Source organism: Streptomyces sp. JN8, assembly GCF_055808075.1.
This window is the reverse complement of record NZ_CM147852.1, coordinates 3198533-3254370: the sequence shown is the minus strand read 5'-3', so window position 1 is coordinate 3254370 and position 55838 is coordinate 3198533. Positions and strand designations below refer to the sequence as shown.

At 72.8% G+C, this 55838-nt stretch carries 51 protein-coding genes and 1 pseudogene (2 of these 52 running past the window's edge); 31 read left to right on the top strand and 21 right to left on the bottom strand.

Annotated elements, in window-relative coordinates:
* The 3 genes from ACY0MR_RS13935 to ACY0MR_RS13925 form a co-directional block, all read left to right on the top strand.
* Window positions 1-235 carry the 3' end of an IclR family transcriptional regulator gene (locus ACY0MR_RS13935; RefSeq protein WP_473560952.1) on the top strand. Its footprint begins 527 nt before the window's first position, so only the last 235 of its 762 coding nucleotides appear in the window; its start codon lies beyond the left edge, outside the window; its stop codon occupies window positions 233-235.
* Window positions 232-666 carry a RidA family protein gene (locus ACY0MR_RS13930; protein WP_404079222.1) on the top strand — a complete coding sequence of 145 codons (435 nt, stop codon included), beginning with the start codon at window positions 232-234 and terminating at the stop codon, window positions 664-666. The genes ACY0MR_RS13935 and ACY0MR_RS13930 overlap by 4 nt, the downstream gene beginning before the upstream one ends.
* A 197-nt stretch (window positions 667-863) precedes the next feature.
* A complete protein-coding gene (locus ACY0MR_RS13925) occupies window positions 864-2306 on the top strand; it encodes a GntP family permease (RefSeq protein WP_388793072.1) in 1443 nt (480 codons plus the stop codon).
* 87 nt (window positions 2307-2393) lie between these two features.
* Here the strand turns inward: ACY0MR_RS13925 and ACY0MR_RS13920 are convergent, their stop codons facing one another.
* Window positions 2394-3749, bottom strand: a complete 1356-nt coding sequence (locus tag ACY0MR_RS13920; protein WP_404079219.1) for a M14 family metallopeptidase — start codon at window positions 3747-3749, stop codon at window positions 2394-2396.
* A gap of 96 nt (window positions 3750-3845) precedes the next feature.
* On the opposite strand from ACY0MR_RS13920, the gene ACY0MR_RS13915 reads away from it, so the two are divergent.
* Window positions 3846-5231 carry a serine/threonine-protein kinase gene (locus ACY0MR_RS13915; RefSeq protein ID WP_473560948.1) on the top strand — a complete coding sequence of 462 codons (1386 nt, stop codon included), beginning with the start codon at window positions 3846-3848 and terminating at the stop codon, window positions 5229-5231.
* Between the two features lie 96 nt (window positions 5232-5327).
* Here the strand turns inward: ACY0MR_RS13915 and ACY0MR_RS13910 are convergent, their stop codons facing one another.
* Window positions 5328-7049, bottom strand: a complete 1722-nt coding sequence (locus tag ACY0MR_RS13910) for a chitinase (protein ID WP_473560946.1) — start codon at window positions 7047-7049, stop codon at window positions 5328-5330.
* A 481-nt stretch (window positions 7050-7530) separates the two neighbouring features.
* Here ACY0MR_RS13910 and ACY0MR_RS13905 point away from each other — a divergent pair.
* The 12 genes and pseudogenes from ACY0MR_RS13905 to ACY0MR_RS13850 form a co-directional block, all read left to right on the top strand.
* A pseudogene (locus ACY0MR_RS13905) lies at window positions 7531-8439 on the top strand (hypothetical protein); the annotation flags it as partial.
* A 303-nt stretch (window positions 8440-8742) separates the two neighbouring features.
* The gene (gene cpaB, locus ACY0MR_RS13900) at window positions 8743-9450 is read left to right on the top strand and encodes a Flp pilus assembly protein CpaB (RefSeq protein WP_388793080.1); all 708 of its coding nucleotides are present in this window, start codon (window positions 8743-8745) and stop codon (window positions 9448-9450) included.
* A 7-nt stretch (window positions 9451-9457) separates the two neighbouring features.
* Complete coding sequence (locus tag ACY0MR_RS13895) at window positions 9458-10729, top strand: CpaE/TadZ family protein (RefSeq protein ID WP_361861363.1); 1272 nt, start codon at window positions 9458-9460, stop codon at window positions 10727-10729.
* Window positions 10730-10732: 3 nt separating this feature from the next.
* The gene (locus ACY0MR_RS13890) at window positions 10733-11098 is read left to right on the top strand and encodes a TadE/TadG family type IV pilus assembly protein (protein ID WP_361861366.1); all 366 of its coding nucleotides are present in this window, start codon (window positions 10733-10735) and stop codon (window positions 11096-11098) included.
* Window positions 11095-11640: a TadE/TadG family type IV pilus assembly protein gene (locus ACY0MR_RS13885; protein WP_473560943.1), complete on the top strand. Its 546-nt coding sequence runs from the start codon at window positions 11095-11097 to the stop codon at window positions 11638-11640. The genes ACY0MR_RS13890 and ACY0MR_RS13885 overlap by 4 nt, the downstream gene beginning before the upstream one ends.
* Window positions 11641-11656: 16 nt before the next feature.
* A complete protein-coding gene (locus ACY0MR_RS13880; protein ID WP_361859589.1) occupies window positions 11657-13003 on the top strand; it encodes a CpaF family protein in 1347 nt (448 codons plus the stop codon).
* Window positions 13004-13005: 2 nt separating this feature from the next.
* Entirely contained in the window at window positions 13006-13947 is a 942-nt protein-coding gene (locus ACY0MR_RS13875; RefSeq protein WP_473560941.1) for a type II secretion system F family protein, read from the top strand.
* 16 nt (window positions 13948-13963) lie between these two features.
* Entirely contained in the window at window positions 13964-14851 is an 888-nt protein-coding gene (locus tag ACY0MR_RS13870; RefSeq protein ID WP_473560939.1) for a DUF5936 domain-containing protein, read from the top strand.
* Window positions 14852-15248: 397 nt separating this feature from the next.
* On the top strand, window positions 15249-15434 hold the full coding sequence (locus tag ACY0MR_RS13865; protein ID WP_392041874.1) for a hypothetical protein: 186 nt from the start codon (window positions 15249-15251) through the stop codon (window positions 15432-15434).
* On the top strand, window positions 15431-16105 hold the full coding sequence (locus tag ACY0MR_RS13860) for a pilus assembly protein TadG-related protein (protein ID WP_473561787.1): 675 nt from the start codon (window positions 15431-15433) through the stop codon (window positions 16103-16105). Before ACY0MR_RS13865 ends, ACY0MR_RS13860 begins: the two co-directional genes overlap by 4 nt.
* 14 nt (window positions 16106-16119) lie before the next feature.
* The gene (locus ACY0MR_RS13855) at window positions 16120-16695 is read left to right on the top strand and encodes a hypothetical protein (protein WP_403312255.1); all 576 of its coding nucleotides are present in this window, start codon (window positions 16120-16122) and stop codon (window positions 16693-16695) included.
* A gap of 9 nt (window positions 16696-16704) precedes the next feature.
* Complete coding sequence (locus tag ACY0MR_RS13850; protein WP_473560936.1) at window positions 16705-17325, top strand: OmpA family protein; 621 nt, start codon at window positions 16705-16707, stop codon at window positions 17323-17325.
* A gap of 8 nt (window positions 17326-17333) precedes the next feature.
* Here ACY0MR_RS13850 and ACY0MR_RS13845 read toward each other — a convergent pair whose 3' ends face one another.
* Window positions 17334-18272, bottom strand: a complete 939-nt coding sequence (locus ACY0MR_RS13845) for a hypothetical protein (protein WP_473560934.1) — start codon at window positions 18270-18272, stop codon at window positions 17334-17336.
* A 227-nt stretch (window positions 18273-18499) separates the two neighbouring features.
* Between ACY0MR_RS13845 and ACY0MR_RS13840 the strand changes: the two genes are divergently transcribed.
* A complete protein-coding gene (locus ACY0MR_RS13840) occupies window positions 18500-18844 on the top strand; it encodes a hypothetical protein (RefSeq protein WP_388793099.1) in 345 nt (114 codons plus the stop codon).
* Window positions 18845-18909: 65 nt separating this feature from the next.
* A complete protein-coding gene (locus ACY0MR_RS13835) occupies window positions 18910-20064 on the top strand; it encodes a hypothetical protein (protein WP_473560932.1) in 1155 nt (384 codons plus the stop codon).
* Here ACY0MR_RS13835 and ACY0MR_RS13830 read toward each other — a convergent pair.
* Window positions 20036-20422 carry a DUF192 domain-containing protein gene (locus ACY0MR_RS13830; RefSeq protein WP_388793103.1) on the bottom strand — a complete coding sequence of 129 codons (387 nt, stop codon included), beginning with the start codon at window positions 20420-20422 and terminating at the stop codon, window positions 20036-20038. The genes ACY0MR_RS13835 and ACY0MR_RS13830 overlap by 29 nt on opposite strands.
* A 40-nt stretch (window positions 20423-20462) precedes the next feature.
* Between ACY0MR_RS13830 and ACY0MR_RS13825 the strand changes: the two genes are divergently transcribed.
* Entirely contained in the window at window positions 20463-21200 is a 738-nt protein-coding gene (locus ACY0MR_RS13825; RefSeq protein ID WP_388793105.1) for a prepilin peptidase, read from the top strand.
* A 407-nt stretch (window positions 21201-21607) separates the two neighbouring features.
* On the opposite strand, the gene mgrA is transcribed toward ACY0MR_RS13825, so the two are convergent.
* Window positions 21608-22645 carry an L-glyceraldehyde 3-phosphate reductase gene (gene mgrA, locus ACY0MR_RS13820; RefSeq protein ID WP_388793107.1) on the bottom strand — a complete coding sequence of 346 codons (1038 nt, stop codon included), beginning with the start codon at window positions 22643-22645 and terminating at the stop codon, window positions 21608-21610.
* A 128-nt stretch (window positions 22646-22773) separates the two neighbouring features.
* Here mgrA and ACY0MR_RS13815 point away from each other — a divergent pair, with 128 nt between their 5' ends.
* The 5 genes from ACY0MR_RS13815 (at window position 22774) to ACY0MR_RS13795 (ending at window position 28532) form a co-directional block, all read left to right on the top strand.
* Window positions 22774-23535 carry an isoprenyl transferase gene (locus ACY0MR_RS13815; protein ID WP_073909796.1) on the top strand — a complete coding sequence of 254 codons (762 nt, stop codon included), beginning with the start codon at window positions 22774-22776 and terminating at the stop codon, window positions 23533-23535.
* A 317-nt stretch (window positions 23536-23852) separates the two neighbouring features.
* A complete protein-coding gene (locus tag ACY0MR_RS13810) occupies window positions 23853-25178 on the top strand; it encodes a PhoH family protein (RefSeq protein ID WP_073909792.1) in 1326 nt (441 codons plus the stop codon).
* 376 nt (window positions 25179-25554) lie between these two features.
* Window positions 25555-26265, top strand: coding sequence for an aggregation-promoting factor C-terminal-like domain-containing protein (locus ACY0MR_RS13805; protein ID WP_361861611.1), 711 nt, complete (start codon window positions 25555-25557; stop codon window positions 26263-26265).
* Window positions 26266-26403: 138 nt separating this feature from the next.
* Window positions 26404-27873 (top strand): AI-2E family transporter, encoded by a 1470-nt coding sequence (locus ACY0MR_RS13800; RefSeq protein WP_473560928.1) that lies wholly within the window; start codon window positions 26404-26406, stop codon window positions 27871-27873.
* Window positions 27870-28532 carry a hypothetical protein gene (locus tag ACY0MR_RS13795; RefSeq protein ID WP_473560926.1) on the top strand — a complete coding sequence of 221 codons (663 nt, stop codon included), beginning with the start codon at window positions 27870-27872 and terminating at the stop codon, window positions 28530-28532. The genes ACY0MR_RS13800 and ACY0MR_RS13795 overlap by 4 nt, the downstream gene beginning before the upstream one ends.
* A 93-nt stretch (window positions 28533-28625) precedes the next feature.
* Here the strand turns inward: ACY0MR_RS13795 and ACY0MR_RS13790 are convergent, their stop codons facing one another.
* The gene (locus ACY0MR_RS13790; protein WP_015035886.1) at window positions 28626-29165 is read right to left on the bottom strand and encodes an alkyl hydroperoxide reductase; all 540 of its coding nucleotides are present in this window, start codon (window positions 29163-29165) and stop codon (window positions 28626-28628) included.
* 6 nt (window positions 29166-29171) lie between these two features.
* The gene (locus tag ACY0MR_RS13785; protein WP_024758658.1) at window positions 29172-29726 is read right to left on the bottom strand and encodes a peroxiredoxin; all 555 of its coding nucleotides are present in this window, start codon (window positions 29724-29726) and stop codon (window positions 29172-29174) included.
* Window positions 29727-29876: 150 nt separating this feature from the next.
* On the opposite strand from ACY0MR_RS13785, the gene ACY0MR_RS13780 reads away from it, so the two are divergent.
* Window positions 29877-30812, top strand: a complete 936-nt coding sequence (locus tag ACY0MR_RS13780; RefSeq protein ID WP_361858925.1) for a LysR substrate-binding domain-containing protein — start codon at window positions 29877-29879, stop codon at window positions 30810-30812.
* Window positions 30813-30940: 128 nt separating this feature from the next.
* Here the strand turns inward: ACY0MR_RS13780 and ACY0MR_RS13775 are convergent, their stop codons facing one another.
* The 3 genes from ACY0MR_RS13775 to ACY0MR_RS13765 are packed head-to-tail and all read right to left on the bottom strand — an operon-like array spanning window position 30941 to window position 34514.
* Window positions 30941-33313: an FtsX-like permease family protein gene (locus ACY0MR_RS13775; RefSeq protein ID WP_473560923.1), complete on the bottom strand. Its 2373-nt coding sequence runs from the start codon at window positions 33311-33313 to the stop codon at window positions 30941-30943.
* A complete protein-coding gene (locus ACY0MR_RS13770; protein WP_473560921.1) occupies window positions 33310-33993 on the bottom strand; it encodes an ABC transporter ATP-binding protein in 684 nt (227 codons plus the stop codon). The genes ACY0MR_RS13775 and ACY0MR_RS13770 overlap by 4 nt, the downstream gene beginning before the upstream one ends.
* Entirely contained in the window at window positions 33990-34514 is a 525-nt protein-coding gene (locus ACY0MR_RS13765) for a PadR family transcriptional regulator (protein ID WP_388793122.1), read from the bottom strand. The genes ACY0MR_RS13770 and ACY0MR_RS13765 overlap by 4 nt, the downstream gene beginning before the upstream one ends.
* 279 nt (window positions 34515-34793) lie before the next feature.
* Here ACY0MR_RS13765 and ACY0MR_RS13760 point away from each other — a divergent pair, with 279 nt between their 5' ends.
* Window positions 34794-37007, top strand: coding sequence for a transglycosylase domain-containing protein (locus ACY0MR_RS13760; protein WP_473560919.1), 2214 nt, complete (start codon window positions 34794-34796; stop codon window positions 37005-37007).
* Between the two features lie 137 nt (window positions 37008-37144).
* On the opposite strand, the gene ACY0MR_RS13755 is transcribed toward ACY0MR_RS13760, so the two are convergent.
* The 3 genes from ACY0MR_RS13755 to ACY0MR_RS13745 form a co-directional block, all read right to left on the bottom strand.
* Window positions 37145-39106: a SpoIIE family protein phosphatase gene (locus ACY0MR_RS13755; RefSeq protein ID WP_404079192.1), complete on the bottom strand. Its 1962-nt coding sequence runs from the start codon at window positions 39104-39106 to the stop codon at window positions 37145-37147.
* 311 nt (window positions 39107-39417) lie between these two features.
* Window positions 39418-40083 carry a cytidylyl-2-hydroxypropylphosphonate hydrolase gene (gene fomD, locus ACY0MR_RS13750; RefSeq protein ID WP_388793128.1) on the bottom strand — a complete coding sequence of 222 codons (666 nt, stop codon included), beginning with the start codon at window positions 40081-40083 and terminating at the stop codon, window positions 39418-39420.
* A 101-nt stretch (window positions 40084-40184) separates the two neighbouring features.
* On the bottom strand, window positions 40185-41594 hold the full coding sequence (locus ACY0MR_RS13745; protein ID WP_388793130.1) for a class II fumarate hydratase: 1410 nt from the start codon (window positions 41592-41594) through the stop codon (window positions 40185-40187).
* Window positions 41595-41700: 106 nt separating this feature from the next.
* Between ACY0MR_RS13745 and ACY0MR_RS13740 the strand changes: the two genes are divergently transcribed.
* Complete coding sequence (locus ACY0MR_RS13740) at window positions 41701-43236, top strand: ricin-type beta-trefoil lectin domain protein (RefSeq protein ID WP_392862042.1); 1536 nt, start codon at window positions 41701-41703, stop codon at window positions 43234-43236.
* A 161-nt stretch (window positions 43237-43397) separates the two neighbouring features.
* Here ACY0MR_RS13740 and ACY0MR_RS13735 read toward each other — a convergent pair whose 3' ends face one another.
* The 3 genes from ACY0MR_RS13735 to ACY0MR_RS13725 all read right to left on the bottom strand — a co-directional run bounded on the left by ACY0MR_RS13735 (window position 43398) and on the right by ACY0MR_RS13725 (window position 46734).
* Complete coding sequence (locus ACY0MR_RS13735; RefSeq protein ID WP_473560916.1) at window positions 43398-44036, bottom strand: lipoprotein; 639 nt, start codon at window positions 44034-44036, stop codon at window positions 43398-43400.
* 182 nt (window positions 44037-44218) lie between these two features.
* Window positions 44219-44860, bottom strand: a complete 642-nt coding sequence (locus ACY0MR_RS13730) for an HAD family acid phosphatase (RefSeq protein WP_361863194.1) — start codon at window positions 44858-44860, stop codon at window positions 44219-44221.
* Between the two features lie 203 nt (window positions 44861-45063).
* On the bottom strand, window positions 45064-46734 hold the full coding sequence (locus ACY0MR_RS13725) for a fumarate hydratase (RefSeq protein ID WP_361863197.1): 1671 nt from the start codon (window positions 46732-46734) through the stop codon (window positions 45064-45066).
* 434 nt (window positions 46735-47168) lie between these two features.
* Here ACY0MR_RS13725 and ACY0MR_RS13720 point away from each other — a divergent pair, with 434 nt between their 5' ends.
* Together ACY0MR_RS13720 and ACY0MR_RS13715 are read left to right on the top strand one after the other, a co-directional pair.
* A complete protein-coding gene (locus ACY0MR_RS13720) occupies window positions 47169-47888 on the top strand; it encodes a DUF1707 SHOCT-like domain-containing protein (protein WP_388793139.1) in 720 nt (239 codons plus the stop codon).
* A 232-nt stretch (window positions 47889-48120) separates the two neighbouring features.
* A complete protein-coding gene (locus ACY0MR_RS13715; RefSeq protein WP_073909733.1) occupies window positions 48121-48492 on the top strand; it encodes a WhiB family transcriptional regulator in 372 nt (123 codons plus the stop codon).
* A gap of 198 nt (window positions 48493-48690) precedes the next feature.
* Here the strand turns inward: ACY0MR_RS13715 and glpX are convergent, their stop codons facing one another.
* Window positions 48691-49725 (bottom strand): class II fructose-bisphosphatase, encoded by a 1035-nt coding sequence (gene glpX, locus ACY0MR_RS13710; protein ID WP_361854896.1) that lies wholly within the window; start codon window positions 49723-49725, stop codon window positions 48691-48693.
* A 117-nt stretch (window positions 49726-49842) separates the two neighbouring features.
* Here glpX and ACY0MR_RS13705 point away from each other — a divergent pair, with 117 nt between their 5' ends.
* Complete coding sequence (locus tag ACY0MR_RS13705; RefSeq protein WP_404079183.1) at window positions 49843-50376, top strand: DUF4245 domain-containing protein; 534 nt, start codon at window positions 49843-49845, stop codon at window positions 50374-50376.
* 168 nt (window positions 50377-50544) lie between these two features.
* Here the strand turns inward: ACY0MR_RS13705 and ACY0MR_RS13700 are convergent, their stop codons facing one another.
* The 4 genes from ACY0MR_RS13700 to ACY0MR_RS13685 all read right to left on the bottom strand — a co-directional run bounded on the left by ACY0MR_RS13700 (window position 50545) and on the right by ACY0MR_RS13685 (window position 54732).
* A complete protein-coding gene (locus ACY0MR_RS13700) occupies window positions 50545-51135 on the bottom strand; it encodes a malonic semialdehyde reductase (protein WP_388793143.1) in 591 nt (196 codons plus the stop codon).
* A 218-nt stretch (window positions 51136-51353) separates the two neighbouring features.
* Window positions 51354-51608 (bottom strand): exodeoxyribonuclease VII small subunit, encoded by a 255-nt coding sequence (locus tag ACY0MR_RS13695; protein ID WP_388793145.1) that lies wholly within the window; start codon window positions 51606-51608, stop codon window positions 51354-51356.
* A gap of 214 nt (window positions 51609-51822) precedes the next feature.
* Window positions 51823-53040 carry an exodeoxyribonuclease VII large subunit gene (gene xseA / locus ACY0MR_RS13690; RefSeq protein ID WP_388793147.1) on the bottom strand — a complete coding sequence of 406 codons (1218 nt, stop codon included), beginning with the start codon at window positions 53038-53040 and terminating at the stop codon, window positions 51823-51825.
* Window positions 53041-53361: 321 nt separating this feature from the next.
* On the bottom strand, window positions 53362-54732 hold the full coding sequence (locus tag ACY0MR_RS13685; protein WP_388794084.1) for an APC family permease: 1371 nt from the start codon (window positions 54730-54732) through the stop codon (window positions 53362-53364).
* Between the two features lie 54 nt (window positions 54733-54786).
* Here ACY0MR_RS13685 and ACY0MR_RS13680 point away from each other — a divergent pair, with 54 nt between their 5' ends.
* Window positions 54787-55838, top strand: partial view of a 4-hydroxy-3-methylbut-2-enyl diphosphate reductase gene (locus ACY0MR_RS13680; protein WP_404079180.1) — the 5' portion only. Its footprint extends 10 nt past the window's final position; the window shows 1052 of its 1062 coding nt (coding positions 1-1052); it begins with the start codon at window positions 54787-54789; its stop codon lies off the right edge, out of view.

Below are 55838 nucleotides of genomic sequence, written 5' to 3'. Positions count from 1 at the left end.
CGTGCGCGAACAGGGCTGGGCCACCGACCTCGGCGGCCACGAGGAGTCCATCAACTGCGTCGGCGCGCCCATCCGCGGCGCCGACGGCCGCGTCGTCGCCGCCATGTCCGTCTCGGCGCCCAACGTGGTGGTCACGGCCGAGGAACTCCTCTCCCTCCTCCCGCAGGTGCGCCGCACCGCGGACGCCATCAGCCGGGAGTTCTCCGGCACCTCCCCGAGCAAGGACAGCGCATGACCGACCAGAACCCCGCCCAGCCCGTCGAGAAGACCGCCCTCACCCCCGCCACCCACACCGCCCCGCCCGCGAAGTTCTCGCACGGCGTGAAGAAGGGCAACATCCTCCAGGTCGCCGGCCAGGTCGGCTTCCTGCCCGCCGTCGAGGGCCAGGCCCCCACGGTGGCCGGCCCCACCCTGCGCGAGCAGACCCTCCAGACCTTCGCCAACGTCAAGGCGATCCTGGAGGAGGGCGGCGCGGGCTGGGACGACGTGATGATGATGCGCGTCTACCTCACGGACGTGGACCACTTCGCCGAGATGAACGCGCTCTACAACCAGTACTTCGAGGAGCAGGGCCTCAAGGCCCCCGCCTCCGCCCGCACCACCGTCTACGTCGGGCTGCCCCCGGGCCTCCTCATCGAGATCGACGCCCTCGCCGTCCTCGGCTGAGCCGAGCACCCGGCACCCCGGGGGGTGCCCCGCCGACCGGACCGGGCGCACGACGCCCGGCCGGACGGCACCCCCCGCCCATCCGCCCGAACGGACCTGAACCGATTCACCCGCACCAGCCGCTCCACGGAACGGCGTTCGCCCCCGGAACGCCGTGCCGCGCTCCCCCCTGCCCGAAAGCGAGGCCTCCCCCCGTCATGAACCCCGCCACGCCCCCGCACACCGGTGGACTGCTCCTCCTCATACCCGGCACCGCCGGGCTGCTGACCGTCGCCGCCCTCGGCATCGCCGTCCTGCTCCTGCTGATCATCAAGGTCCGGCTCCAGCCCTTCGTCGCGCTGCTCGCCGTCTCCCTCGGCGTCGGCCTCGCCGCCGGCCTCTCCGTCACCGAACTCTTCGGCACCGTCCAGAAGTCCGCCGCCACCTCCGTCATCGAGAGCGGCATGGGCGGCATCCTCGGCCACGTCGCCATCATCATCGGCCTCGGCACCATGCTCGGCGCGATCCTGGAGGTCTCGGGCGGCGCCGAGGTGCTGAGCAGCCGCCTCCTCGGCCTCTTCGGAGAGCGGCGCGCCCCCCTCGCGATGGGCCTCACCGGCCTCATCTTCGGCATCCCGGTCTTCTTCGACGTCGGCATCTTCGTCCTCGCGCCGATCGTCTACGCCGCCGCCAAGCGCTCCGGCAAGTCGATCCTGCTGTACGCCATGCCGCTGCTCGCCGGCCTCTCCATGACCCACGCCTTCCTGCCGCCGCACCCCGGCCCGGTGGCCGCGGCCGGCCTGCTGCACGTCTCGCTCGGCTGGGTCCTCCTGATGGGCCTCCTGGTCGGCGTCCCCGCCGTGCTCGCCGCCTGGGCGTACGCCGGCTGGATCGGCCGCCGGCTCTTCGTCCCGGTCCCGCAGGACATGGTTGAGGCGGCCGACGAGGCCCGGGCCAAGGTCGCCGCCGAGCGGTCCGGCCACAGCGAGGCGCCGGTGGCGCTCTCCACCGTGCTCCTCATCATCGGCACGCCGCTGGCCCTCATCCTCGCCGCGACCTTCTCCTCGATCGTCCTGGACGAGTCCACCCTCCGCTCCGTCATCGAGTTCTTCGGCAGCCCCTTCGTCGCGCTGACGATCGCGCTCCTCCTCGCCTACTGGCTGCTCGGCATCCGGCGCGGCTGGTCCCGCACCTCCCTGGAGCAGGTGTCCACCTCCTCCCTCAAGCCGGTCGGCAACATCCTGCTCGTGGTCGGCGCGGGCGGGGTCTTCGGCGCGGTCCTCAAGGTGAGCGGCGTCGCCCAGGCCCTCTCCGACACCTTCCACGACGTCGGTCTGCCCGTCCTCGTGCTCGCCTATCTCATCTCCCTGGTGCTGCGCGTCGCCCAGGGCTCGGCGACGGTCGCCATCGTCACCACGGCCGGCATCGTGCTGCCCCTGGTGGAAGGCGGCGACCACTCGCAGGCCTTCCTGGCCCTCGTCATCATGGCGATCTCGGCCGGCTCGATCTTCGCCTCGCACGTCAACGACGGGGGCTTCTGGATCGTCTCCAAGTACTTCGGCATCTCCGAGCGGGACACCCTCAAGTCCTGGACGGTGCTGGAGTCGGTGCTCTCCCTGGCCGGCTTCGCGGCGGCCGCGGTGCTGAGCCTGTTCGTCTGAGCCTCCGCCCGCGCGGCGGGCCGGGACGCGGGGGAGCCCCGGCGGTGATCCGCCGGGGCTCCCTTCGGGCGCGGGACCGCGGGGCCGTCAGGCCGCGCAGTACTGGGCCTGCTTGCCGATCGACCGGTACATGCAGTCCGCGTTCTCCAGGAGCTGGAGGACGGCGTCGCGGTTGCGGCTCGTCTCGCGCTCGATGACCTCGTCGGGCGGGTAGAAGCCGCCGCCGCCGGAGGAGGACGGGTACATCTCGAAGGTGTACGCGAAGATCCGCTGCGCGCCCCACAGGTAGTCGTCGATCGAGCCGTCCGTGATGTACAGGTCGCTGGACTGCTCGGCCGTGTAGCCGTTGCTGGCCGCCATCTTGCCGCCGACCGCCGCGAAGGCGTTCCGGTCGTCGAGGGTCATGCCCGGGGCGGTGTTGGCCGTGGTCCAGCCGAAGGGCCAGAGGACCAGCTCGCTGTACGTGTGGAAGTCGATGGCCGCGGTGATCTGCTGCTTCCCGCCGACCACCCGGGAGCGGACGAAGTCGGCGACGACCTTGACCTCGGGGGCGGACTCGGGGGCGGCGCCGCGGTACGTCTCGGAGCTCTTGGAGCCGGAGGAGCCGCCGCAGCAGCCCCACTTGTAGTTCCAGTTCCGGTTCATGTCGGTGCCGATGTACGAGGAACCGGAGTTGGGCTGGCGGTTCTTGCGCCAGCTGCGGTAGGAGCCGCTCGCGATGTCGTACTCGCCGCCGTCCGGGTTGAGGTCCGGGACGATCCAGATCTCGCGGCCGTTCACGGCGTTGGTGATGCGGGAGTCGCTGCCGTACCCGGCGCCGAACTCGCGGAGGAGGTAGAGCGCCATCTCGACGGTGAGGTGCTCGCGGGCGTGCTGGTGGTGGGTGAAGAGGACCTCGGGCTCGGCCTCGTCGGTGCCGACGTTGTCGCTGATCTTGATGGCGACGATGTCCCGGCCCTGGTACGACTTCCCGATCACCTGCTTGCGCATGATCGAGGGGTACGCGGCGATCCGCTGGTCGATCTCCGCGTTCATCTCGGCGAAGTTGTGGTACCTCGCGTCGGCGGACGGGAAGTCCATCGGGGCGGCCGCCTTGCCGCCCTCGGCGGACCGGTCCGGCGGGCCGGGGAGCGCGATCGGCCGGTAGCCGAGCGCCTTGAGGCGCGCGAGCTGCTCGGTGTTGGCACTGACCACGACCGACCGGGCGTCGACCTCGTCGATCGAGACGCCGGTGGCGGTGAGCGCGCTGCGGGCGGCGGGGGTGGAGGGGCCGGCGACCTCGTACTGCCGGATCACCTCGTCGGCGCCGACGGCGAGCCGGGCGGCGGCCGACGAGGGGTCGGCCCCGGCGGGTGTCGTGAGGGCGGAGAAGGGCGCCGCGAGGGCGAGCGCCACGAGGGCCGCGAGGGTGGCGGACCTTCTGCCGCGGAGGGGACGTCGCATGCTGTCTCCTGGGTGGGGAGGGTGGGGGGTGCGACCAGCACGTGCGGTGGTGCGGTGTTGGGCCACATGGTGAGCCTGTGTCATGGACCGGTCAAGATGGGGAGTTCGGCCATACTGTCCCGCGTGGGGACCCTCATCGGTAGATACGTCATCGAGCACAAGCTAGGCGAAGGCGGCATGGGCACCGTCTATCTGGCCCGATCGCGCGGCGGGCGCGCCGTGGCCGTCAAGGTGGCCCGGCCGGAACTCGCCGCCGATCCCTCCTTCCGCGCCCGGTTCCGCGCCGAGGTCGCCGCCGCCCGCCGGGTCGGCGGATTCCACACCGCCCAGGTCGTCGACGCCGACCCCGACGCCGAGGCGCCCTGGCTCGCCACCGCCTACATCCCCGGACCCACCCTCGCCGCGCTCGTCACCGCGGACGGCCCGATGGACGAGCCGCGGCTGCGCTCGCTCGGCGCCGCCCTCGCCGAGGCCCTGGAGGCCATCCACGCCTGCGGTCTCGTCCACCGCGACCTGAAGCCCGGCAACATCGTCATGGCCCCCGACGGGCCCCGTGTCCTCGACTTCGGCATCGCCCGCGCGCTGGAGTCGACCCGGCTCACCGCCACCGGCTCCGCCTTCGGCACCCCCGGCTACCTCGCCCCCGAACAGGCCCTCGGCGAGGCGGTCACCGGCGCGGCGGACGTCTTCGCGCTGGGCGCGGTGCTGGTCGCCGCGGCGGGCGGCCGCCCCTTCGGGGAGGGCACCCCGATGGGCCTGATGTACCGCGCGGTCCACGAGGAGGCCGACCTCGCCGCCGTACCGGGGCCGCTGCGGGACCTGGTGGGCCGCTGCCTCGCGAAGGACCCGGCCGGACGGCCGACGCCCGAGGAGATCCTGGACGCGCTGGGGGAGGGGGCCCCGGGGCCCGGGGCGCCGCCGCCGACGGTCCTCGACGCGCCCGCCACACCGCCCCGCCCGGTCCCGCCGGGCTTCGGGCCGCCGCAGGACTCGATCCCGCCCGGATACGGAGCCCCGCAGGACGCGATCCCCTCGCCGTATCCGCCGCCGCGGGACGCGATCCCGCCGTCCTCCGCACCCGTTCCCGCGCCGACCGCGGCGCCGTCGCCGTACGCCCCGACCCGGCTCGACGCGGCCCCGCCGGGGTTCGGGCCGCCGGCCCCCGGCCCGGGCTTCCCGCCGCCGCCCGCCGCGCCGCCGCGGCCCGCGCCGGACTTCGTCGCCGCCGACCGGGTCTCCGGGATCGTCGTGGACGGATCGGGGGTCTGCCTCCAGCTCCTCGACGACGAGGCCGAGTTCACCTGGTCCGAGATCGGAGCCGTACGGTACGAGCGGACCCGGCGCGGCCGCGGCCTGCGGGTCACCGTCGACCTCTACGACGGCACCGGCTACCCGTGCGAGATCGACGGGCGCCGGGCGGCCCGGGTCGAGGAGTGGGCCACCGCACTCGACCGGGCGCTCGCGCGGTACCTGCCCGGCTGAGTCCCGCGCCGCCCGCCGCCCGCGCGGGTCGCCCGGCGACGAGCGCGGCGCCGCCGGAGGACCGGCGGCGCCGCGGGTGGTGCGGGGAGTCGTGCGTTACGGCAGGTTGTGGACGTGCGGGCCCACCGCGTTCGACCAGGCGTTGCCGGCCGTCGCGTCCCAGTTGGTCGACCAGGTCATGGCGCCGCGGAGCGTCGGCCAGGCCTGGGCCGGCTTGAAGGTGCCGCAGCCGGTGAGCTTCGTCAGGCAGTCGAGCGCGTTCTTCACGATCTGCGGGTCGACGTAGCCGCTGCCCGCGCCCCGGGTGGAGGCGGGGACGCCCAGGCCGACCTGCGACGGGGCCAGGCCGCCCTGGATCTGGATGCAGGCGAGCGCGGTGAGGAAGTCCACCGAGCCCTGGCTGTAGACCCTGCCGTCGCAGCCGAGCATCGAACCGCTGTTGTAGTACTGCATGTTGACGACGGTGAGGATGTCCTTCACCGCGAGCGCGGTCTTGAAGTACTCCGTGCCCGTGTTCTGCATGTCGATCGTCTGCGGGGCCATCGTCAGGACCATCGACGAACCGGCCTTGGCGGACAGCTGGCGCAGCGCCTTGGTCAGGTAGGTCGAGTTGATGCCGTGCTCGAGGTCGATGTCGACGCCGTTGAAGCCGTACTCCTGCATGAGGGCGTACGCGCTGTTCGCGAAGGCGGTCGCGGAGGCGTCACTGTTGATCGTGACGTTCCCCTTCTCGCCGCCGACCGAGATGACGACGGACTTGCCGGCGGCCTTCTTCGCGGCGACGTCCGCCTTGAAGTCGGCGACCGAGGCGTAGCCGACGGCCGGGTCGAGGTTGAAGACGATCTGGCCCGGCGTGGCCGTCGAGTCGGCGAACGACACGGCGATGATGTCGTACTGCGACTGCACGTCCCGCAGCTTCTGGACCGTCGCGCCGTTGTTGAAGTTCTGCCAGTAGCCGGTCAGCGCGTGCTTGGGCACCGCCGGGCCGGGGCCCGGGTCGGTGACCTTCGCGGTCCTGGCCGAGACGGCGCCGGACTTCGCGGACTCGCCCGCCGCGTTCGTCGCGGCGACCTGGAACTGGTACGCCGTGTCGGCCGTCAGTCCGGTGATCGTGGCCGAGGTGCCGCTCACCGTCTGCGGGTTGCCGCCGTCCCGGTAGACCTTGTAGCCGGTGGCACCGGAGACCGCGCCCCAGCTCAGGTCGACCGAGGAGGAGGTGACGGAGCCCGCGGCGAGACCGGCCGGGGTGGACGGGACCACCGGGTCGGGGTCCTGGCCGCCGCCCCCGTCGGGACCGAAGACGCTGACGTCGTCGACGGAGTACGGGGAGGTCCCGTACCAGCCGTGGGTGTAGATCTCGACCGAGGTGGTGCTCGCCCCGGTGGTGAACGTGGTGGTGAGCTGCTTCCAGGAGGGGCTGTCGGGCGTCCAGGTGGAGACGCTGCCGGAGCCGGTGCCGGTGTTGCTCGCGCCGAGGTAGGCGTAGCCGCCCTGGACCCAGGCGCTCAGCGTGTAGGTCGAGTTGGGCTTCACGGCCACGGTCTGCACGCACTTGGCGTTGTCCAGGCCGGCCGGGGTCGCCCGGAGCGCGCCGGCGCCGGTGCGGACCGGGGAGGAGACGGCTGCGCCGCTCCCGGCGGAACAGGACCAGTTGGCGAGGCCGTTCTCGAAGCCGGCGTTCTTGGCGACGTTGACGTCGGCCGCCTGCGCGGTGCCGGCTCCGCCGACGAGGACGAGCCCGGAGCCGACGGCGAGCGCGAGCGCTCCGCCGAGCCAGCGGCGTCCGTGCGGGCGGGTGGTGGTGCGGTCCACGTGCATCCTCCGGTGGGAGTTGGGGAGGTGGGGGAGGTGGAGGTGCCGTACGTCGTCGTACGGAGGGGCTCGTACGGGGGTACGAGGCCGTGCCGGGGCGTGCCGGTACGGGTGGTGCGGGCCGTGCGGGGGTACGGGCGGTGATGCGGGGTACGGGAGGTACGGAGCAGTACGGACGTACGGGCAGTGCGGGGAGTGCGACGGTGGCCACCGCTGTGGGGACAAGTTGGTCCAGACCAATCGCGTTGTCAAGACCTCTGGCAGCAAGCCCTGTTGGGAGCGGGTGGCGACGGCCCGGCACGGGACGGCAGGTCCCGGCCCCCGCGTCCCCCGAGAAAGCCGGACGGCTTGGCGGATTGTGTGTTCACCACCCCGGGCCGCGCGGATAAGGTGCAGAGGCGGCGGCACCCTGCGGTGACGCCGTGAACGCGGTAAGTGATCCGCGGCCCCCGGGACACCGGAGGCCGGAGGGGACGGGGGGTCCGGCGTGCCGACAGCGATCGCGGTCACCAGTGCCGATCTGGCACTGCCGCCGACCGACCCCGGGACCCCGCACGCCACCGTCCTGCCGGCCCCCGACACCCAGTCGCTCGACGCCTCGATCGCCGACATGCAGCAGCTGATCGCCCGGTACGGGCACGTGGTCGTCGTCTGCCCCACCTCGGCCCCACCCGCCGTCGAGCAGCGGCTGCGCGCCGTCCGCTCCCTGCTGGAGAGCGACCGGATCGCCCTGGTCAGGACCGACCTGCCGCCCCTGGGCGCGGCCGTCCTCGTCCGCCAGCTGCGCCAGCTGGCCGGCTGCGAGTTCAGCCCCGGAGTCCTCGCCTCCGCCGCCCGCCTGCTCGCCCACTACATCTACGCCGGCGCCGTCCTCGGCTCCGTCTCCCGGCTCGACCGCGTCCCCGTCAGCCTCGGCTCCCACCTCAAGGGCTGGCTCCCCGGCGCCCACTTCGCCGTCCTCGCCGGGCCCACCGCCCGGATCACCCGCGTCGGCGGCGCCGGCGAGACCGCCCTCCCCGGACCGGAGTTCGGCACCGAACTCCTCCTCGCCCGCGGCCAGCTGCAGACCGACTGGCCCGCCACCACCCTCGTGCCCGGCTGGCGGATCCAGGGCGCCGTCCAGGAGACCCCGCTGCCGGAGGCCTCACCCCGCTGGTGGGGCACGGGCAAGCTGGTCGAGTTCGCCGCGTACCTGCCCGACCTGTCCGTCCTCTACCAACTGGTCTCCTCCGTACGGCGCGAGACCTGCCACTGGTGCGCGATGGAGCTCATCGGCGACCGCTGCGGCTTCTGCGGTGCACCCCTCCACACGGCGGCGGCGCCGGAGGCCGGAGGGCGCGCCCTGGACGCCCCGGACGGGAACCGGCACGAGGGCGGCACCCGCGCGCTCGGGCCCGGATCCGCACAGGCCGCCTCCCCGGACCGGCGGACCGGCGCCCACGCCGTCGAGGCCGCCGGGGCGAACCCGCCGGACCGGCAGGGCGCGCGGCCGGACCCGCACCCGGGGCGGCAGCCCGCGCCGGACCCGGCCCCGCACCCCACCGCGTACACCGAGCTCACCCCCGTGAACGTGCAGGTGAACCCCCACCGTGCCCTGCCGTGAGCAGGGCCTCGCGCCGCCCGGCGCCCCCGTCGCCCGCCCCCGACCGTCCGCTCCCGTCCGCCCCGGACCCACGTCTCCGATCGAGGTAGTACGGCCATGAACTCCCGCCAGCGCCGCGGCGTCATCCTGCTGCTGCTGTCCGTCCTGTGCGCGATCGGCGCCTTCGCCGGTGTCCTCGCCGTCATCAGCGACGTGAACTCCAAGGTCGGCCCGGAGACCACCGCGTACCGGATCAAGGACGACGTGGCCCCGTACGCCCCTCTGAAGGCGGACCAGTTCGAGAAGATCTCCATGCCGGAGCGCTGGCTCTCGGAGACCGCCGTCACCGACCTCCGCGCGATCAAGGGCAAGATCGCCGTCACCCAGCTCAAGGCCGGCTCCCTCCTCCAGTCCGACATGATCGTCGAACAGCCCGAACTCCGGCCGGGCCAGCAAGAGATCGCGATCATGATCGACGCCGCCACCGGAGTCGCCGGGAAGATCACCGCGGGCGCCACCGTCAACATCTACGCCACCTTCGCCGGCGACCAGAAGGGCGAGCCCTCCCAGTCCCGGATGATCGTCGCCGGCGCCCGCGTCCTCGACGTCGGCAAGCTCACCCCGATCAGGGACCGGTCCCAGGGCTCCGCGCGCGCCAACGAGGCCGTGCCGATCTCCTTCGCCCTCTCCACCCTCGACGCCCAGCGCGTCGCGTACGCCGAGTCCTTCGCCGAGCACGTACGCCTCGCCCTGGTCGCCCCCTCCACCGGCGGCGCCCCCGCCGACCAGCGCGACCGCACCTACACGCTCGAAAAGGACAAGTGAGGCCGGTATGACCACCAGGATCCTGCCGGCCGTAGGCGACCCCGACGCGGCCCGGTCCGTCACCACCCTCATCGGCCAGCTCCCCGACGCCGAACCCGCCCTCCCCGTCACGGACTCCACCCAGCTCGTCGACACCCTCGCCCGGCTCGCCGCCGCCTCCCTCGACGAACTCCCCGAGGTCGTCCTGGTCCACGAGCGGATCGGACCCGTCCCCGCGCTCGAACTCGTCCGCGAGGTCGCCCTCCGCTTCCCCGCGGTCGGCGTCGTCCTCATCACCGCCGACGCCAGCCCCGTCCTCTTCTCCGCCGCCATGGACTCCGGCGCGCGGGGCCTGGTCACCCTGCCCCTCGGATACGAGGAACTCGCCAGCCGCGTCCAGGCCGCCGCCCAGTGGTCCGTCGGCGTCCGCCGCCACCTCGGCGCCGGAGCGGAGCAGATCACCGGCCCCGGCGGCACCGTCGTCACCGTCAGCGGCGCCAAGGGCGGGGTCGGCACCACCGTCACCGCCGTCCACCTCGCCCTCGCGGCCCGCGCCTCCGGGCGCTCCGTCGCACTCGTCGACATGGACCTGCAGAGCGGCGACGTCGCCTCCTACCTCGACGTCCAGTTCCGGCGGTCCGTCGCCGACCTGGCCGCCATCAACGACATCTCCCCCCGGGTCCTCCAGGACGCCGTCTTCGTCCACGAGACCGGCCTCTCCCTGCTCCTCGCCCCCGCCGAGGGCGAGCGCGGAGAAGAGGTCACCGACCGCGCCGCCCGCCAGATCGTCAGCGCCCTCCGCGGCCGCCACGAGGTCGTCGTCGTCGACTGCGGCTCCCGGCTCGACAGCGCCAACGCCGCCGCGATCGAGATGGCCGACACCGCCGTCCTCGTCGCCACCCCGGACGTCGTCGCCGTACGGGCCGCCAAGCGGACCGTCCGCATGTGGGAACGGCTGCAGGTCCGCAAGGCCGAGGAGACCGTGACCCTGGTCAACCGCCACCACCGCTCCACCGAGATCCAGCCGCCCCTCGTCCAGAAGATCACCGGCACCCGGGTCGCCGGCGTCGCCGTCCCCGCCCACTTCAAGGAACTCCAGGCGGTCGTCGACGCGGGCCGGCTCCACGAACTCGACGCCAAGTCGACCGTCAAGCAGGCGCTGTGGACCCTCGCGGGCGAACTGGGCCTGGTCCAGGCGCCGGCCGCGGCCGCGCCGGGGGCCGGACAGCCCGGCAAGCAGCTCGCCCGGGCGGGCGACCGCGGCTCGCTCGGCCTGCGGCGCCGCACCGGAGGACGCTGAACCATGCGCACCCACCGGGACGACAGGGGGCAGGTGGCGGTCGAGTTCCTCGGCATGGTGCCGCTGATCCTGCTCACCCTCGCCCTGCTCTGGCAGGTCGTCCTGGTCGGCTACACCTTCACCCTCGCGGGGAACGCGGCCGACGAGGCGGCCCGCGCGTGCGCCGTCGGCGACGACGGGGAGGCGGCCGCCCGCCGCCACATCGACGGCGCGTGGAGCGTCCACGGCGGCGGCTGCGGCGGGGTGAGCGGCGGCATGGTCCGGGTCGAGGTCTCCGTCGAGGTCCCCGTCCTCGTCCCCGGCCTGGGCGGCTTCTTCCCGGTGACGGGCGAGGCGGGGGCCGTGTACGAGGAGGACCTGGGGCGATGAGCGGGGGCGGGTGCGGGCGCGTCGAAGCGGCGATGGCCGGGCGGAAGGGTCGGCGTGCGGGCGGTGCGGCGGCGCCGCGTACGGGTGGGGCTGGGGGCGGTGCGCGGGCTCGGCGTACGGGCGGGGCTCAGGGCGGTGCGCGGGCTCGGCGCACGTGCGGTGCGGCGGCCGGGCGTAAGGGTCTGCGCGACCGGGGGCAGGCCGCCCTCGAATACCTCGGCTTCCTGCCCATCCTGCTGATCGTCGGCCTCGCCGGACTCCAGCTCGGCATCGCCGCGTACGCCGCCCAGCAGGCGGGCACCGCGGCACGCGCGGCCGCGCGGGCGGTGAGCAGCGACGCGGAGGACGGGCCGGACGCCCAGGCCGCCGCCGACGCCGCCGCGAGCAGTTGGGTCCGCCCTCGCGCCTCCGTGGGCGGTGCGGGCGGCGAGGTCACCGTGACCGTCACCGTCACCATCCCCTCCGTCATGCCCTTCGTGGAGAACTTCGGCGACGTGACGAAGAGCGCCACCATGCCCCTGTCCGACGAGGAGGACGAGTGAGAAGGGAGGACGAATCATGAGCCTGCGCGCCCGGATCAACGCCCCCGAGGACCACGGCGGCGGCGCGGCCGCCAGGGAGGACGGCCACCTGGTCGCCGCCTTCCGCGCCAAGCTCCTGGAGGAGATCGACCTCACGGAGATGTCCGCGCTCGCGGCGGCCGAGCGCCGCGCCCGCCTCGAACGCGTCCTCGGCCACATCATCAGCCGCGAGGGCCCCGTGCTCTCCACCGCCGAGCGGTCCCAGCTGATCCGCCGCGTCGTCGACGAGGCCCTCGGCCTCGGCGTGCTCGAACCGCTCCTCGAAGACGCCTCGATCACCGAGATCATGGTCAACGGCCCCGACCAGATCTTCATCGAGCGGGCCGGCCGCGTCGAACTGCTGCCGCTCCGCTTCGCCTCGCACGACCAGCTGATGCAGACCATCGAGCGGATCGTGTCGACCGTGAACCGCCGCGTGGACGAGTCGAACCCGATGGTCGACGCCCGGCTCCCGTCCGGCGAGCGCGTCAACGTCATCATCCCGCCGCTCTCGCTCACCGGCGCCACCCTCACCATCCGCCGCTTCCCCCGGGCGTACACGCTCCACGAGATGATCGGCCTCGGCTCCCTCGACGAGCAGATGCTGCTCCTGCTGTCAGGACTGGTTCAGGCCAAGTTCAACCTGATCGTCTCGGGCGCCACCGGCACCGGGAAGACCACCCTCCTCAACGCCCTCTCCGGCCTCGTGCCCGACGGCGAGCGCATCATCACCATCGAGGACTCGGCCGAACTCCAGCTCCAGCAGTCCCATGTGATCCGGCTGGAGGCCCGCCCGCCGAACATCGAGGGCCGCGGCGCCGTCTCCATCCGCGACCTCGTCCGCAACTCCCTCCGCATGCGACCCGACCGGATCATCGTCGGAGAGGTCCGCGGCGGCGAGACCCTCGACATGCTCCAGGCGATGTCCACCGGCCACGACGGCTCCCTCGCCACCGTCCACGCCAACTCGGCCGAGGACGCCCTGATGCGGCTCCAGACCCTCGCGTCGATGTCGGAGGTCAAGGTCCCGTTCGAGGCCCTGCGCGACCAGATCAACAGCGCCGTCGACGTCCTCGTCCAGCTCACCCGGCACCCCGACGGCACCCGCAGGATCACCGAGATATCCGTCCTCGCCTCCCACGGGCGGGAGCGGTTCCTGCTCGCCACGGTGTGCCGCTTCCAGGCGCAGCCGGTGGCGGCCGACGGCCGGGTGTACGGGCAGTTCACGTACCACCCGCTGCCGAGGCGGGTCGCGGAACGGCTCTACCTGGCGGGCCAGCCCATCCCGCAGGCCTTCGGCGTGGCCGTGACGGACGCCCACCTGACCACCCGCGAGGCGAAGTGACGATGACCGACCCCTTCTGGCTGACCACGGGCGTGACCCTGCTCGCCTGCGTGCTGGGCATCGTCGGCGTCCAGCTCTACGCGAGCGGGGCCTGCCGCCACGCGGCGCTGGTCGCCCGGCTCGACGAGTCCGGCGCACCCGAGGCCGGCGGCCGCCGCAGGCGCCGCTTCCAGGGCGTCGACCGGCGCGTGCGCCGGACGGCCCTCGGCCGGCGACTGGAGCTGAGGATCGCGGCCACCGGCCTCGACATCACCCCCGGCGAGTTCACCGTGGCGCTCACCGCCACCGTCGCCGTCCTGTGGGTCGTCGGCCAGGCCGCCCTGTCGCCGTTCTTCGGTCCGATCTGCGGACTCCTGGGCATCTGGGTCGCCATGGGCTACCTCGGCTGGCAGCGGCAGAAGCGCATCGAGCGGTTCATCAACCAGCTGCCGGAGCTCTCCCGCATCCTGGCGAACGCCACCCAGGCCGGACTCGCGCTCCGGATGGCCCTCAGCCTGGCCGCCGACGAGATGGAGGCGCCGGCCGGGGACGAACTGGAGAAGGTCGCCCAGCAGCTCGCCGTCGGCAGCTCGCTCGACGACGCCCTGGGCGAACTCGCCGAACGCCTCCCGTCCCGGGAACTCGTCGTCCTCGTCACCACCCTCGTCCTCGCCAACCGGGCCGGCGGCACCGTCGTCTCCTCCCTGCGGAACCTCACCGAGACCCTGGAGGAGCGCAAGGAGACCCGGCGCGAGGTCCGCACCCAGCTCTCCCAGGTGAGCATGACCGCGTACTCCGTCCCCGTCATCGGCGTCGGTTCGCTCCTGCTCATCGACAACATGCAGCCCGGGGCGCTGGACCGGATGACCGGCTCGGGGCTCGGCCAGTTCGCCGTCGTCGCCGCGTTCGCGCTGTACGTCGTGGGCTTCATCGCCATCCGCCGCTTCTCGAAGATCGACGTGTAGGGACGGGACCGCCACCGTGGAAATCCTCCTCGCCCTCCTCGCCGGCCTCGCCGTCGCCGGCGTCTTCTACGGCGTCCGCCTCTACCGCGCGGACGCCAAGCTGCCCGACGACCTCCGCCTCGCCCTGGAGGTGGGAGCGACCCGCACCGGGGCCGTCGACTCGGCCGTCGACCGCCTGGGCATGCGCTGGTCGCCGGCGGTGCTGCGGCTCATGGGCCCCAAGCGCGTCGGCGCCGTCCGGCGCCGCATCGACCTCGCAGGGAACCCCGGCGGCCTGACGATCGACCGGTACGGGGCGCGGCGGGCCGTCTACGGCTTCCTGGGCGGCCTCGGCGGGCTGCTGATGCTCAGCAGGGGCTCCTTCCTGGTCGCCGTCCTGCTCTTCGCCTTCGGGGCGTTCTGGACGGAGGTCGGCATCTGGTCGGCGGTCCGCATCCGCAAGGACCAGATCGAACGCACCCTGCCCGACTTCCTGGACGTGCTGGCCGTCGTGGTCTCGGCCGGGCTGGGCTTCCGCCAGGCCCTCGAACGGGTCGCGGAGAAGTACGAGGGTCCGTGGGCCGACGAACTCCGCATCACGCTCCGGCAGATGGACATGGGCGTCAGCCGCCGGCAGGCCTTCGACGAACTGCGCCGCCGGAACGACTCCGAGCAGGTCGCGCAGTTCGTGACCGCGCTGCAGCAGGGCGAGGAGCTGGGCGCGCCGATCGTGGAGACGCTCATACAGATCGCCAACGACATGCGGCGCACGGACGCGCAGAACGCGCGCAGGAAGGCGGCGAAGGCGGTCCCGAAGGCGACGATGGTCATCACGACGCTGATGGTCCCGGCGACGATGATCCTGCTGGGCGCGGGCCTCTTCCTGGGCACGGGAACGGACTTCGGGTCGGTGACGGGGGAGTGAGGCCGGGGCGGGAAGTCGGCCGCAGTGTGAGACAACCCCTTCGCTGATGCAACGGAATGTGGAACAGTGGGGACGGAGTGTGAGGGGGGTGGAGATGGCGACCGTGAAGACCCGTGGAAGCGGGGCGACTTGTGCGATCACGAAGGCGCCGGTCAGGGACGGGGGCGATCCGTCCGGCCGCACCGGCCGAATCTTCGCCGAACTCCGCACCCGCACCCGTCCCGAGGCCATAGCCTCATGGCTGGGCTCCAGGCCCACCCGATGACCAGGGCCCACAGAGAGGCCCACGGGCCCAGTGCGCCGACCGAGGGGTCGGCGTACCGTGGCGGTGCGCAGGCGTCTGAACGCGGAGGGGACCACGATGAACGACGCGATGCTGAAGGCCCTGACCAAGGCCATGCTCGAACTGACGACCCGAACGAACCCCGAACACCGGGACCGGGACCGCGGGCAGACGGCGGTCGAGTATCTGGGGATCATCGTGGTGGTGGTGGCGATCGTGGTGGCGATCACCGGCACGGACATCGGGCAGTCGATCAAGGACGCCATCGCCACGAAGATCAGCGAACTGACCGGCGGCTGACGGGCTCGTGTCGCCGGCGGGGTGACGCGGGGCAGGCGTTCCCGGTCTACATCGCCGCCGTCGGGGGTCTGCTGTTCCTCGCGTTCGTCTACTTCGTGGTCGGGCAGGCCGCGGCCACGCGTAACGGCGCCCAGACCGCGGCCGACGCCGCGGCGCTGGCCGCGGCGGAGGACGCCCGGGACCAACTGCGCCGGGGGTGGATCGAGGTGATCCTCGACCCTGAGGCGTGGGACGCCTTCGTCCGCGGGGAGGCGTACGACCCCTCCTCCGCGTGCCAGCAGGCGGCATCGTTCGCGGCCAAGAACGGCGCGGCGCTGTCGGGGGACGGCTGTGTCCCTCTGTCGGATCCTCAGGGCTTCAGCGCCACCGTGGAGTCCCGGGAGACCGTGGGTCTCCCGGGGGCCAAGGCGCAGCACGCCGTCGCGTCGGCGACGGCTCTGATCGAGCCGCAATGCTCTTTCACGGCAGAGAAGCCCGAGCCGGAGGAAACGGAGCCGGCGCCCGATCCCTCGGAACCCGGGGAGGAGCCGGAGCCGGAACCCGAGCCGGAACCGGAACCGATCACCGGGCTCACCTGCGGTGAGACGGACTGGACGATCGACCCCGACGACCCGGTACTTCCCAGTGCCGCAGAACTCTTCACGGTCCGACTGGCCGGCGACGACGAGTAAAGGAAGCGCGCTTCATGAATGTTCGGTACGCACGAACGGGGCTGGCCGCCCTCGCCGTCGCATCGGTGGCTCTCCTTGCGGTCGGCTGCGGGGCCGAGGACAAGCCGCTGGCCAACAAGCCGGCCGCGACCGCCACTCCGTCTCCGTCGACGACCCGGGCAGGGTCGGAGCAGCCCAGCGCCGAGACGCCGACGGAGGTTCTGGCCACCCTCAAGGGTCAGAAGGGGCTTGAGCTGGCCATCAACCTGGCGGAGCGTGACGCCGGAGGATTCCTCACGGTCAAGGGACAGCTGAAGAACACCTCGGACACGGGAACCATCGTTCCGTCCCGTCTCAGCGGTGACGAGACGGAGGTCGTGAAGCACGGCAACTCCCTCGGGGGAGCCACCCTGGTCGATGCGGTGGGGAAGAAGCGGTACTACGTGCTGAGGGACACCGACGGCCGCCCGTTGACCACATCAGGGCTCTCCAACATCGGCGCCGGACAGGGGATTCCGGTGTTCCTGCAATTCCCCGCACCCCCGGCCGGCACCGCAGCGGTCTCCTTCCAACTCCCCACCTTCGAACCCGCCACCCTCAAACTCTCCTGAGGCGACGCCATGACGACGACATCCCGCCGCCTCGCCGCGCTTCTGGTCGCCTCCGTCGCGCTGGGGCCCCTCCTCGTGCCCGTCGCGTACGCCGACGATCCGCCCGGGGCCGCCGCCAGTGCCTCGCCGCCGCCGGCCATCGATCCGAACGCCCCGGGGCTGATGCTTCCCGACGGGGCCACCCTCGCCGCCGCCAAGGTGCTCGACATCAAGCAGATCGTCGAGGACGAGGGCGGTGAGCAGCGGCGCCAGGACACCAACGTGGACGTGACGTTCGCGCTGCAGGCCGAGGTCCTGTTCCCCAAGAACAGCGCCAAGCTCGGCGCCGCCGCCAACGCCCGTATCGCCGCGATCGCCGCCGAGATCAACAGACTCGGGTCCGGCCGCGTCCGCGTCTTCGGGTTCACCGACAACCTCGGGACGTACGAGCACGGGCTCAAGCTGTCGAAGGAGCGGGCCGTCGCCGTGCAGCAGGTGCTGGCGCGGAGCCTCGACCCGGGCACGACCTTCGACATCCGGGGCTACAGCGAGGACTACCCGATCGCCGACAACGGCTCCGAGGAGGGCCGCAAGAAGAACCGCCGCGTCGAGATCTCCTTCCCCCGCACCAGCCCGCCCGCCGCCCCCTGACGTCCTCGTCAGAGCGCCAGCGCCGCCCTGATCACGGCCGTCACGCGGTCGGGGCGGCGGAAGACCTCGCCCGCCGTGAACCGCAGCACCCGGCGGACCTCGGGGCAGGACTGCAGGGCGTTGAACCGGGCCGCGTCCCGCTCGTGGGCCCGGCGGGTGCCGTGGAAGGCGTACCCCTCGACCTCCACGGCCAGGCCCTCCGCGCGGAACAGGAAGTCCGGGCGCAGCGGCGGCCCCGAGGCCGGGCGCAGGATCGGCTGGGACTCCGGGAAGAGGCCGGCGTCCCCCATCCGCAGCCTCGCCACCGTCTCCGCCGGGGAGCCGGAGGCCGGCTCGGCCAGCCGCAGCCAGGCGCGGGCGCGGGGCGATCCGCGCCGGGGCGCCGCGAGTTCGGCGGCGAGGTCCTCGTACCGGACGAGAGCCTCGCGCCGCACGCCCTCGACCGCCCGGCGGGCGAGCGCCGAGTCGGCGACCACCACGGCCTCCTCCCGGCCGCCCGCCGCCCGTATCAGGTCGCCGACCGTCCGCGCCGGGGTCGTCGTCCGCAGGCCCCGCCGCATCGACTGGTCCGCCGCCGTGAGGAACCTCGTGCCGTGGACGCGCACCGGTGTCCCCCCGCCCGCCGCGGGTTCGGACGGCGAGCGGGACGGTGCCGGGGCGGTGAACTCCAGCGGTTCCGCACCCCCTCGCGCTCCCAGTCGCTCGATGCGGTGCAGCCGCGCCGCCGTCCCGTGGCTGCACACCCACTCCGGGCGCAGGAACTGGAGCGCCGTCGCCCGCACCCGCCAGTCCACCTCCTTGCCCGGGGCCGCCCACGCGCCCCGGCAGATCCGCTGCCAGCCGTCCCGGCGCAGCCGGCCGGCCAGCCGCCCCGGCGGCCAGCCCGCCGCGAGCGCCCAGATCGTCAGGAGGACCCCGCCCCTCGCGAGGATCGCCAACTCGTACATACGCCCAACGATCCACGGAAGAGGGACACTTCGCACCCCCTGTGGAAAACCTGCCGAAAGCCGACGTCAGGAAAGCGCAAAGGTGGCGGGACAAGCCCGCCGGGCAGGAGCATTCTGGACGGATGACGACGACGGGCGACACCCCGGGCGCGGTCCCGAGTCCGCAGAGCGCGCAGAGATCCGCGCAGAGACCGCGGAGCACGCAGGGCGCGCAGAGTACGCAGAGCGTGCAGTTGGTCAGCGACCTCGTCACCCGGATCCCCGAGTTCCGGGACGTGTACGACAACCACGTCTTCCACCAGGGCGGCGTGCAGCCGCACGTGTTCTTCTGGGACGTGGTCCAGGACACCGTCCGCTCCTTCCTCGGCGAGACCCCGTGCGCGGCCGACTGGCGCCGCACCCTCGCCTTCCTGGAGGAGCAGAGCTGCCGCGGCGTCCTGGGCGTCGACGAGGTGATCGTCACCTCCTTCCTCGGCGACCTGCCCTCGCCGCACGAGCCGGGGCACGCCATCGTCCAGCAGCTCGGTCCGGTCATGGCCGCGAAGTTCGTCCGCATAAGGCCCCGGGGCTGAGCCCTCGGACCGCCGGGACGGTGTCCCGGGGCTGAGCCCTCGGCACCGCCGGGATAATCGGGCGCATGTCCCCGCAGGCCCCGCCCGCCCTCACCGGCCACAGCCGCACCGCCCGTCTCGCCGGCCGATTCCGTGCCCTCGACCCCGCGGTCCTGGCCGTCGGCGGGTACGCCCTCACCCGCCTCGTCGGCCTCGCGGTCCTGGCGATCGCCTCCGCCGTCACCGGCGAGGACGGGCTGCACCGGCTCAAGGGCCGCTGGGACTCCGTCTGGTACGTGCGGATCGCCGAGAACGGCTACGGGTACCAGTCCACCCTGCCCAACGGGGACGTCCACCCCGACCTGGCGTTCTTCCCGCTCTTCCCGGCCCTGGAGCGCGGCCTCTCCGCCGTCCTCCCGCTGGACGCGGCCGGTGCCGGGCTGCTCGTCTCCTGGACCGCCGGGATCGCCGCCGCCTGGGGCATGTACCGGTGCGGCGCGCACGCCTTCGGCCCCCGGACCGGCGTGCTGCTCGCCGTCCTCTGGGGCGTGTACCCGACCGCGTTCGTCCAGTCGATGGCGTACACGGAGACGCTCTTCACCGCCCTGGCCGCCTGGTCGCTCCTCGCGGTCCTGCGCGGGCGCTGGATCCTGGCCGGAGTCCTGTGCGCGGCCGCCGGACTCACCCGCCCGACGGCCGTCGCGCTGATCGCCGCCCTCGGGCTGACCGCCCTCGAGGGGCTCGTCCGCGACCGTCGGCTGCCCGCGCGGACGCTCCTAGGAGTCCTGATCGCGCCGCTCGGCTGGCTCGGGTACATCGCGTACGTGGGCGTCCGCCGGGACAGCGTGACCGCCTACTTCGAGGTCCAGGCCGCCTGGGGCAACTCGATCGACGGCGGGGTCGCCCTCGCCCGGTTCATCGCCGGTCTGCCCTGGCCCGCGGCCCTCGGGCTCTGCGCGGCGCTCGCCCTGCTCGGCCGGCTGGTCGTCCTCTGCGTGCGGCAGCGCCAGCCGCTGCCGCTGCTCGTCTACACGATCGGGGTCGTGGGCGTCTCCCTCGTGGGCGCCGCGTACTTCGGCTCCCGGCCGCGGCTGATGATGCCCGCGTTCGGGCTGCTGCTCCCGCCCGCCGCGGCCCTCGCCCGGCTCCGCGCCAGGACCGCCGCACCGGTCCTCGCCGGGCTCGCCCTCGCCTCCGCCGGATACGGCGCCTTCACGCTCCTGGGGCCGGGCCCGCCGTGACGTCTCCGGCCGTCTCCACGCGCACGCGTACCCCCGGCCGCAGCCCCCAGCCCGCCATCGCGCCCGCCTCCGCCTCCAGGACGTGCCGGCCGCGCGGCCGGAGCATGCCGAGCCGTCCCGGGCGCATCGTGACGACGGACCGGACCGTGAACGAGCCGTCGAGATACGCCACGTCGATCGGGAACCGCATCCCGAAGGTGTGGACGCTGTTCGTCCGGACGATGAGCAGCGCTCCCGTGATCCCGTCCCGCCCCAGCAGTCCCCGCCGCCGTGCCCGGTACGAGGCCGCCACCTCCAGCCGCACCGGCGCCCCCGAACCGACCGTCAGCGTCCCCGTGCCGTCCGCCCATTTCCCCATGCGCCAGACCGTAGCGGTCCGGCGACCCTAGGGTCGGTCCGTGTACGTCACGACGATCACCCTCGCCGCCCTCTGGGGCGCCGCCGTCGGGCTGCTCGTGCCGCGCGCCGCGTACCGGCTCTCCGTGGCACCCGAGGAGCCCTGGCGGGACCGCTGCCCCGCCGGGCACGTCTTCGCGGGGCCCGCGCGCGGCTGGCTCGGCGGGCCGGGGCGGCAGGAGTGCGCGACGCCCGGCGGGCCCTTCTCGGCGCCCCTGCTGACCGCGCTCGCCTGTGCCGCGCTGGCCGCCGCCACCGGCGGCCCCCGGCCCGAGCTCGCGGTCTGGCTGCTCGGCGCGCCCTTCGCCGTCGTCCTCGCCGGCGTCGACGCGCGCGTGGGCCGGCTTCCCGACGTCCTCACCCTGCCGCTGGCGGCCGCGGTGCCGCTGCTCCTGGGGCTCGCCGCGCTCCTTCCGTACGCCATGGGCTCCTGGCTCCACAGCGTGCTCGGCGCGCTCGTCCTCGGCGGCGCCTACCGCGCGCTCCACGAGATCAACCGCGACGGCTTCGGGCTCGGCGACGCCAAGCTGGCGATGCCGCTGGGCGCGGCGCTCGGGTGGTACGGCTGGGACGTCCTGTTCTTCGGGGCCTTCGCCGGGTTCCTGCTGGGGTCGGCGTACGGGATCGGACTCATGGTCCTGCGCCGCGCCGACCGTTCCTCGGCGATCCCGTTCGGGCCCTTCATGCTCGCGGGCGGGCTGCTGGGACTGCTCCTCGGCGCGTTCACCGCCCTGCCCTGAGGGTTCGTGCCCGCCGGTCACCGGCCCGTCGCCCGCGGTGACGGCCGCGGCGGGCGGCCGCCCGCGCAAGGGCTCCGAGCTGCCCGGGAGCCGGTCCGCGGCGGGCGTCCCGTCAACGCGGCGCCCGGTCCGGGCGGTCCCCCGTGGGAGGGACGGAAGTCCGCCGCCGCGCCGGGGCGCAAACCCGCCACCGGGGCTTGAACCCCTTGTCCCGACTGGGATCCGGGGAATTCGCCGGGGTTCGTTCGGCGTACCTGGCGCGCAAGACGACTAACGAAGGGTTATGGTGGAAACCCCCCCTCGGGCCGGTCCGTATCCCCCCCACGGACCGGCCCGTTTTTCTTGCCCGGACCGCGGCGGGGCCCGCCCCGGATCCCCTCGGGGCCCACCCCGTCACCCGGAGCGCGTCAGCCCCGGCCGGCCCAGATGTTCGTGCCCGCGGTGTCCACGGCGAACGAGTCGATCTCCACCAGCTCGTCGGCGGTCAGCGGCGCGGACGCGAGGGCGGCCACGTTCTCCTCCAGCTGGGCGACGCTGGACGCGCCGATCAGCGCCGAGGTCATCCGCTCGTCGCGCAGCACCCACGACAGCGCCAGCTGCGCCAGCGTCTGCCCGCGCCGGCCCGCGATCTCCGCGAGGCCGTGCAGCCGCCGCAGCACCTCGTCGGAGAGCAGGTTCGGGTCGAGGGACTTGCCCTGGGTGGCCCGCGAGCCCTCCGGGATGCCCTTCAGGTACTTGCCGGTGAGCAGGCCCTGCGCCAGGGGCACGAAGGAGATGCAGCCCATGCCGGCCGCCTCCAGCGTGTCGAGGAGGCCGTCCTCCTCGGTCCAGCGGTTGATCATCGAGTACGAGGGCTGGTGGATGAGCGGACGGACGCCCATCTCGCGCAGGATCCGCGCGGCCTCGGCGGTCTGCTCGCTGTTGTACGAGGAGACGCCCACGTACAGCGCCTTGCCCTGCTGGACGGCGGAGGCCAGGGCCCCCATCGTCTCCTCCAGCGGGGTGTGCGGGTCGAAGCGGTGCGAGTAGAAGATGTCGACGTAGTCGAGGCCCATCCGGTCCAGGGAGGCGTCGAGCGAGGACAGCAGGTACTTGCGGGAGCCCCACTCGCCGTACGGGCCGGGGTGCATCTCGTACCCGGCCTTGGTGGAGATGATCAGCTCGTCGCGGTACGGCGCGAAGTCCTGGGCGAAGAGCTTGCCGAAGTTCAGCTCGGCGGAGCCGGGCGGCGGCCCGTAGTTGTTCGCCAGGTCGAAGTGGGTGACGCCGAGGTCGAAGGCGCGGCGCAGGATCGCGCGCTGGGTGTCGAGGGCGCGGTCGTCGCCGAAGTTGTGCCAGAGGCCGAGGGAGACGGCGGGGAGCTTGAGACCGCTGCGGCCCGAGCGGCGGTACTCCATGGAGTCGTAGCGGTCCGCTGCGGCGCGGTACAGGGGGGAATCAGTCACGTATCTCTGCTTATCACGGACTTGTGACAGTCCCGGGCTGGGAGCCTGTCGCCCGTGCGCAGTAGTGTGGCGGCTTGCGGACCGCCGCGGCACGGCGGGCCTGCCGCTGCATGGAGAGGTAAAGAACAGTGAACCTGCGCGACCTGGTGTACGGGCTCTACGCACGCCGGGTGGAAGGCCGCCTCGACCATGACCAGGTGCCCAAGCACATCGGGGTCATCCTCGACGGGAACCGCCGCTGGGCCAAGGCCTCCGGCGGGACGCCCGAGCAGGGCCACAAGGCCGGCGCGGACAAGATCCAGGAGCTGCTCGGCTGGTGCGCCGAGACCGACGTCGAGGTCGTCACGCTCTGGATGCTCTCCACGGACAACCTGAACCGGCCGGAGGAGCAGCTCGTCCCGCTGCTCGGCATCATCGAGAACGCCGTGCGGGCGCTGGCCGCCGACGGCCGCTGGCGCGTCCACCACGTCGGCACGATGGACCTGCTCCCCGCCCGTACGCAGTCGGTGCTCAAGGAGGCCGAGCAGTCCACCCACGACAACACGGGGATACTCGTGAACGTGGCCGTGGGCTACGGCGGCCGCCAGGAGATCGCGGACGCCGTCCGCTCGCTGCTCCTGGAGCACGCGGAGCGCGGCACGAGCTTCGAGGAGCTCGCCGAGATCGTCGACGTCGAGCACATCTCGGAGCACCTCTACACCCGCGGCCAGCCCGACCCGGACCTGGTGATCCGCACCAGCGGCGAGCAGCGGCTGTCCGGATTCATGCTGTGGCAGAGCGCCCATTCCGAGTACTACTTCTGTGAGGTCCACTGGCCGGCCTTCCGGAAGGTCGACTTCCTGCGGGCGCTGCGCGACTACGCCGCGCGGCACCGGCGCTACGGGACCTGATCCCCGGATCCGGACGGGCCCCGCGGGGGCCCGGCGACCCGGTCGGAACCGATCACCTCGTGTTCACGAACACGTCGTCATATGCCATGGCATGGCTGAGCCTGTTCGAGGGCATATCCCTGGTGAAGTGAGCGGCACGGAGACCGCCACCCGGGAGGCCCCTTGCACCAGGACGACCGTGCGGGACACGTACGGGAGAAGCGGAGGGCCGTGGTTCGGCCCGTGCACGGTGGCCCGAACCCGGTCCCAATCCGCAGCGACACCGGTTCCGTCGCACCCCGACCTCACAGGGGTCTTCCGAGGGGGTCTGTCCATCCGTGGTGACCAGCACGAAGCGCCGCCTTTCCGACCGGCGCACCTATGTTCTCGACACCAGCGTCCTGCTGGCCGACCCCAACGCCGTCTCCCGGTTCGAGGAGCACGAGGTCGTGCTCCCGATCGTCGTGGTGACGGAGCTTGAGGCCAAGCGGCACCATCCCGAGCTCGGCTACTTCGCCCGGCAGGCCCTGCGCCTCCTGGACGACTTCCGAGTCCGGTACGGACGCCTGGACGCCCCGCTCCCCGTGGGAGACCTGGGCGGCACCCTGCGTGTCGAACTCAACCATTCCGACCCCGGCATCCTGCCCGCCGGCTACAGGTTGGGGGACAACGACTCACGGATCCTCGCGGTCGCGCGCAACCTCCAGGCGGAGGGGTACGACGTCACGGTCGTCTCCAAGGACCTGCCGCTGCGCATCAAGGCCTCGTCGGTCGGACTCCTCGCCGAGGAGTACCGGGCCGAACTGGCCATCACGGACGCCAACGGCTGGACCGGGATGTCCGACCTGGCGCTCTCCGGCGAGCAGGTCGACCTGCTCTACGACCAGGAGTCGCTGTACGTGCCGGAGGCCGCCGAGCTTCCGGTCCACACGGGCCTGGTGCTCCAGTCCGAGCGGGGCAAGGCGCTCGGCCGGGTCACCGCCGAGGGGAACGTGCGGCTGGTCCGCGGCGACCGGGAGGCCTTCGGGCTCCGCGGCCGCAGCGCCGAGCAGCGGATCGCGCTGGACCTGCTCCTCGACCCGGACGTCGGCATCATCTCCATGGGCGGCCGGGCCGGCACCGGCAAGTCCGCGCTCGCGCTCTGCGCGGGCCTGGAGGCGGTCCTGGAGCGCCGTCAGCACCAGAAGGTGATGGTCTTCCGTCCGCTGTACGCGGTCGGCGGCCAGGAGCTCGGCTACCTGCCGGGCAGCGAGGCGGAGAAGATGAGCCCCTGGGCTCAGGCCGTCTTCGACACGCTGTCCTCGGTCGCGAGCCGCGAGGTGGTGGAGGAGGTCCTCGGCCGCGGGATGCTGGAGGTTCTGCCGCTCACCCACATCCGCGGCCGTTCGCTCCACGACGCGTTCGTCATCGTGGACGAGGCCCAGTCCCTGGAGCGGAACGTCCTCCTGACCGTTCTGTCCCGAATCGGGGCGAATTCGCGGGTCGTTCTGACCCATGACGTCGCCCAGCGGGACAACCTCAGGGTCGGCCGGTACGACGGAGTCGTCGCCGTGGTCGAGAAACTGAAGGGGCATCCGCTCTTCGCCCACGTCACCCTCACCCGCTCCGAGCGCTCCCAGATCGCGGCGCTCGTGACGGAGATGCTGGAGGACGGTCAGATCTGACCCGATCGGTACGGGTCCGTCCCCGTACGGAAGTTGGCGCCGCCCGGCAGAGCGCAGGAGCTTAGCCGGGCGGCGCCCCCATGTCCGCCTTATCTGCGAAAACACCTGCCCCCGCCCAGGTGTGAGCTTTCACACGCAACGCAGAATTGCCTTGCGGTGTCGCCGTCCGGCAGAGTCTTGCTTCCGTCAGGCCCCGCATACGGCACCCGTGCACCTTCAGGCGCACAAGCACCACATAACTCCACAGCCGTTCGCCGTATGCCGCCCACAGCACCACGGGCCCGTGTCTTCTGTGACCGTGTACGTCGGAGACCAGCGCCAGGGGCACGATTTCGCCCGCGTGGTCACCTGTGCGGGCGTGCTGGAAGGAAACCGTGTGAGCCGGATCTCGGTCCGGGGATTCGCGGTGGCTTCGGCCACTGCGGTCACCACCGTCGGCGCCGTCATGGGCGTTGCGTCGGGTAACGCCGCCCAGTCCTCGGACGACAACTTCGAGGCCACCGCGGCCGACACCACGCTGCTCGCGGACATCCCCGTGGGCGAACAGGCCCAGGTACAGGTCTCGTCCCTCTCGGAGCAGGCCGACGTCCAGGCCGCCGCTGCCGACTCCCTCGCCAAGAAGTCCGCGGAGGAGACGGCCCGTCTCCGCGCCGCCAAGGACGCCGAGGCGAAGAAGGAGGCCGCCGACAAGGTCGCCGCCGAGGAGAAGGCCGAGAAGGAGCGCAAGGAGGCCGAGGAGCGCGCCAGCCGTTCCGCGGTCCGCGACGCCTCGACCTTCAGCGCGCAGGGCTCGTACTCCGTGGCCGAGGTCAAGGCGATCGCCCGCCAGATGATCCCGGCCTCGCAGTTCCAGTGCTTCAGCAACATCGTGGACCACGAGTCCACCTGGAACTACAAGGCCGTCAACCCGGGCTCGGGCGCCTACGGCCTCGTCCAGGCGCTCCCCGGCAGCAAGATGGCCAGCGCGGGCGCCGACTGGCAGACCAACCCGGCCACCCAGATCAAGTGGGGCCTCAACTACATGAACAGCCGTTACGGCAGCCCCTGCGGCGCCTGGTCGTTCTGGCAGTCCCACCGCTGGTACTAGAACGGCGTGCTCGACTTCGGGGAGCCCCCCACCGTCCTACGGTGGGGGGCTCCCCGCGTGTAGTTTCACAACTCCACGGATTCCGGGGGGAACGCCGGGGAACGAGTGGGAAAAAGCGAGCGGGGGATGAGGAAAGCGATGTCGAGAGTGCCAGGGTGGCTGGGTCGGCTGGGCGCGAGCCTGAGCCGTATGGGTGAACGCCTCGACGAGCGGCGGGCCGAGGCGGAGCGTGACGATCCGATGGACCCGTCGTACGAGGAGCCGCAGCGGCGGCGGACGGCCGACGCGCCCCCGGCGGGCGGGCAGGCGGCCGGGACCGCGGGCGGCGCTCGCACCGGAGACGCCGACGACCCGAACGCCGACCCGGACACCGCCGCACCCCTCCCCGAGGCGGCCGCCGCCCCGGCCTCCGTGCCCGCGCCCCCCTCGTACGCCCCCGCCGTCGCCGCCCGGCCCGACCCCGTCGCCGCGATCCCGTGGGGCATGCGGGTCGCCGCCGAGGCGAGCTGGCGCCTGCTCGTCTTCGCCGGCACCGTCTGGGTCCTGATGAAGGTGATCAGCTCCGTCCAGCTGGTCGTCCTCGCCTTCGTCGCCGCGCTGCTCATCACCGCCCTGCTCCAGCCCACCGTGGCCATGCTCCGCAGGAGGGGGCTGCCCCGCGGACTCGCGACGGCCGTCACCGCCGTCTCCGGCTTCGTGGTGATGGGCCTGGTCGGCTGGTTCGTGGTGTGGCAGGTGATGGACAACATCGACAACCTGACCGACCGGGTCAAGGACGGCATCGAGGAGCTCAAGCGCTGGGCCCTGGACAGCCCGTTCCACGTGACCGAGCGCCAGATCAACGAGATCGCGAAGAACCTCAGCGACACCATCGGCGCCAACGCCGAGCAGATCACCTCCGTGGGACTCCAGGGCGTCGCCGTCTTCGTCGAGGCGATGACCGGCATCCTGCTCGCCATGTTCTCGACGCTCTTCCTGCTGTACGACGGGAAGAAGGTCTGGGAGTGGACGCTCAAGCTGGTGCCCGCCCAGGCCCGGCCCGGCGTCGCCGGTGCGGGGCCGCGCGCCTGGCGCACCCTCACCGCCTATGTGCGCGGCACGGTGCTCGTCGCCCTGATCGACGCGGTCTTCATCGGTCTCGGACTCTGGTTCCTCGAAGTCCCGATGGCCGTGCCGCTGGCCGTCTTCATCTTCCTCTTCGCGTTCATCCCGCTGGTCGGCGCCGTCGTCTCCGGCGCCCTCGCCGTCGTGGTCGCCCTGGTCACCAACGGCCCGTTCACCGCGCTCATGGTGCTGGTCGTCGTCCTCGCCGTGCAGCAGATCGAGGGCCATGTCCTTCAGCCCTTCATCCTCGGGCGCGCGGTGCGGGTCCACCCGCTGGCCGTCGTCCTCGCGGTCGCGGCCGGCGGCCTGACCGCCGGCATCGGCGGCGCCGTGGTCGCCGTCCCCCTGGTCGCCGTCGTCAACACGGTGGTCGGCTACCTCCGCGCGTACAGCACGGAGCAGGCCCTGCGCAGCGCCCCCGAGCCCCGCGGGGCGACCGCCTACGAGGTCGCGCCGACCCCCGCCCCCGGCACGCTCGCGGGCAAGGCGGAGAAGCGCCCGTGATCTCGGAACCGGAGCTCGACGGGGACACCGTTCACGCGTCCGCCGAACTGATGACCGAGGCGCGGGACCCGCGCCCGCCCCGGCCGCACCGCCCCTGGCTGTGGGCGCTCGGCGGCGCCGCGGTGGCGTCGGCGGTGTGGGGCGGTGGGCTCTACGCGGTCCAGCGCGGGGAGGATCCGGGGCCCGACCTGGGCGGGTACAAGACGGTGGCGGACCTCTGCCGGACGGCGAAGCTGGGTGCGCTGACCACCGTCCTGGGCAAGCGGTACCCCGACAACCAGGCGGAGGCGAGCCGCGCACCGGAGCTGGAGGTGCACGACTGCGCGGTGCTCTTCGGCTCGCCGGAGTCCGGCTTCTCCGGAAACGTCACGTACACCCGGCACCTCGTGACGGACCCCGGCCCCGAGTTCGACGCCAGGGCCGCCCGGCTCGACCTGAAGCCGTACGCCGGGCTGGGCGAGAAGGCGTACCAGCAGGTCAGCGACTTCGGCGCACAGCTCATCGTGCTCGACGGGCAGGTGGAGATCGAGATCTCCTTCACCTCGATGGCCAGCTGGAACGAGGACGGCACCCCGAAGTCCGATCAGATCGAGCTCGACGGAATCGAGATCCCCCTCGGCCAGGACATGCTCGCGCTCATGGCGGCGCTCAAGAGGTGACGGACCGGCGGTGCGTCCGCCGCGGCCGGCCGGGTACGGAGAAGGGGCCCCGGGGCTGTACGCCCCGGGGCCCCTTCTCCGTATCGTGACGCCCTACTCGGCGGAGGCGAGGACCGCTTCCGCGTCGAGGGTGACGCCGACCGCCTGGATCACCGCGGCGATCTTGACGGCCTCCTGGATCGTGGCGCGGTCGACACCGGCCTGGCGCAGGACCTGCTCGTGCGAGTCGAGGCACTGGCCGCAGCCGTTGATCGCGGACACCGCCAGCGACCACAGCTCGAAGTCGACCTTCTCGACGCCCGGGTTGCCGATGACGTTCATCCGCAGACCGGCGCGCATCGTCCCGTACTCGGGGTCCGACAGCAGGTGCCGGGTCCGGTAGAAGACGTTGTTCATCGCCATGATCGCGGCGGCGGACTTGGCCGCCTGGTACGCCTCGGGCTTCAGGTTGGCCTGGGCCTCGGGCTCCAGCTCCTTGAGGACCTTCGGCGAGCGCGAGGCGATCGCGCAGGCGAGGACGGTGCCCCAGAGCTGCTGCTGGGGCAGCTCGCTGTTGCCGATGACCGAACCGAGGTTCAGCTTCAGGTCCTTGGCGAAGTCCGGTATGGCGGACTTCAGTTCGTCGAGAGCCATGTCAGATCACTCGCCCGACAGGAGCGCGGCCGCGTCGAGGGTGCCCTCGCCCTTGTTCCAGTTGCAGGGGCACAGCTCGTCGGTCTGCAGGGCGTCGAGGACCCGCAGGACCTCCTTGGGGTTACGGCCGACGGAGCCGGCGGTCACCATGGTGAACTGGATCTCGTTGTTCGGGTCGACGATGAAGACGGCACGCTGCGCGAAGCCGTCCTCGCCGCGGACGCCGCAGTCGCTCATGAGCTCGTGCTTCGAGTCGGCCAGCATCGGGAAGGGCAGGTCACGCAGGTCGGCGTGGTCCTTGCGCCAGGCGTGGTGGACGAACTCGGAGTCGCCGGAGACGCCGAGGATCTGGGCGTCGCGGTCCGCGAACTCGTCGTTCAGCTTGCCGAACGCGGCGATCTCGGTGGGGCAGACGAAGGTGAAGTCCTTCGGCCAGAAGAACACCACGCGCCACTTGCCCTCGTAGGCCTTGTGGTCGATCTGCTCGAACTCCTTGCCGCTCTCCAGCGACACGCAGGCGGTCAGGTCGTAGGTGGGGAACTTGTCACCGACAGTGAGCACGCGCTCTCCTTGCGAACGGGAAGGGTCCCTTTTGAGGTCTTCCGTGGGGGTTGGACGGCTCACAGCATGGCACGGAGTGCATTGATCAGTGAAATAGCTAGAGTGGGTCGTGTTGATCGAAGGTGGTTATCAGTGATCCCGGCACGACGTGTGAAACAACCCAGCCTGTCCCAGCTCAGAGCCTTCGCGGCGGTGGCCGAGCATCTGCACTTCCGCGACGCGGCGGCCGCCATCGGCATGAGCCAGCCCGCCCTCTCGGGCGCGGTTTCGGCACTCGAAGAGGCACTCGGTGTCCAACTCCTCGAGCGTACGACGCGGAAGGTGCTGCTCTCGCCGGCGGGGGAGCGGCTCGCCGTCCGCGCACGGGGGGTCCTCGACGCGGTCTCGGAGCTGATGGAGGAGGCGGAGGCGGCCCAGGCCCCGTTCACCGGGGTGCTGCGGCTCGGGGTGATCCCGACGGTCGCCCCCTACCTGCTGCCGACGGTGCTCCGGCTGGTCCACCGCCGCTATCCGGACCTCGACCTCCAGGTCCACGAGGAGCAGACCTCCTCGCTGCTGGAGGGGCTGGCGGCCGGGCGGCTCGACCTGCTGCTCCTCGCCGTGCCCCTCGGCGTACCCGGGGTCACCGAACTGCCCCTCTTCGACGAGGACTTCGTCCTGGTCACCCCGCAGGGCCATCCGCTCGCCGGCCGGGACGACATCCCGCGCGAGGCCCTCAGGGAACTGCGGCTGCTGCTCCTCGACGAGGGGCACTGCCTGCGCGACCAGGCGCTCGACATCTGCCGCGAGGCCGGGCGCGCGGACGGCGCGGAGGTCACCACCACCGCGGCGGGGCTCTCCACCCTCGTGCAGCTGGTGGCCGGCGGACTGGGGGTGACCCTGCTGCCGCGCACCGCGGTCACCGTCGAGACCGCCCGCAACAACGCCCTGTGGACCGGGCTCTTCACCGAACCGGCGCCCGCCCGGCGGATCGCCCTCGCCATGCGCACCGGCGCGGCCCGGCACGCCGAGTTCGAGGAACTCGCGGCGGAACTGCGCGGGGCGATGCGCGGACTGCCCGTACGGGTGCTGGACGGCGACGGCTGAGCGCCCGTACGCGCGGGGCGGTTCCCGGGAACCCTCCCGCGCGCCGGTCCGACACGGCGGACGGCGGCTCCCGATACCCCCCCGGTACCGGGAACCGCCGCCCCCTTCTCGTACATCCGCCCGGAGGGTTACTCCGTGCGCAGCCCGTCCGCCCGCATCAGGCGCCAGAGGACGGGCATGCTCAGCAGCGTCACGGCCGCGATCAGACCGAGACCGATCCCGACGACGGGCAGGAAGGCCCACCAGTCCTGCACCTGCTGACCGCCCATCCCCAGCAGCACCACCCCGAGGCCGGTCCCGCCCAGAACCGACAGGACCAGGCCGACGGCGATCGGCACCGCCGTCTGCCAGAGCACCGACCAGCTCAGGGTGGACCGCCGGGTGCCGAAGGCGACCAGCGAGGAGAGCAGCCGCCTGCGGTCCCTGAGCTGCTCCAGGGTCGCGACCAGCAGGGAGGCCGCCACCAGCAGCATCGTCAGGGTGGAGCCGACCAGGATGCCGGTGCGGACGCTGCCGAACGCGGCGTCCCGCTCGGTCTCCGCGAGGGTGCGGACCCAGGACGTCGGGTCGATCTCCTCCGCCGTGTTCCGCACGTGGTCGGCGGCGTCGGGCACGGCGGGGTCGAGCCGGACCATGGCCTGTGCGTCGGGCCGGTCGAGCCGGGTGACGTCGATCGCCGACGGGGTGGCGAGGACCCCGTACTGGTACATGCCCGTCGGGTCGGGGCGCGAGTCCACGAGCCGGGCGCCGGCGGGGATCCGCCACTGGGGCGGCGGGCCGTCCCCGGCGCGCTTCGGCTCGCTCGGGTGCGGATGCGGGTCGCGCAGGGCGACCGCGGCGCCCGGGCGGGCCGCCCTCGTGACGAAGGAGTCGTCGGGGCTGCCCTGGGCGCCGTGCGCCAGGAGGACGAACACGTCGCCGTCCTTGCAGGAGGGCAGCGTGGCGAACTCGGCCAGGGAGGCGCAGTCGCCGACCCTCAGCGAGCTCATCGGGGCGTACCCCTCTCCCTTCTTGAGGGGCCCGGGGCGCCACACGTGCGACTCGACGATCCCGAAGACGTCCCGGACGCCCTCGGTCCGCTCGAAGCGCTCGATGGTCCTCAGCGCCGCGCCGGCCGACGCGGCGTCGACCCCGACGACGAGCTCGGCGCGGGACACGTCCTGACCCGTGACCTGGGTGAAGTCGTTCTCCATCGCCTGGAAGAGCATCTGGAGCGCGATCGCGCCCGTCGCCGCGACGACGATGCCGCTGACGGCGCGGGCCGCCGTGCCGCTGCTCAGCTGGAGCCGGCGGACGGCCAGCTGCCAGGCCACGGGCCCGGCGTGCAGCCGCTTCACCCCGGCCTCAACGAGCCACGGGAGCAGCGTCGTCAGGCCGATCAGGGCGAGGGTGGTGCCGGCCGCCACGCCCACGGTGTCGATGCTCGCCTCGGTCACCTGCACGTCGCCCGTGAGCGGGACGAGCAGGGCGGCGCCCGCCGCGAGGAGCAGCAGGCGCCACCAGAGGCGCCGGCGGCGGGGGGTGGAGGTCCGGACCACCCCGAGCGGCTCGACGACCACCCCGCGCATCGCGACGAGGGTGACCACCACGGAGGAGACCGGGACGGCGACGAGGGCGAGCGCGGCGAGCGCGGTCATCGGTACGACGTCGGCGGGGTACGCGTTGACGTCCCAGATGGTGAACGCCCCGGCGAACCGGCGGGCCGCCGCGAACAGTCCGAGGCCCACGAGGAGGCCCAGCAGCGAGCCCGCGAGGGACTCGCCGGCCGCGATCCGCCGGATCATGGCGGTGTCGGCGCCGACGAGGCGGAGGGCCGCGAGGCGGCGGTCGCGCTGCTCGCCGCCGAAGCGGACGGCGGTGGCGATGAAGACGAGGACCGGCAGCAGCAGGACGACGCAGGCGACGACGACGAGCAGGATCAGGAACGCGTTCATCGGTTCCTCGGGCACCGACCAGCCGTAGCGCACGCCGCGCCCGTCGTAGTTGTCGGTGGTGAGGAAGCCGACGTGGGCGACGTACCGCAGCTCGGCGGGCCCGATGAGGCCCTCCGGTCCGATGGTCCCGCCGATCCGGTAGGGGAGGCGCTCCTTGAGGAGGGCGCCCTCGGGGGAGTCGAGCAGCTCGCGGAGCGCGGGGGAGACCAGCATCTCGCCGCGCGCGGGGAACGCCGCGGCGCCGGGCGGGACCGCCGGGCGGTCGCCCTCCGGCCGCAGCAGCAGGCCGCTGACCACGTCGTCGCGGTAGATCGTGGTCCTGCCGAGGTGGAGGAAGGAGTCGGGGCGCGGCGCGTCGACGCGCCCGCTGCCGTCGACGGCGCGGACGGACTCGCGGACCTCCCGCTGGAACAGCATGTTCGGCAGGGAGGAGGCGAGCAGCAGCAGGGCCACGCCGAAGCCGACCCCGGTCGCGGTCAGCAGGGTGCGCAGGCGGCCCGACCGGCCCCCGGCGACCGAGAACCGCGCGCCGAGCGCCAGGTCGCGGAGCCGGGTGCGGAGCGTCATGCCGCCCACTCCGCGTCCCGCACCGCTCCGTCGCGCACGACGATCTCGCGGTCCGAGTAGGCGGCGACGCGGGCCTCGTGGGTGACGAGGACGACGGCGGCGCCGGTGTCCCGGGAGGCGTCGGTGAGGAGTCGCATGACCCGCTCGCCGTTGAGGGAGTCGAGGGCGCCGGTCGGCTCGTCGGCGAAGATCACCCGCGGGGCGGTGACGAGCGCGCGGGCGACGGCGACGCGCTGGCCCTGGCCGCCGGATATCTCGCCGGGGCGCTTGTGCGCGGTGTCGTCGATCTCCAGGCGGGACAGCCACTCGGTGGCCCGCGCCTCGGCTGCCCTGCGCTTCTCGCCGTTGAGGCGGAGGGGGAGGGCGACGTTCTCGACGCAGGTCAGCTCGGGGACGAGCTGGCCGAACTGGAAGACGAAGCCGAAGTCGGTGCGGCGCAGGGAGCTGCGTGCCGTGTCGGACAGGGCGGTCAGCTCGCGTCCGTCGTAGGTGATGGTCCCCGCGTCGGGGCGCACGATTCCGGCGAGGCAGTGCAGCAGGGTCGACTTCCCGGAGCCCGAGGGCCCCATGACGGCCACGACCTCGCCGGCCCGGAGCGCGAAGGAGGCGCCGGCCAGTGCGGTGGTGGGGCCGTACGCCTTGTCGAGGCCGGTGGCCGCGAGCAGCGGGGCGGAGCTCATCGGCGGACCTCCTCGGCGAGCCGGTCGAGGCGGGCGGCGGTCAGCTCCAGCCAGCGCAGGTCCGCCTCCAGGTGGAAGAGGGCGTGGTCGCAGATGAGCTGGTCGGCGAGGTCTCCGTCCCGCTTGCGCCGGGTGAGCTCGCGCATCAGGCGCAGGTGCTCGGCGCGCTGGGTGTCGAGGAGCTCGGCGGCGCCGCGGCCGGTGAGCAGGGCCAGGACGACCTTGGTGTAGAGCGTCGACTGGAGGTAGGGCTCGGGCTTCTCGGGGGTGGCGAGCCACTGGGCGACATCGGTGATGCCCGCCTCGGTGATGGCGTACCGCTTCCGCTCCGGGCCGCCGCCCGCCTCGATGCCGTCGACGACGACGAGGCCGTTCTTGAGGAGCCGGGACATGGTCGAGTAGACCTGGCCGTAGTGCAGCGGCCGGTCGTGGCCGAACTTCTCGTCGAAGGCGCGCTTGAGGTCGTAACCGTGGCGCGGGCCGGACTCCAGGAGCCCCAGGAGGGTGTGACCGATGGACATGGCGGCCACTGTACACGGGCTGTATACCCACGGTGTATAGCCGTGTGTCGTGCGGCGAGGAGAACCCGCCACAAAGCGGAACCATCCCCTCACGCAACCATCGGCCCCGTCCGCGCGTCGGTTCCTCTGGGCATGGGTGCTGATTCTCACGTCCGGAAAAGGCGTGATCGGTTGTCCTTTGTCTGCATCGTCGGTGTTAGCTGGCTAGCTGACCCGATCCGGCGCGGGGACACGGGCCGAGGCACGCCGGGACACACGACGAGCGGAGCGACACGACACATGGGCGGACCGGACAAGAGCAAGGCGAAGAAACGCGGCCTGCGCCGCCTCTTCACCTGGAAGAAGCTCCTGGGCACCTTCTTCGTGGCCTGCCTGCTCGCCATGGGCGCCCTGTACGTCGTCTACCTCATGGTCCCGGTGCCGACGGCCAACGCCGAGGCGACGATGCAGAGCAACATCTACAAGTACTCCAACGGCAAGGTCCTCGCCCGCACCGGCCGGATCAACCGCGAGATCGTCGACCTCGACCGGATCCCCGCGCAGGTCCAGAAGGCCTTCGTCGCCGCGGAGAACAAGACCTTCTACAAGGACAACGGCGTCGACATCAAGGGCACCACGCGCGCCGCCTGGTCCACCATCACCGGCAAGGGCAAGCAGGGTGGTTCGACCATCACCCAGCAGTACGTCAAGAACTTCTACCTGAGCCAGGACCAGACCGCGACGCGCAAGCTCAAGGAGATGGTCATCGCCATCAAGGTCGACCGGCAGTCGACCAAGAGCGAGATCCTCGCCGGGTACATGAACACCAGCTACTACGGCCGCAGCGCCTACGGCATACAGGCGGCGGCCCGCTCGTACTACGGGGTCGACGCCACCCGCCTCACCACCGCCCAGGGCGCCTACCTCGCCTCGCTGCTCCAGGCGCCGAACCAGTACGACTGGACCTCCGCCAGCAGCACCGGCCGCAAGCTCGTCGAGGAGCGGTGGAACTACGTCCTCGACAACATGGTCGGCGAGGGCTGGCTCTCCCCGTCCGAGCGGGCCGGCATGAAGTTCCCCGTCCCGCAGAAGCCCAAGCCGCTCCCCGGCATGGAGGGCCAGACCGGCTACATCGTCGAGGCCGCCAACCAGGAGCTGATGCGCCAGGGCGTCAGCGAGGAGGACATCAAGGCCGGCGGCTGGACCATCACGCTCTCCATCGACGAGAAGCGGCAGAAGGCCCTCGTCAAGGCCGTCGACCGGCAGCTGGAGTCCAAGCTCGACCGCGAGGGCGACAAGAAGGACGCGACCGTCCAGGCGGGCGCCACCTCCGTCGACCCCAAGACCGGAGACGTCGTCGCCCTGTACGGCGGCGTCGGCGCCACCGAGCACTGGACGTCCAACGCGACCCGCCGCGACTACCAGCCCGCCTCCACCTTCAAGCCCATCGTCCTCGCCTCCGCGCTCGACAACCGCTCCGTCACCCAGGACGGCCGGGAGATCGCCCTCGGCACGGTCTACGACGGCACCAGCCGTCGCGAGGTCGTCGGCAGCGACATCCCCTTCTCCCCGGAGAACGAGGACGACCGGAGCTACGGCCCCGTCACCGTCCAGAAGGGCACCAACAGCTCGATCAACTCCGTCTTCGCGCAGATGATCGTCGACGTCGGCCCCGCCAGGACCAAGAAGACCGCCCTCTCCCTCGGCATGAAGGACGGCGCGGACTTCGGCGAGACCCCCGCCATGTCGCTCGGCACCATGGGCGCCTCCACGATGGACATGGCCGGCGTCTACGCCACCCTCGACAACCACGGCAAGAAGGTCACCCCGACCCTCGTGAAGGCCGCCGAGCACCGGGACCGCACGCTCTCCCCCGCCAAGGGCATCGGCGAGCAGGTCATCAGCCGCAAGGCGGCCGACACCGTCACCAAGGCCATGACGGGCGTCGTCCAGAACGGCTCCGGCTTCCGTGCCGCCGGCGACTACGAGGCCGCGGGCAAGACCGGCACCTCCGAGAACAACCGCTCCGCCTGGTTCGTCGGCTACACCCCCGAACTCGTCACCGCGGTCGGTCTCTTCGGCGAGGACGCCAAGGGCAACCAGGTCACCCTCACCAACACCATCAACGAGGGCCGCGCCAACGGCGGACGCACGCCGGCCCAGATCTGGGGCGACTACACCGAGCGCGCCCTCGGCGGCGGCTCCGACGCCTCCTTCGACCTGGAGACCGAGGGCGCGGGCGACGTCGGCCCGGACCCGTCGCCCAGCGGCAGCACCGAGCCGACCGAGGAGCCGACCGAGGAGCCCACGGAGGAGCCGACGACGCGGTCCCCGGACCCGACGCCCCCGCCGACCTCCACGGCCACCACGCCGGCCGAGCCGACGCGCGACCCGGCCACGACGCCGCCGGAGCCCACGACCGCCCCGCCGGTCACCGACGAGCCGTCACCGCCGCCGTCCATCGAACCGCCCGACCCGGGCGGCAGCCAGGGCACCGACGGACCGCAGCGCTAGCGCGGCGGTCGCCGACAGACGAAGGGCCGGACCCCTTGAGGGGTCCGGCCCTTCCGCGTGTCCTCAGCGGCCCGGCGGGCTGCGTACGGCCCGGGGCCGCCGCGAACGGCCCGGCGGGCCGCGTACCCCCCGCGCCGCTACGAGTGGCTCGGCGTGGCCAGCTCGAACCAGACCACCTTGCCGCCCGAGAGCCGGGTCGCCCCCCACCGCCGGGCCAGCCGGTTCACCAGGAACAGGCCGCGCCCGCCCTCGTCGGTCTCCCGCGCCCGCCGCTGCCGCGGCAGCTGCGGCGAGTCGTCGCCGACCTCGCAGCGCAACACGTCCGTACGGAGCAGCCGCAGCGTCACCGGCCGCTCCGCGTACCGCACGGCGTTGGTCACGACCTCGCTGATCAGCAGCTCGACCGAGTCCGTCAGCTCCTCCAGGTCCCAGCGCGCGAGCGCCCGCCGGGCGAGCCGCCGTGCCCGCCCCGGAGCCGCGTCCTCCGGGTCGAGGAACCAGTACGCCACGTCGCTCGGCGCGATCCCGTCGAACCGTGCCGCCAGCAGCGCGATGTCGTCGTCCCGGTCGCCGGGCCCCAGCATGTCCAGGACGTCGTCGCAGAGCGCCTCCAGCGGCGGCGAGTGGTCCGGCCCGGTCAGCTGCGCGGTCGCCGCGAGGCGCTCCCGCAGCTGCTCGATCCCGGTCCACACGTCCCGCAGCCGGGACTCCACCAGGCCGTCCGTGTACAGCAGCAGCGTGGCCCCGGCCGGGGCGTCCAGCTCGACCGCCTCGAAGTCCACCCCTCCCACCCCGATCGGGGCGCCCGGAGGCACCCGCAGGACCTCGGCGCGGCCGCCCAGGTGCAGCAGTATCGGCGGCGGATGGCCGGCGTTCGCCACGGTGATCCGGTGCGAGACCGGGTCGTACACCGCGTACATGCAGGTCGCCATCCGGTTCTCGCCGAGCCGCTGCGCCTGCTCGTCCAGATGGTGCAGGACCTCCTGCGGCGGCAGGTCGAGCCCCGCCAGGGTCTGCGCGGTCGTGCGCAGCTGCCCCATGATCGCCGCCGAGGTCATCGAGTGGCCCATGACGTCGCCGACGACCAGCGCCACCCGGCTGCCCGGCAGCGGGATCGCGTCGTACCAGTCGCCGCCCACCCGGGCCGTCTCGGCCGCAGGCAGGTAGCGCGAGGCGAGCTTGACGCCGGTCGGCTGCGGCAGCGAGTCCGGCAGCATCGTCCGCTGGAGCTCGTCGGCGATGTACGCCTCACGCCCGTACAGGACGGCCTTGTCGATGCCGAGCGCCGTGTGCGTGGCCAACTGCGCCGCGACGAGCAGGTCGTTCGGCTCGAAACCGGCCCGCTCCGGCCGCCGCAGGAACACGGCGGCGCCGATCACCCGGCGCCGGCCGCGCAGCGGCGCGAGGACCGCCCGCAGTCCGCCGGGCAGCGGATGCTCCGGGCCGAGCAGTTCGGTCAGCGCGGTCTTGGCGGCCGCGGAGTCGCCGAACACCGGCCGCACCCCGCGCAGCACCTCGGCCAGCGCCCCACCGGACCGCACCTCGCAGAGTTCGGCCGCGGGGGTCGGGTCCGGATCGGGCACGAGCACGAGCTCCTCGCCCTCCAGATCGCTTAACCGCAGCCGGTCCGTACGGCGCAGCCGCAGCACGAACGGCGCCACCGGCCGCTCGTCGCCCACCGGCAGCGGGTCGCGGAGGTACACCAGGATCTCGTCCGAGAAGGTCGGCACGGTCGCCCGGCACAGGCCGAGCACGATCTCGTCCAGGTCGATGCCGCGCGCGATCCGCCGTGTCGCCGCCCCGACGAACCGGAGCTTCTCGCCCTCGCGCCGCGCGACGGTGTCCCCGCCGCGGCCGCCGCCCGGGAGCTGCGCCGACACGGCGAGGGCCATCGTCCCCGGACCGCCCGGCGGGGCGGCCGGCGGCGGCACGGGCGCGTCCGCGCCGGGGCCCGCGGCGGCCGGGACCGCCGGCCCGCCGGGCTGGGCGGGCACGTCGGAGGGCAGGCCGGCCGCCGCCTCCTGGCGAGGGCGCGCGCGTTCCTGCGACCGGGCAGCCAGGGGCTGCCGGCCTTCGTGGGAGGTGGGATGCTCCGTCACGCGTGGGGTTCCGTCCGTCCGGGCCGGTGGTGCGATGCACTCGCTCTTCTCGCCGATGCCGCGCCTTCGGCGGGGCTAAACCCCTTGTGCGCGGCGGATCTGCGGGCTCCGCGAGCGGCGGCACCAGCGGGGGTCGGAACACCCGGGCAGACGTCCGGCACTGCTCTCCCCCTCGTGGATGACTTCTGGTCAGGTCCTGCGCTGCGTTCGGTCGTTGATGTGCCGCTCGGGCGGTCTGACGTGCCGTCCGGTCCGCCTCTGCCGTGCGGAGGACGATCCTACGTTTGAACCCCGGGGGCGCATCAAGGGTCTCACGGTGCCGTGTGCGCCGGAGTGCGGTCCCAGTCGGCCGGCAGCTCCGGAACCCGCCATCCCGGATCAGGCCGCCAGTCCTCCCAGCCGTCCGAGAACGGCGCCCCCCACGCCCTGATGCGGTCCACCGCCCGGCGCCCGGCGCCGCGCACCCGGGCGGCCTGCTCCGGGCCCATCAGCCCGGAGCGCTGCGCCTGCGCGAACTCGTCCTCGTCCCGCCACAGCCAGCTGCGGTCGGGGTAGACGGAGATGTCGAGGAAGTGGTCCTCGGAGTCGATGCCGCCGGACCACCGGACCCGGGGCTCCTCCAGGTTCACGTACCAGCTGCGGAAGCGCCAGCCGCGTTCCCAGAACAGCCACACCGACCAGGGCTCGCCGGGTCTCGCCAGTTTGAGGACGCCGCTGCCGGACCACCGCGCGCGCTCCGTGGTGCGCGGCGCGGTGTAGCGGGTGGCGAGCGGCTCCTCGTGGACGGCCGTGCCGTCGGCGAGCACCGGGCGGACGCACTCCGTGCCGGGGGCCATCCAGACCGCGAGGAGGTCGGGCGTGTCCCGGACGACCGTCACCGGCCGGCAGATGTGCACCTCTCCGGTGCCGTTGCCGCGGTAGCGCCAGAGGATGTGCTCCCCCGGCGCCCAATGCTGGGAGCCGACCGATCCTGTCATGCGCAGATCTTAGGGGCGCGCTCCCACGGCCGCAGCGGCCTGGATCACGGATGAGTCACCCGGGTACGCGGGACACGCGCGCGCGTGTCCCGCGCGGGACCTCACGGGCGGGTCATCCGCAGCACGTCCAGGGCCTCGTCCAGCTGCTCCACGGTCAGGTCGCCGCGCTCCACGTACCCGGAGTCCAGCACCACCTCGCGGATGGTCCTCCGCTCGGCCAGCGACCTCTTCGCGACCTTGGCCGCCTCCTCGTACCCGATGTACTTGTTCAGCGGGGTGACCACGGACGGCGAGGACTCGGCGTACTCGCGGGCCCGCTCGGCGTTGGCCGTGATCCCGTCGACCGTGCGGTCGGCGAGCAGCCGGGAGGCGTTGGCGAGGAGCCGGACGGACTCCAGGAGGTTCTTGGCCATCACCGGGAGCATCACGTTGAGCTCGAAGTTCCCGGCCGCGCCCGCGACCGCCACCGTGGTGTCGTTTCCGGTCACCTGCGCGGCGACCATGAGGACCGCCTCGGGGATCACCGGGTTGACCTTGCCCGGCATGATCGACGAGCCGGGCTGGAGGTCGGGGAGGTTGATCTCGGCGAGGCCCGTGCGGGGGCCGCTGGCCATCCAGCGCAGATCGTTGGAGATCTTGGTGAGGGAGACCGCGATCGTCCGGAGCTGCCCGGACGTCTCCACCAGGGCGTCCCGGGCGCCCTGCGCCTCGAAGTGGTCGCGGGCCTCGGTCAGCGGCAGTCCGGTGGTGCGGGCGACCTCGGCGATGACGGCCGCGGAGAAGCCGGCCGGGGTGTTGATGCCGGTGCCCACCGCCGTTCCGCCCAGCGGGAGTTCGGCGAGCCGGGGGAGTGCCGACCGCAGCCGCTCGACGCCGTACGCGACCTGGGCGGCGTAACCGCCGAACTCCTGGCCGAGGGTGACCGGCGTGGCGTCCATGAGGTGGGTGCGGCCGGACTTCACCACCGACGCGAATTCGGCCGATTTTCGCTCAAGGGAGGCGGCCAGATGCTCCAGGGCGGGGATCAGGTCGCGGGTGACGGCTCCGGTGGCCGCGATGTGGATCGAGGACGGGAAGACGTCGTTGGAGGACTGCGAGGCGTTCACGTGGTCGTTGGGGTGCACCTCGCGGCCCTCGGGGAGCCGCTCGGTGGCGAGGGTGGCGATCACCTCGTTGGTGTTCATGTTGGACGAGGTGCCGGAGCCGGTCTGGAAGACGTCCACCGGGAAGTGCTCGTCCCAGCGCCCCTCCGCGACCTCGGCGGCCGCCGAGGCGATCGCCTCGGCGCGGTCCCCGTCGATCACGCCGAGCTCGGCGTTGACCCGGGCGGCGGCGGCCTTGATCAGGGCGAGGGCCTCGATGTGGGCGCGCTCCAGGCGCTGCCCGGAGACCGGGAAGTTCTCCACGGCCCGCTGGGTCTGGGCCCGCCACTTGGCGTGCGCGGGCACCCGCACCTCGCCCATCGAGTCGTGTTCGATCCGGTGGCCGCCGGCCTGGTCTGTGTCGTTCATGTTCCTCAACCTCCTATAAAAGATGAGCACTTGTCTTGTTCGATGTATTCCCATCGGGCGTACCGGCCAGTAAAAACCGTGGGTAACCCCACTTCCAGGAGGCGCAATGACGCGCACCAGGTACAGACTCCGGTGGCCCATGGCCGTCGTCGCCGCGGCCGCCGCCGCGCTCGGCACGATGACCGCCGCCGCGCCCGCCGGAGCGGCCGGCCCGGCCGCCGGCACCGCGGCGGTGACCGCCGCCGTCCCGCTCCCGCCCGCGCTCGAAGCCGTCCGCGCCGCCGAGGCGGTCAAGATCTACGGCAGTCCCGAGGAACGCCCGCCCGCCCAGCGGAAGACCGGCCTGATCTCGCTCGGCGACAGCGAGATCTCCGGCGAGGGCGTCGGCACCTACGAGTCCCCGACCAACGGTCCCACCAACTGGTGCCACCGCTCGCCCGAGGCCGCCATCCACCGCACCGGAATCCCCGCGGACCTCACGTTCAACGTGTCCTGCTCCGGCGCGTACACCGGCAACATCCGGATCGGCGGCTCGAAGCAGTACGCCGACGAGCTCGTCCAGAGCGACAACCTGGCCGTCAAGGCGCGCAACACCCGGATCAAGATGATCACGCTCGTCGCCGGCGCCAACGACGACCTGCAGTTCGGGCCCGTCATGACCGACTGCGTCCAGCGCTACCTGCTCCTCCAGGGCGCCTGCGAGCCCAAGTACGCCGGCGGCTGGCAGGCCCGCGTCGACGCGCTCGTCCCCAAGGTCGAGCAGACCGTCCGCGACCTCAGGACCGTGATGCGCGACGCCGGTTACGCCGACGGCGACTACAAGCTCGTCCTCATGGGCTACCCCAGCCCGATCGGCCCCGACTTCCGCGACAACCCGAACTTCCCCGGGAAGCTGATCTGCGGCGGACTCGGCTACGACTCCGACACCGTCTGGGGCCGCAACACCGCCGTGCCCGCCTTCGAGCGCGGGATGCGCGCGGCGGCCGCCTCCACCGGCGCCGTCTACCTCGACAACTCGCGGCTCTTCCACGGCCACGAGGTCTGCATGGAGGACGCCTGGGCCCGCGGCCTCTACATCGACCTCTCCAAGCCCGGGACCCCGGACGAGAACTCCGTACGGCAGTCCTTCCACCCCAACGCGCGCGGCCACGCCGCCTTCGCCTCCTGCCTCACCCAGATCTACGCCTCCGGCCTGCGTGAGGGAAGCTGCGCGGACGTGAACTCCTCGGGCACCCCGACGCTCTTCCCGCTCGCCTGGGACGACGCGTACAAGCCGCTGAGGAACGGGGCGACGGGCAACTGCCTCGACGTCGACGCGGCCACCTCGTCCAACGGCACCGCCGTCCTCGGCTGGGACTGCCACGGCGGCCGCAACCAGGGCTGGTGGTACGACTCCGCCCGCGGCACCGTCCACACCGAGCTGACCCAGGACCGCTGCCTGGACGTCCCCGGGTCCGGCTACCAGGCGGGCAGGGCGCTGGTCCTGTGGAACTGCCACGGCGGCGCCAACCAGAGGTTCGTGCGCGACGGCGCCACGATCCGCCCGGCCGGGGCGACCGGCCTCTGCCTCACCCAGAGCGCGGCGAAGCAGCCGGTCAGGCTCCAGAACTGCGACGGCTCGGCGAACCAGAAGTTCGCGTAGCCGGCGCACCGCCCGCGAGGACCGCGGCCCCCGTCCGCCGACCCGGACGGGGGCCGCGGCGTGGGTACGCGCCGACCGGCCCACCGGCGCCCAGACCCCGGCCCCACGGCACCTCCGCCCCGGCCCACCGGCGCGTCCGCCCCGGCGCGACGGGGGCGGGATCAGAGGGGCTTGAGCGTGGTCCTGGCCAGTTCGTAGGCGGGGAGCATCGCCCGGTGCTCCTCGGTGTCGAGCCCGCCGAGGTGCACGATCACCGTCCCCTTCGGCGTCGGGACGGCGAAGGCGCGCTCCTCCTTCGGCTCCCCCGCCGCCTCGTCACGGACGGTGTACGTCACCTCGGTGACGGGGCCCGCGCCGGACCGGCTCTCCCGGTAGGCGACCGCGGAGGCGCCCCGCTCCGCCGCCACGAATCCTTCGAGGGCGGCCCTGGCCGACCCCTTTCCGGCGGTCCACACCCGCAGGAACCCCACATGGCCGGCCGGCTTGGCGTCCACCTCGCAGCGCACGGTGGCCGGTCCCTGCCGGGTGAGCGCCGCGAACTCCGGGTCCTCGGGGGCCTCGACCGCCTTCGGCGCCCACTGCTCCGCCAGCGCGAAGGAGACGGGCAGGGCGCAGGCGGAGCCGGGACCGCCGACGGTCCGGGGCGGGGCGGCCGCGGGCGCCTTCGTGGCGGGTGCGGCGCTGGGGCGGGGGCCCTGGGCGATCTCGGGCATCGGCTCCGCGTCGGCGCAGCCGGCGAGCAGCAGCGCCGCCGCCAGGGTCGCGGCGGCCGAGGCCGGGGTCCGGACGGGATGTCTCATGCGCGTCAGGGTAGTGGCGGGCCGGAGGCCCCCGGACGGGCGTACCCGGGGCCGGACCGCCCGAGGTGAGGCGGCGTCACCCGCCGGCGGCCGCGCCCGGGCGTCCCGGCCGCCGCGCCGCCGGGACGGACCGCCGCCGCCCGCCGGGGCGTCCCGTCCGGCGGGCGGCGGCGACCGTCGGGTCAGGAGAGCTTGCCGCCGTAGTCCGGGAGCTTGTAGGTGCGCTCGGCGTGGCCGCCGACCAGGTCGGTGGTGTTGTTGCCGATGTTCGCGATGATCGTGTAGCCCTTGGCCTCGATCTTGGCGCGCTGCGCCGTCTTGTACGCGCCGACCTCGGCGAACAGGTCGGGGATCGAGCGCACGTACAGTCCGTCGACCGGGTAGCCGGCCTGCTTGAGGTTCCAGTCGGTGAGGGAGTGGATGATCCCCGGGCGGGCGGTGACGAAGAAGACGTCGACGCCGCGGTCGTGGGCCTCGCGGACAAGGGTCCGCACCTCGGGGATGGCCGGGGTCGGCAGCTCCCAGAAGGGGTGGAAGTCCGTCTCCAGCGAGCTGTTGTCGATGTCGAGGACGATCGCCTGCCGCTCCTCGCCGGCGTCCTCGGAGCGCTCCTGGATGTACGGGCGTGCCTGCGCCACCACGGCCGCCACGTCACGGCGCCAGGTCGTGTAGTCGACGTCCTTCAGGGCCGCGGTCGACGTGCTGTGGCCGTCCGGGTCGGAGGCGGAGGCGGCGGGCGCGGGGCCGACGACGAGGAGGGCGGTCAGGGCGAGCGTGGCGGTGGTTCCGGCGGCGGCGCGCCTGCGGACGGGCGTGAGCGGCATGGGGGGCTCCTTGGTCGACCAGCTCAGGACTTTGGCATGCTCGCGCTCAATACTGGACAGTAGGCAACGAGATGGCTACCGGTCGGTAGCGACTTTCTGAGCGGACGACGAAGCCCCCCGGTCCGCGAGGACCGGGGGGCGCGTCACGTGCCGACGGGCGGGACGGGGGCCGCGACCCCGCGGACCGGCCGAGGACCGGCCGATCAGCCCAGGCCGGGACCCCGCACCGGGATGTGGGTGAACGTCGGCTCGGGGGCCGGGTTCTGGAAGAAGTCGTTGCCCTTGTCGTCCACCACGATGAACGCCGGGAAGTCCTCGACCTCGATCTTCCAGACCGCCTCCATGCCGAGCTCCTCGTACTCGACGACCTCGACCTTCTTGATGCAGTCCTGGGCGAGCCGGGCCGCCGGGCCGCCGATCGAGCCGAGGTAGAAGCCGCCGTGGCTGCCGCAGGCGTTCGTGACCTGCTGCGAGCGGTTGCCCTTGGCCAGCATGACCTTCGAGCCGCCCGCCGCCTGGAACTGCTCCACGTACGAGTCCATCCGGCCGGCCGTCGTCGGGCCGAAGGAGCCGGAGGCGTAGCCCTCGGGGGTCTTCGCCGGGCCCGCGTAGTACACCGGGTGGTCCTTCAGGTACTGCGGCATCTCCTCGCCCGCGTCCAGGCGCTCCTTGATCTTGGCGTGCGCGATGTCGCGCGCCACGACCAGCGGGCCGTTGAGCGAGAGGCGGGTCTTCACCGGGTACTTGGTCAGCTCGGCGAGGATGTCGTCCATCGGCTGGTTGAGGTCGATGGTGACGACGTCGCCGGCCTCGTCCAGGTGGGAGTCCTCGGTCTCCGGCAGGAAGCGCGCCGGGTCGGTCTCCAGCTGCTCCAGGAAGACGCCCTCGGCGGTGATCTTCGCGACGGCCTGGCGGTCGGCCGAGCAGGACACGGCGATCGCGACGGGCAGCGAGGCGCCGTGGCGGGGGAGGCGGACGACGCGCACGTCGTGGCAGAAGTACTTGCCGCCGAACTGGGCGCCGATGCCGATCTTCTGGGTGAGCTCGAAGACCTTCTCCTCCAGCTCCTTGTCGCGGAAGCCGTGGCCGGTGACGGCGTCGCCCTCGGCGGGCAGCTCGTCCAGGTAGTGCGCGGAGGCGTACTTCGCGGTCTTCAGCGCGAACTCGGCGGAGGTGCCGCCGACGACGATCGCCAGGTGGTACGGCGGGCAGGCGGCCGTGCCGAGCGAGCGGATCTTCTCCTCCAGGAACTTCATCATGGAGGCCTCGTTGAGGACCGCCTTCGTCTCCTGGTAGAGGAAGGACTTGTTGGCGGAGCCGCCGCCCTTGGCCATGAAGAGGAACTTGTACGCGCCGCCGTCGGTCGCGTACAGCTCGATCTGCGCGGGCAGGTTCGAGCCGGTGTTCTTCTCCTCCCACATGGTGACCGGGGCCATCTGCGAGTACCGCAGGTTGAGCTTGGTGTACGCGTCGTAGATGCCCTTGGACAGGGCCTCCTCGTCGCGGCCGGAGGTCAGCACGTTCTGGCCGCGCTTGCCCATGACGATCGCGGTGCCCGTGTCCTGGCACATGGGCAGGACGCCGGCGGCGGCGATGTTCGCGTTCTTGAGGAGGTCGAGCGCGACGAACTTGTCGTTCGACGAGGCCTCGGGGTCGTCGATGATCCGGCGCAGCTGGGCCAGGTGGGCCGGGCGCAGGAAGTGCTGGATGTCGTGGATCGCCTCGGCGGCCAGCGTGCGCAGCGCCTCCGGCTCGACCTTGAGGAACGTACGGCCGTCGGCCTCGAAGGTGGAGACACCTTCGGAGGTCACCAGGCGGTAGGGCGTGGTGTCCTCTCCCAGGGGGAGCAGATCGGAGTACGCAAACTCTGGCATGGGGGCCATTCCTCACTCGGCAAGACGGCGCACCGCCTCCGTTGGCAGTGCGCCCTCCAGCGTAGAACGCGGGCCCCGGCGCGGTCCTGTGAGGTAAGGCTCACTTGGCGCGGGCACCCCGCCGGAGTGGCGCGTTTCCGCGGGGTGGGGACGGTGCGGGCGGGGCGGTGGGGCGGTCCCGTGGAGCCCGGGCGGACGGGGCGGTGGGGCGGTCCCGCCGTGGCCGGCGGCGGGCGGGCCGGCGGACCCGTGTCGCCTCGGAGGGCGGCCCGGCGGGCGGCCCGGCGGTGGCCGAAGGGCCGGGTGCGGCCCGCCCGGCGTGGCCGGGGGGCGGCGTCAACCGGCCCTTCGCGCCGCCGGGTTCGCGGCCTTCGTCCACAGGTCGCGGCCCCGCCCTCTGGTCGCGATCTATCGCGTTTCGCTAGGCTGGCGGCGTGGACCTCGAAAAGAAGCCCGAACCCGAAAAGCAGCCGGAGCCGCAGCGGCAGGCCGCACCCGCCGAGCCCGCCCCCGCGGAGACCGCCTTCGCCGACCCGCAGGGCTCGCTGCGGGCCTCGGACGCGGACCGGGACCGGATCGCGGACATCCTCAGGGACGCCCTGGCCGAGGGGCGGATCGACGCCGAGGAGCACTCGGACCGGATCGACTCGGTGTACCGGGCGAAGACCGTCGGGGAGTTGGAGCCGATCGTCCGCGACCTGCCGGGCGCCCGGACCCGGCAGGAGCCGGCCCCGGACTACGGGTACGGCCCGGACGACGTCGACGGCCCCCCGGCGAACCTCGTCGCGATCTTCTCCAGCACCACCCGCAAGGGCCGCTGGCGGGTGAGTCGCCGGACGAACGCGTTCGCGCTCTTCGGGAACATCGAGATCGACCTGACCGAGGCGATCTTCGCGCAGCGGCTGACCACCATCAACGCCACGTCGATCTTCGGCAACGTGGAGGTGCGGGTCCCGGAGAACATCAGCCTGCGGGGCAACGGCAGCGGGATCTTCGGCAACTTCGAGGTCGTGACCCTGGAGGGCGTCGACCCGCAGGCCCCGGTCGTCGTCATCAACGGCTACTCGGTCTTCGGGAACGTCGAGGCGAGGCCCAAGCGCGGAAAGTGGATCACCGACCTCCAGGACAGGATGCGCAAGCACCTCGGTCACTGACCCGACCGGGGCGCCGGAGAGGCCCGCCGACGAGGGCTGACCGGGCACCGGAGAGGCCCGCCGACGCGGGGTGACCGGACGGTGGAGAGGCCCGCCGACGCGGGGTGACCGGAATTCGTCCTCGGGTCTCCGGAGAGCGGGAACGACGGGGCACGCAGTGCATAGGCGCGCGCACAGCGGGTAGGGCTCGTGCATCGCCGCTCGCTCGCGAAGCCGTCGTCAGGAGTAGACCGTGCTGCAACTGCCGCATCAGCCCCTCCAGGTCGCCGCCGTGCCCCCCCAGCGCGCCCCTGCACGGGAGGACGAGGCCGGTCCATGGCACGCGGAGGCGGTGTGCCGCCGGGACGAGGCCGGGCTGTTCTTCGCCCCCTCCAAGGAGCCGACCGCCGCGCGGCTCGCCCGGGAAGCGGCGGCCAAGCGGGTCTGCGGCCGCTGTCCCGTGATGGTCGAGTGCCGCGAGCACGCACTGCTCCAGCCCGAGCCGTACGGAGTGTGGGGCGGGCTCACCGCGGCCGAGCGCCGCGTCGCCCTGGCCCGCCGCCGGCGGCGCGAGGTGGAGCTGCGCAAGGCGGCCGCGGCCGACCGCATCGCCCAGGCGGGCTGACGGCCGGGCGCACCCCGGCCGACCGGCGCCGAGCACGACCGCATCGCCCGGGCGGGCCGACGGCGAGCACGGCCTCCGCGCCCGACGGGAGCGCGGGTCCACCCGCCGGTCCGCACCACCGTCGTTCCGTACGGGAAGGGGCGCCCCCACCGCACATGGGGGCGCCCCTCTTCGTGCCGGCCCCCGGTGGGGCGGCGGTCACTTCGCCCGGTCGAAGTCGATCTTGCTGTAGGCGCGCAGCTTCGAGAGCCGGTGCGTGGAGTCGATCTGGCGGATCGTGCCGGACTTCGAGCGCATGACGAGCGACTGCGTGGTCGCGGTCTCCGCGCGGTAGCGCACCCCGCGGAGCAGCTCGCCGTCGGTGATGCCGGTCGCGACGAAGAAGACGTTGTCGCCGCCGACCAGGTCGTTCGTGGAGAGCACCCGGTCGAGGTCGTGGCCCGCGTCGAGCGCCTTCTGGCGCTCCGCGTCGTCCTTCGGCCACAGCTTGCCCTGGATGACACCGCCGAGGCACTTGATGGCGCAGGCGGAGATGATGCCCTCCGGGGTGCCGCCGATGCCCATGAGCATGTCGACGCCGGTGCCCTCGCGGACAGCCATGATCGAACCGGCGACGTCGCCGTCCGAGATGAACTTGATGCGGGCGCCGGTCTCGCGGATCTCCTTGACGATGCCCTCGTGACGGGGGCGGTCCAGGATCACGACCGTGATGTCCTCGGGCGAGGAGTTCTTCGCCTTGGCGACCCGGCGGATGTTGACCGAGACGGGGGCGTTGATGTCGACGAAGTCGGCGGCCTCGGGGCCGGTGACCAGCTTGTCCATGTAGAAGACCGCGGACGGGTCGAACATGGCGCCGCGGTCGGCGGCGGCCAGGACGGCGATCGCGTTCGGCATGCCCTTGGCGTTCAGCGTGGTGCCGTCGATCGGGTCGACGGCGATGTCGACCTCGGCGCCGGTGCCGTCGCCGACCCGCTCGCCGTTGAAGAGCATGGGCGCCTCGTCCTTCTCGCCCTCGCCGATGACGACCACGCCGTTCATCGAGACGGTGGAGATCAGGGTGCGCATGGCGTTGACCGCCGCGCCGTCCGCGCCGATCTTGTCGCCGCGGCCGACCCAGCGGCCGGCGGCCATGGCGGCGGCCTCGGTGACGCGGACCAGCTCAAGGGCGAGGTTGCGGTCGGGAGCCTCGGGGGAGACCACGAGCTCGGGCGGCAGATTCTGCTGCTCGGTCATCGGAACGCACCTTTCTGTACGGCGACGGCCGGTTAAGGGAGGGTGCTGCGACTCTATCGGTACGTCGACAAAATGAGCAGAGGGGCCCACGTATGAGCACGGACCCTTGATGCGACCATGGTGCGCGTGGCAGGTATGCGAGGCAGGCAGACGGTACGCGGGATGATCCAGTCCCTCGGGGTGATCTTGGTCGCCGCGGGAGTGATGTATCTCTTCATTCCGCATGATGAGAGCGCCGAACCGGTCAAGGCGAAGGACTACCGGGTCGAGCTCCTGACGGCTCAGCGGGCGGCACCGTACCCGGTGCTCGCCCCCGAGGGCCTCGGCGAGGGCTGGAAGGCGACGGTCGTCTCGTACAAGCGCGAGAACTCCGACGCCTGGCAGCTCGGTTTCCTCTCGCCGGACACCCAGTACGTGGCGATCCACCAGTCGACGGCGGCGCCGAAGACCTTCGTGCCGGACGTCACCCAGCGGGCCAAGGACACCGGGAGGACGGAGACGGTGGCCGGCCAGGTGTGGCAGCGCTGGGAGGGCCCGAAGTACGACGCGCTCGTCCGCGTGGACGGCGGGGCGACGACGGTGGTGACCGGCACGGCGTCGTTCGAGCGCCTCACGGAGATGGCGGCCTCGCTGCAGTCGAAGAAGGTCTGAGCGCACCGGTCCGGAGCCGAGGCCGGAGCCGGGGCCGAAGTCGAGGCCGGAGCCGAGGCCGGAGCCGGGGTCGGACGCGCCGGTCCGGACGGGACCGTGCCCCGTGGAGAACGCAGGGAAGGCCCCGCACTCGTGGAGTGCGGGGCCTTCCCTGTGCGGCCTCCGGGCTCAGACGGTGGTGATGACCTCGTCGAAGGAGAGGCGCGGGGAGCGCGGGAACCAGGCGTCCTCGCCCGGCTTGCCGATGTTGACGACCATCAGCGGGGTGTGGTCGTCGTCCAGGAACTCCTTCTGGACGCCGGCGAAGTCCAGGCCGGTCATCGGGCCCGCGGCCAGACCGGCGGCGCGGACGCCCACGATGAAGTACGCGGCCTGGAGGGCGGCGTTCAGGACGGCGGACTGCTCGCGGACCGGACGCTCGGCGAAGAACATGTCCTTGGCCTGCGGGAAGTGCGGGAGCAGGGCCGGGAGGTCCTCGTGGAACTCGTTGTCGGCGGAGAGGATCGCGACGAGCGGGGCCGTGGCGGTCTTGGGGCGGTTGCCCTCGGCCATGTGCTTGACCAGGCGCTCGCGGGCCTCGGGGGAGCGGACCAGGGTGATGCGCAGCGGGGTCTGGTTGAAGGCGGTCGGGCCGTACTTCACCAGGTCGTAGATCGCCTGGACCTGCTCGTCGGTCACCGGCTCGTCGGTGAACGTGTTGGCGGTGCGGGCCTCGCGGAAAAGGAGATCCTGAGCGGCGGCGTCGAGAACGAGAGACATGCTGCGTACCTTCCGGACTGCAAAGGGGGCTCGCTCGTAGGGGAATCAAGCGATGTCCCGACAGTACGCCGAAGATTGGTGAAAGTTCAACCAATCCATCCGGATAGTGATCCGCTTCACTCGCAGTCTACGCCTCCCGCCGGGCCGCCGCGGGCCGGCGGTCCCGATCGGCGGGTGCGGACCGGCGGCGCGGGCGGCCGGCCGCGGCAGGCGGCGGGCTACTCGTCCTCGTCGCCGCCCGGGGCGCCCTCCGCCTCCTCGGCCGCCCGCTCGGCCGCCAGCGAGGCGTCCAGCCGGGCCCGCGCGCCCTCCAGCCGGCGCCGGCAGACCTTCGCCAGCTCCTCGCCGCGCTCCCAGAGCGCGAGGGACTCCTCCAGGGACGTTCCGCCCGCTTCGAGCCGCCGGACGACCTCGATCAGCTCGTCCCGCGCCTGCTCGTAACCGAGCGCCGCCTCGTCCGTTCCCGCTGCCATGTGCCGCTCCACCCTCCGTGACCGGTTCTCTCGAATCCTGCGTGTTCCGCGTGTTCCGCGTGTTCCGTACGTCCTGCGTGATCGGCGCGATGGGCGCGATCGGTGTCGTCCGGGTGCCGGGGGACCCCGCGAGCCGTGCGGGTCGCCCGTCCCGCGGGCTCCCGCCTCCCGTCGTGCCCCCGGGCGGCGGCCCCGGGCGGACCGCCGGCCCCGCTCAGGCCGGGTCGGCCAGGCGCCGCACCGCGAACTCGCCCTCCGCGACGCGGGCCCGCAGCTCCTCGTCGGCCGCGACCTCCTCGGGGGAGCGGACCACCGATCCGTCCGCCCGCTGGAGCACCGCGTACCCCCGCTCCATCGTCGCGGCCGGCGAGAGCGCCCTGACCCGCGCCCGGGTGTGCGACAGCTCGGAGTCCGCCCGGTCCAGCAGGTGCCCGAGGACCCGGCGGCTGCGGGCGAGCAGCGCGGCGACCTCGTCCCCGCGGACCTCGACCATGCGCTGCGGATGCTCCATCACGGGCCGGGCGAGGGCGTGCGCGAGACCGCGCTCCTCCCGGTCGAGCAGCCCCCGTACGGTCCGCAGGGCGCGGTCCCGCAGCCCCCGCACCCGGTCCAGCTCCTCGCCGACGTCCGGGACGACCTTCTTGGCCGCGTCCGTCGGCGTCGAGGCGCGGAGATCGGCCACCAGGTCGAGGAGCGGGGAGTCGGGCTCGTGCCCGATGGCCGAGACCACCGGCGTACGGCAGTCGGCGACGGCGCGGACGAGCTGCTCGTCCGAGAACGGCAGCAGGTCCTCCACGCTGCCGCCGCCGCGGGCGACGATGATCACGTCGACGTCCGCGTGCGCGTCGAGCTCCTTCACCGCCTGGACGACCTGCGGGACGGCCTTCACGCCCTGCACCGCCACGTTCCGCACCTCGAAGGCGACGGCGGGCCAGCGTCGGCGCGCGTTCTCCAGGACGTCCCGCTCCGCGGCCGAGGCGCGGCCGCAGACCAGCCCGATGCGGTGCGGCAGGAACGGCAGCGGCTTCTTCCGGTCGAGCGCGAACAGGCCCTCGGAGGCCAGGCTCCGCTTGAGCTGCTCCAGGCGGGCGAGCAGCTCGCCGATCCCGACGGGCTTGATCTCGGCCGCCCGCAGCGACAGCTGGCCGCGCGGCGCGTACCACTCGGGCTTGGCGCGCACGACGACCCGCGCGCCCTCCGAGACGATGTCCGCGACGGCGTCGAAGACCTGCCGGTAGCAGGTGACGCCGATGGAGATGTCGTGCGACGGGTCGCGCAGGGTCAGGAAGACGACCCCGGCGCCGGGACGCCGGGACAGCTGCGTGATCTGCCCCTCGACCCAGATCGCCCCCAGCCGGTCGATCCAGCCCCCGATCAGGCGGGAGACCTCACCGACGGGAAGCGGTGCTTCGGCGGACGTAGTCAGAGCCATGGACCGAGCGTAACCGCGCGGTACGACAACGTCAGGGGTGCGCGTACGCCGCCGCGAGCCGGGAGCCCGGCCCGAGGGCGACCGGACGGGCCGCGGTCGGCCCCGCGGCCAGGGGGGGGGCGGTGGGCTTCCGGAGGGTCCTCCGGCGGCCCGCCACGGCGTCGCCGTCGGGCGTCCGGCGTGGGGCGGGCGGGCTTCCGGACGGCTCTCCGTCGTCCCGCCGCGGCGTCTCGGCACGACGAGACCGTTCGGCGATCCCGGCCATCGGTCCCGCCCGAGGCCTGCCGAGGCCCCCCGCACCAGGGCCCTTCCGCTCGCCGCTCAGCGTCCCGCCGGGGTCCTCGTGGCTCCCTGGACCGCCAGGACGACCAGGCCCACGCCCAGCCACACGACACCCACCACCTGCGCCTCCACCGAGGCCTCCACGATGACCGCGACCAGGATCGCGGCACCGACCACGGGCAGCACGACGTGCTTCAGCCAGTGCGGCGGCCCCTCCGCCCGCCGTACCGCGAACCAGCCCACCACGCTCGCGTGCAGCAGGACGAAGGCCGTCAGCGCGCCCACGTCGACCACCGACACCAGGTGGTCGAGACCGTCGTCCCGGCGCGCCGCCCACACCGCCGCGATCATCGTCACCGTCGCCGACACCAGGAGCGCCACCCGCGGCACGCCCCCGTCCGTCCGGGCGAGCAGGTGCGGCAGGCGCCGGTCGCGGCCCATCGCGAAGAGGAGCCGGCCGCCCGCCGCCTGCCCCGCGAGCGCGGCGAACGCCGCGCCGATCGCCTTCGACACGGCCACGAGGTCGTGCAGCCAACCGCCCACCCCGCTCTCGACGGCGTCGTAGAAGGCCGACCCCTGCTTCCCCGGATCGGCCGCGAGCTCGGCCGAGGAGACCGGTTCGAGCAGCGCCACCAGCCAGGTCTGCGCGATGAACAGGACACCCGCGAGGGCCAGGCAGAACATCAGCGCCCGCGCCACCTTCGCCGAACCGCCCGTGACCTCCTCGGCGAAGGAGGCGATCGCGTCGAAGCCCAGGTACGACAGGACGGCCACGGACACCGCGCCGATCACCGCGGCCAGGGAGAACGACAGGTCGCCGGTCACCGGCGACCACCAGTCCCGCCGCGCCCCGTCCTCCGCGAGCGCCACGATCGCCGAGACGACGAAGACGAGCAGGACGACGATCTCCATCGCGAGCACGGCGAAGCCGACCCGGGCCGCCGCCCGTACGCCCCAGAGGTTGAGCAGCGTCGTGAGGACGACGGCGATCCCGGTCCACACCCACCGGTCGACCTCCGGGACCAGCGCCTCCATCGCGATGCCCGCGAAGAGGTAGGCGACCGCCGGGATCAGCAGGTAGTCGAGCATCGCCATCCAGCCGGCGATGAACCCCGGCCCCTCGCCGAGGCCCTTGCGCGCGTACGTGAAGACGGACCCGGCCTGGGGCGCGACCCGGACCATCTGCGCGTAGCTGAAGGCCGTGAACGCCATGGCGACCGTGGCCACGACGTACACGAGCGCGACCGCGCCGCCGGACTTCGCGTCCAGCGTGCCGAAGACGCCGACGGGCGCCATGGGGGCGATGAAGAGCAGTCCGTAGACGACGAGGTCCCGGAACCCGAGGTTCCGTCGAAGTCCCGTGTGTTCCGTGTCTTCCCCGCGCGCCGCCACCTGCGATTCCTCGGCCATGGCGACAGTTTCGGCCACGCCGCCGATCAAACCGCTCACCGACGCGGCCTTACGATGGGACGCATGACTGCAACGCCCGCGTCGACGCCCGATTCCGCCTCCGCGACGAACCGCCCGAAGCGTGTCCTGCTCGCCGCTCCCCGCGGCTACTGCGCGGGCGTGGACCGTGCCGTGATCGCGGTGGAGAAGGCCCTGGAGCAGTACGGGGCCCCGATCTACGTCCGGCACGAGATCGTCCACAACAAGTACGTCGTCCAGACCCTGGAGCGGAAGGGCGCCGTCTTCGTCGACCAGGCGACCGAGGTGCCGCCGGGCAACATCGTGATGTTCTCCGCGCACGGCGTCGCCCCGACCGTCCACGAGGAGGCCCGCCAGGGCCGGCTCGCGACCATCGACGCCACCTGCCCGCTGGTCACCAAGGTCCACAAGGAAGCCGTCCGCTTCGCCAACGAGGACTTCGACATCCTCCTCATCGGCCACGAGGGCCACGAGGAGGTCATCGGCACCTCCGGCGAGGCCCCCGACCACATCCAGCTGGTCGACGGGCCCGGCGACGTCGCCAAGATCGAGGTCCGTGACCCGTCCCGCGTCGTCTGGCTCTCCCAGACCACGCTCTCGGTCGACGAGACGATGGAGACGGTCGACGCGCTGAAGGAGAAGTTCCCGCAGCTGATCTCCCCGCCCTCGGACGACATCTGCTACGCCACGCAGAACCGCCAGATCGCGATCAAGGAGCTGGCCGGCCAGGCCGAGCTCGTCATCGTCGTCGGCTCGAAGAACTCCTCGAACTCGATCCGCATGGTCGAGGTCGCCAAGCAGGCCGGCGTCCCCGCCGCCTACCTGGTCGACTTCGCCAGCGAGATCGACGAGGCCTGGCTGGAGGGCGTCACCAGCGTCGGCCTCTCCTCCGGCGCCTCCGTCCCGGACGTCCTCGTGCAGGAGGTCCTGGAGTGGCTCGCCGAGCGCGGCTACGCCGACGTGGAGATCGTCAAGACGGCCGACGAGTCCCTGACCTTCTCGCTGCCCAAGGAGCTCCGCAACAAGGACCTGCGGGCCGTGGCCGAGAGGCTCGGCGCGGGCGAGCCCGCCGAGCCCGCCGCGTCCGC

Bases quoted from the DNA above. Each gene is read 5' to 3' on its own strand.
- ACY0MR_RS13930 (WP_404079222.1), top strand. From the start codon at position 232: ATGACCGACCAGAACCCCGCCCAGCCCGTCGAGAAGACCGCCCTCACC.
- ACY0MR_RS13925 (WP_388793072.1), top strand. From the start codon at position 864: ATGAACCCCGCCACGCCCCCGCACACCGGTGGACTGCTCCTCCTCATA.
- ACY0MR_RS13920 (WP_404079219.1), bottom strand. From the start codon at position 3,749: ATGCGACGTCCCCTCCGCGGCAGAAGGTCCGCCACCCTCGCGGCCCTC.
- ACY0MR_RS13915 (WP_473560948.1), top strand. From the start codon at position 3,846: ATGGGGAGTTCGGCCATACTGTCCCGCGTGGGGACCCTCATCGGTAGA.
- ACY0MR_RS13910 (WP_473560946.1), bottom strand. From the start codon at position 7,049: ATGCACGTGGACCGCACCACCACCCGCCCGCACGGACGCCGCTGGCTC.
- cpaB (WP_388793080.1), top strand. From the start codon at position 8,743: ATGAACTCCCGCCAGCGCCGCGGCGTCATCCTGCTGCTGCTGTCCGTC.
- ACY0MR_RS13895 (WP_361861363.1), top strand. From the start codon at position 9,458: ATGACCACCAGGATCCTGCCGGCCGTAGGCGACCCCGACGCGGCCCGG.
- ACY0MR_RS13890 (WP_361861366.1), top strand. From the start codon at position 10,733: ATGCGCACCCACCGGGACGACAGGGGGCAGGTGGCGGTCGAGTTCCTC.
- ACY0MR_RS13885 (WP_473560943.1), top strand. From the start codon at position 11,095: ATGAGCGGGGGCGGGTGCGGGCGCGTCGAAGCGGCGATGGCCGGGCGG.
- ACY0MR_RS13880 (WP_361859589.1), top strand. From the start codon at position 11,657: ATGAGCCTGCGCGCCCGGATCAACGCCCCCGAGGACCACGGCGGCGGC.
- ACY0MR_RS13875 (WP_473560941.1), top strand. From the start codon at position 13,006: ATGACCGACCCCTTCTGGCTGACCACGGGCGTGACCCTGCTCGCCTGC.
- ACY0MR_RS13865 (WP_392041874.1), top strand. From the start codon at position 15,249: ATGCTCGAACTGACGACCCGAACGAACCCCGAACACCGGGACCGGGAC.
- ACY0MR_RS13855 (WP_403312255.1), top strand. From the start codon at position 16,120: ATGAATGTTCGGTACGCACGAACGGGGCTGGCCGCCCTCGCCGTCGCA.
- ACY0MR_RS13850 (WP_473560936.1), top strand. From the start codon at position 16,705: ATGACGACGACATCCCGCCGCCTCGCCGCGCTTCTGGTCGCCTCCGTC.
- ACY0MR_RS13845 (WP_473560934.1), bottom strand. From the start codon at position 18,272: ATGTACGAGTTGGCGATCCTCGCGAGGGGCGGGGTCCTCCTGACGATC.
- ACY0MR_RS13835 (WP_473560932.1), top strand. From the start codon at position 18,910: ATGTCCCCGCAGGCCCCGCCCGCCCTCACCGGCCACAGCCGCACCGCC.
- ACY0MR_RS13830 (WP_388793103.1), bottom strand. From the start codon at position 20,422: ATGGGGAAATGGGCGGACGGCACGGGGACGCTGACGGTCGGTTCGGGG.
- ACY0MR_RS13800 (WP_473560928.1), top strand. From the start codon at position 26,404: ATGTCGAGAGTGCCAGGGTGGCTGGGTCGGCTGGGCGCGAGCCTGAGC.
- ACY0MR_RS13790 (WP_015035886.1), bottom strand. From the start codon at position 29,165: ATGGCTCTCGACGAACTGAAGTCCGCCATACCGGACTTCGCCAAGGAC.
- ACY0MR_RS13775 (WP_473560923.1), bottom strand. From the start codon at position 33,313: ATGACGCTCCGCACCCGGCTCCGCGACCTGGCGCTCGGCGCGCGGTTC.
- ACY0MR_RS13770 (WP_473560921.1), bottom strand. From the start codon at position 33,993: ATGAGCTCCGCCCCGCTGCTCGCGGCCACCGGCCTCGACAAGGCGTAC.
- ACY0MR_RS13765 (WP_388793122.1), bottom strand. From the start codon at position 34,514: ATGTCCATCGGTCACACCCTCCTGGGGCTCCTGGAGTCCGGCCCGCGC.
- ACY0MR_RS13760 (WP_473560919.1), top strand. From the start codon at position 34,794: ATGGGCGGACCGGACAAGAGCAAGGCGAAGAAACGCGGCCTGCGCCGC.
- fomD (WP_388793128.1), bottom strand. From the start codon at position 40,083: ATGACAGGATCGGTCGGCTCCCAGCATTGGGCGCCGGGGGAGCACATC.
- ACY0MR_RS13745 (WP_388793130.1), bottom strand. From the start codon at position 41,594: ATGAACGACACAGACCAGGCCGGCGGCCACCGGATCGAACACGACTCG.
- ACY0MR_RS13740 (WP_392862042.1), top strand. From the start codon at position 41,701: ATGACGCGCACCAGGTACAGACTCCGGTGGCCCATGGCCGTCGTCGCC.
- ACY0MR_RS13735 (WP_473560916.1), bottom strand. From the start codon at position 44,036: ATGAGACATCCCGTCCGGACCCCGGCCTCGGCCGCCGCGACCCTGGCG.
- ACY0MR_RS13730 (WP_361863194.1), bottom strand. From the start codon at position 44,860: ATGCCGCTCACGCCCGTCCGCAGGCGCGCCGCCGCCGGAACCACCGCC.
- ACY0MR_RS13725 (WP_361863197.1), bottom strand. From the start codon at position 46,734: ATGCCAGAGTTTGCGTACTCCGATCTGCTCCCCCTGGGAGAGGACACC.
- glpX (WP_361854896.1), bottom strand. From the start codon at position 49,725: ATGACCGAGCAGCAGAATCTGCCGCCCGAGCTCGTGGTCTCCCCCGAG.
- ACY0MR_RS13705 (WP_404079183.1), top strand. From the start codon at position 49,843: ATGGTGCGCGTGGCAGGTATGCGAGGCAGGCAGACGGTACGCGGGATG.
- ACY0MR_RS13700 (WP_388793143.1), bottom strand. From the start codon at position 51,135: ATGTCTCTCGTTCTCGACGCCGCCGCTCAGGATCTCCTTTTCCGCGAG.
- ACY0MR_RS13695 (WP_388793145.1), bottom strand. From the start codon at position 51,608: ATGGCAGCGGGAACGGACGAGGCGGCGCTCGGTTACGAGCAGGCGCGG.
- xseA (WP_388793147.1), bottom strand. From the start codon at position 53,040: ATGGCTCTGACTACGTCCGCCGAAGCACCGCTTCCCGTCGGTGAGGTC.
- ACY0MR_RS13685 (WP_388794084.1), bottom strand. From the start codon at position 54,732: ATGGCCGAGGAATCGCAGGTGGCGGCGCGCGGGGAAGACACGGAACAC.